Annotated in this window: 52 protein-coding genes (1 of these 52 cut by a window edge); 27 read left to right on the top strand and 25 right to left on the bottom strand. The window is 62.4% G+C overall.

Annotation, left to right across the window (positions count from 1 at the left end; translation table 11 throughout):
* The 6 genes from ABD819_RS18360 to ABD819_RS18335 all read left to right on the top strand — a co-directional run.
* Positions 1–593: the 3' portion of a sensor histidine kinase gene (locus tag ABD819_RS18360; protein WP_345126624.1), read on the top strand. 898 nt of this gene lie to the left of the window's left edge; the window shows 593 of its 1,491 coding nt (coding positions 899–1,491); the start codon falls outside the window, past its left edge; it ends in the stop codon at positions 591–593.
* A gap of 100 nt (positions 594–693) precedes the next feature.
* Positions 694–1,101, top strand: a complete 408-nt coding sequence (locus ABD819_RS18355) for a response regulator (protein ID WP_345126623.1) — start codon at positions 694–696, stop codon at positions 1,099–1,101.
* A 206-nt stretch (positions 1,102–1,307) separates the two neighbouring features.
* Positions 1,308–2,282, top strand: coding sequence for a hypothetical protein (locus tag ABD819_RS18350; protein ID WP_345126622.1), 975 nt, complete (start codon positions 1,308–1,310; stop codon positions 2,280–2,282).
* Positions 2,283–2,414: 132 nt separating this feature from the next.
* The gene (locus ABD819_RS18345) at positions 2,415–3,164 is read left to right on the top strand and encodes an endonuclease III domain-containing protein (protein ID WP_345126620.1); all 750 of its coding nucleotides are present in this window, start codon (positions 2,415–2,417) and stop codon (positions 3,162–3,164) included.
* Between the two features lie 63 nt (positions 3,165–3,227).
* Positions 3,228–3,497 (top strand): DUF167 domain-containing protein, encoded by a 270-nt coding sequence (locus tag ABD819_RS18340; RefSeq protein ID WP_345126618.1) that lies wholly within the window; start codon positions 3,228–3,230, stop codon positions 3,495–3,497.
* A 101-nt stretch (positions 3,498–3,598) separates the two neighbouring features.
* On the top strand, positions 3,599–4,639 hold the full coding sequence (locus tag ABD819_RS18335; protein ID WP_345126617.1) for an alkane 1-monooxygenase: 1,041 nt from the start codon (positions 3,599–3,601) through the stop codon (positions 4,637–4,639).
* A 101-nt stretch (positions 4,640–4,740) separates the two neighbouring features.
* On the opposite strand, the gene ABD819_RS18330 is transcribed toward ABD819_RS18335, so the two are convergent.
* From ABD819_RS18330 to ABD819_RS18315, 4 genes are all read right to left on the bottom strand, one after another.
* Complete coding sequence (locus tag ABD819_RS18330; protein ID WP_345126615.1) at positions 4,741–6,594, bottom strand: polysaccharide deacetylase family protein; 1,854 nt, start codon at positions 6,592–6,594, stop codon at positions 4,741–4,743.
* Positions 6,595–6,797: 203 nt separating this feature from the next.
* Positions 6,798–8,000, bottom strand: coding sequence for a threonine synthase (locus tag ABD819_RS18325; RefSeq protein WP_345126613.1), 1,203 nt, complete (start codon positions 7,998–8,000; stop codon positions 6,798–6,800).
* Between the two features lie 63 nt (positions 8,001–8,063).
* Positions 8,064–8,969, bottom strand: a complete 906-nt coding sequence (locus ABD819_RS18320; protein WP_345126611.1) for a LysR family transcriptional regulator — start codon at positions 8,967–8,969, stop codon at positions 8,064–8,066.
* Positions 8,970–9,002: 33 nt separating this feature from the next.
* Positions 9,003–10,544, bottom strand: coding sequence for a L,D-transpeptidase scaffold domain-containing protein (locus ABD819_RS18315; RefSeq protein ID WP_345126609.1), 1,542 nt, complete (start codon positions 10,542–10,544; stop codon positions 9,003–9,005).
* Between the two features lie 329 nt (positions 10,545–10,873).
* Here ABD819_RS18315 and ABD819_RS18310 point away from each other — a divergent pair, with 329 nt between their 5' ends.
* The gene (locus ABD819_RS18310) at positions 10,874–11,371 is read left to right on the top strand and encodes a hypothetical protein (protein ID WP_345126607.1); all 498 of its coding nucleotides are present in this window, start codon (positions 10,874–10,876) and stop codon (positions 11,369–11,371) included.
* Positions 11,372–11,382: 11 nt separating this feature from the next.
* The gene (locus tag ABD819_RS18305; protein WP_345126605.1) at positions 11,383–12,795 is read left to right on the top strand and encodes a M64 family metallopeptidase; all 1,413 of its coding nucleotides are present in this window, start codon (positions 11,383–11,385) and stop codon (positions 12,793–12,795) included.
* Positions 12,796–12,986: 191 nt separating this feature from the next.
* Here the strand turns inward: ABD819_RS18305 and ABD819_RS18300 are convergent, their stop codons facing one another.
* Positions 12,987–14,117 (bottom strand): PAS domain-containing sensor histidine kinase, encoded by a 1,131-nt coding sequence (locus tag ABD819_RS18300; protein ID WP_345126604.1) that lies wholly within the window; start codon positions 14,115–14,117, stop codon positions 12,987–12,989.
* Between the two features lie 407 nt (positions 14,118–14,524).
* Between ABD819_RS18300 and ABD819_RS18295 the strand changes: the two genes are divergently transcribed.
* Both ABD819_RS18295 and pbpC read left to right on the top strand, forming a co-directional pair.
* Positions 14,525–20,146, top strand: a complete 5,622-nt coding sequence (locus ABD819_RS18295; RefSeq protein WP_345126602.1) for an alpha-2-macroglobulin family protein — start codon at positions 14,525–14,527, stop codon at positions 20,144–20,146.
* A gap of 239 nt (positions 20,147–20,385) precedes the next feature.
* Complete coding sequence (pbpC, locus tag ABD819_RS18290) at positions 20,386–22,779, top strand: penicillin-binding protein 1C (RefSeq protein ID WP_345126600.1); 2,394 nt, start codon at positions 20,386–20,388, stop codon at positions 22,777–22,779.
* Between the two features lie 402 nt (positions 22,780–23,181).
* Here the strand turns inward: pbpC and ABD819_RS18285 are convergent, their stop codons facing one another.
* The 4 genes from ABD819_RS18285 to ABD819_RS18270 form a co-directional block, all read right to left on the bottom strand.
* A complete protein-coding gene (locus tag ABD819_RS18285; RefSeq protein ID WP_345126597.1) occupies positions 23,182–24,066 on the bottom strand; it encodes an SMP-30/gluconolactonase/LRE family protein in 885 nt (294 codons plus the stop codon).
* Positions 24,067–25,080 (bottom strand): 2-dehydro-3-deoxygalactonokinase, encoded by a 1,014-nt coding sequence (locus tag ABD819_RS18280; protein WP_345126596.1) that lies wholly within the window; start codon positions 25,078–25,080, stop codon positions 24,067–24,069. It lies immediately after the preceding gene.
* Between the two features lie 255 nt (positions 25,081–25,335).
* A complete protein-coding gene (dgoD, locus tag ABD819_RS18275; RefSeq protein ID WP_345126594.1) occupies positions 25,336–26,484 on the bottom strand; it encodes a galactonate dehydratase in 1,149 nt (382 codons plus the stop codon).
* A gap of 148 nt (positions 26,485–26,632) precedes the next feature.
* On the bottom strand, positions 26,633–27,259 hold the full coding sequence (locus ABD819_RS18270; protein WP_345126591.1) for a bifunctional 4-hydroxy-2-oxoglutarate aldolase/2-dehydro-3-deoxy-phosphogluconate aldolase: 627 nt from the start codon (positions 27,257–27,259) through the stop codon (positions 26,633–26,635).
* A gap of 209 nt (positions 27,260–27,468) precedes the next feature.
* Here ABD819_RS18270 and ABD819_RS18265 point away from each other — a divergent pair, with 209 nt between their 5' ends.
* The 3 genes from ABD819_RS18265 to ABD819_RS18255 all read left to right on the top strand — a co-directional run bounded on the left by ABD819_RS18265 (position 27,469) and on the right by ABD819_RS18255 (position 29,612).
* Complete coding sequence (locus tag ABD819_RS18265) at positions 27,469–28,788, top strand: family 1 glycosylhydrolase (protein WP_345126589.1); 1,320 nt, start codon at positions 27,469–27,471, stop codon at positions 28,786–28,788.
* Positions 28,789–28,832: 44 nt separating this feature from the next.
* On the top strand, positions 28,833–29,069 hold the full coding sequence (locus ABD819_RS18260; protein WP_345126587.1) for an SDR family NAD(P)-dependent oxidoreductase: 237 nt from the start codon (positions 28,833–28,835) through the stop codon (positions 29,067–29,069).
* A 72-nt stretch (positions 29,070–29,141) separates the two neighbouring features.
* Positions 29,142–29,612, top strand: a complete 471-nt coding sequence (locus ABD819_RS18255; RefSeq protein ID WP_345126584.1) for a MaoC family dehydratase — start codon at positions 29,142–29,144, stop codon at positions 29,610–29,612.
* A gap of 166 nt (positions 29,613–29,778) precedes the next feature.
* Here ABD819_RS18255 and ABD819_RS18250 read toward each other — a convergent pair whose 3' ends face one another.
* Together ABD819_RS18250 and ABD819_RS18245 are read right to left on the bottom strand one after the other, a co-directional pair.
* Positions 29,779–30,180 (bottom strand): DUF779 domain-containing protein, encoded by a 402-nt coding sequence (locus ABD819_RS18250; RefSeq protein WP_345126583.1) that lies wholly within the window; start codon positions 30,178–30,180, stop codon positions 29,779–29,781.
* A 177-nt stretch (positions 30,181–30,357) separates the two neighbouring features.
* Positions 30,358–31,890 (bottom strand): aldehyde dehydrogenase family protein, encoded by a 1,533-nt coding sequence (locus ABD819_RS18245; RefSeq protein WP_345126581.1) that lies wholly within the window; start codon positions 31,888–31,890, stop codon positions 30,358–30,360.
* A 261-nt stretch (positions 31,891–32,151) separates the two neighbouring features.
* Here ABD819_RS18245 and ABD819_RS18240 point away from each other — a divergent pair, with 261 nt between their 5' ends.
* Positions 32,152–33,081 (top strand): helix-turn-helix domain-containing protein, encoded by a 930-nt coding sequence (locus ABD819_RS18240; RefSeq protein ID WP_345126579.1) that lies wholly within the window; start codon positions 32,152–32,154, stop codon positions 33,079–33,081.
* A 189-nt stretch (positions 33,082–33,270) separates the two neighbouring features.
* Here the strand turns inward: ABD819_RS18240 and ABD819_RS18235 are convergent, their stop codons facing one another.
* Positions 33,271–34,197 (bottom strand): bestrophin family protein, encoded by a 927-nt coding sequence (locus tag ABD819_RS18235; protein WP_345126578.1) that lies wholly within the window; start codon positions 34,195–34,197, stop codon positions 33,271–33,273.
* Positions 34,198–34,241: 44 nt separating this feature from the next.
* Entirely contained in the window at positions 34,242–34,766 is a 525-nt protein-coding gene (locus ABD819_RS18230) for a GreA/GreB family elongation factor (protein WP_345126577.1), read from the bottom strand.
* A 246-nt stretch (positions 34,767–35,012) separates the two neighbouring features.
* On the opposite strand from ABD819_RS18230, the gene ABD819_RS18225 reads away from it, so the two are divergent.
* Complete coding sequence (locus ABD819_RS18225) at positions 35,013–36,224, top strand: MFS transporter (RefSeq protein ID WP_345126575.1); 1,212 nt, start codon at positions 35,013–35,015, stop codon at positions 36,222–36,224.
* Positions 36,225–36,243: 19 nt separating this feature from the next.
* Here the strand turns inward: ABD819_RS18225 and rfbD are convergent, their stop codons facing one another.
* The 4 genes from rfbD to ABD819_RS18205 form a co-directional block, all read right to left on the bottom strand.
* On the bottom strand, positions 36,244–37,107 hold the full coding sequence (rfbD, locus tag ABD819_RS18220) for a dTDP-4-dehydrorhamnose reductase (RefSeq protein ID WP_345126574.1): 864 nt from the start codon (positions 37,105–37,107) through the stop codon (positions 36,244–36,246).
* 98 nt (positions 37,108–37,205) lie between these two features.
* The gene (locus ABD819_RS18215; RefSeq protein ID WP_345126572.1) at positions 37,206–38,138 is read right to left on the bottom strand and encodes a TIGR03915 family putative DNA repair protein; all 933 of its coding nucleotides are present in this window, start codon (positions 38,136–38,138) and stop codon (positions 37,206–37,208) included.
* Between the two features lie 49 nt (positions 38,139–38,187).
* On the bottom strand, positions 38,188–38,457 hold the full coding sequence (locus tag ABD819_RS18210; protein ID WP_345126570.1) for a hypothetical protein: 270 nt from the start codon (positions 38,455–38,457) through the stop codon (positions 38,188–38,190).
* Between the two features lie 7 nt (positions 38,458–38,464).
* Positions 38,465–39,733 (bottom strand): putative DNA modification/repair radical SAM protein, encoded by a 1,269-nt coding sequence (locus ABD819_RS18205; RefSeq protein ID WP_345126569.1) that lies wholly within the window; start codon positions 39,731–39,733, stop codon positions 38,465–38,467.
* A 229-nt stretch (positions 39,734–39,962) separates the two neighbouring features.
* Between ABD819_RS18205 and ABD819_RS18200 the strand changes: the two genes are divergently transcribed.
* Positions 39,963–41,867, top strand: a complete 1,905-nt coding sequence (locus ABD819_RS18200) for a BamA/TamA family outer membrane protein (protein WP_345126567.1) — start codon at positions 39,963–39,965, stop codon at positions 41,865–41,867.
* A 159-nt stretch (positions 41,868–42,026) separates the two neighbouring features.
* Here the strand turns inward: ABD819_RS18200 and ABD819_RS18195 are convergent, their stop codons facing one another.
* Positions 42,027–42,482: an energy transducer TonB gene (locus ABD819_RS18195; protein ID WP_345126566.1), complete on the bottom strand. Its 456-nt coding sequence runs from the start codon at positions 42,480–42,482 to the stop codon at positions 42,027–42,029.
* Positions 42,483–42,876: 394 nt separating this feature from the next.
* Here ABD819_RS18195 and ABD819_RS18190 point away from each other — a divergent pair, with 394 nt between their 5' ends.
* The 5 genes from ABD819_RS18190 to arsB all read left to right on the top strand — a co-directional run bounded on the left by ABD819_RS18190 (position 42,877) and on the right by arsB (position 45,949).
* Entirely contained in the window at positions 42,877–43,212 is a 336-nt protein-coding gene (locus tag ABD819_RS18190) for an ArsR/SmtB family transcription factor (RefSeq protein WP_345126565.1), read from the top strand.
* A 50-nt stretch (positions 43,213–43,262) separates the two neighbouring features.
* The gene (locus ABD819_RS18185; RefSeq protein ID WP_345126563.1) at positions 43,263–43,721 is read left to right on the top strand and encodes a DUF6428 family protein; all 459 of its coding nucleotides are present in this window, start codon (positions 43,263–43,265) and stop codon (positions 43,719–43,721) included.
* A gap of 148 nt (positions 43,722–43,869) precedes the next feature.
* Positions 43,870–44,301: an arsenate reductase ArsC gene (locus ABD819_RS18180; RefSeq protein ID WP_345126562.1), complete on the top strand. Its 432-nt coding sequence runs from the start codon at positions 43,870–43,872 to the stop codon at positions 44,299–44,301.
* Complete coding sequence (locus tag ABD819_RS18175) at positions 44,298–44,921, top strand: GNAT family N-acetyltransferase (protein ID WP_345126560.1); 624 nt, start codon at positions 44,298–44,300, stop codon at positions 44,919–44,921. Before ABD819_RS18180 ends, ABD819_RS18175 begins: the two co-directional genes overlap by 4 nt.
* A complete protein-coding gene (gene arsB / locus ABD819_RS18170) occupies positions 44,840–45,949 on the top strand; it encodes an ACR3 family arsenite efflux transporter (RefSeq protein ID WP_345126558.1) in 1,110 nt (369 codons plus the stop codon). The genes ABD819_RS18175 and arsB overlap by 82 nt, the downstream gene beginning before the upstream one ends.
* Before the next feature lie 70 nt (positions 45,950–46,019).
* Here arsB and ABD819_RS18165 read toward each other — a convergent pair whose 3' ends face one another.
* A complete protein-coding gene (locus ABD819_RS18165; protein WP_345126556.1) occupies positions 46,020–46,559 on the bottom strand; it encodes a hypothetical protein in 540 nt (179 codons plus the stop codon).
* 102 nt (positions 46,560–46,661) lie between these two features.
* Here ABD819_RS18165 and ABD819_RS18160 point away from each other — a divergent pair, with 102 nt between their 5' ends.
* The 6 genes from ABD819_RS18160 to ABD819_RS18135 all read left to right on the top strand — a co-directional run bounded on the left by ABD819_RS18160 (position 46,662) and on the right by ABD819_RS18135 (position 52,367).
* Positions 46,662–47,498: a CvfB family protein gene (locus tag ABD819_RS18160; RefSeq protein WP_345126554.1), complete on the top strand. Its 837-nt coding sequence runs from the start codon at positions 46,662–46,664 to the stop codon at positions 47,496–47,498.
* A gap of 220 nt (positions 47,499–47,718) precedes the next feature.
* Entirely contained in the window at positions 47,719–48,375 is a 657-nt protein-coding gene (locus ABD819_RS18155; RefSeq protein ID WP_345126553.1) for an NAD-dependent epimerase/dehydratase family protein, read from the top strand.
* 394 nt (positions 48,376–48,769) lie between these two features.
* Positions 48,770–50,104, top strand: coding sequence for a T9SS type A sorting domain-containing protein (locus tag ABD819_RS18150; protein ID WP_345126551.1), 1,335 nt, complete (start codon positions 48,770–48,772; stop codon positions 50,102–50,104).
* Positions 50,105–50,352: 248 nt separating this feature from the next.
* Entirely contained in the window at positions 50,353–50,952 is a 600-nt protein-coding gene (locus ABD819_RS18145; RefSeq protein WP_345126549.1) for a hypothetical protein, read from the top strand.
* 204 nt (positions 50,953–51,156) lie between these two features.
* Entirely contained in the window at positions 51,157–51,804 is a 648-nt protein-coding gene (locus tag ABD819_RS18140; RefSeq protein ID WP_345126547.1) for a zinc ribbon domain-containing protein, read from the top strand.
* A 137-nt stretch (positions 51,805–51,941) separates the two neighbouring features.
* Positions 51,942–52,367 (top strand): response regulator, encoded by a 426-nt coding sequence (locus ABD819_RS18135; protein WP_345126544.1) that lies wholly within the window; start codon positions 51,942–51,944, stop codon positions 52,365–52,367.
* 27 nt (positions 52,368–52,394) lie between these two features.
* Here ABD819_RS18135 and ABD819_RS18130 read toward each other — a convergent pair whose 3' ends face one another.
* The 6 genes from ABD819_RS18130 to ABD819_RS18105 all read right to left on the bottom strand — a co-directional run bounded on the left by ABD819_RS18130 (position 52,395) and on the right by ABD819_RS18105 (position 56,691).
* Entirely contained in the window at positions 52,395–52,535 is a 141-nt protein-coding gene (locus ABD819_RS18130; protein ID WP_345126542.1) for an ATP-binding protein, read from the bottom strand.
* Positions 52,536–52,773: 238 nt separating this feature from the next.
* Complete coding sequence (locus ABD819_RS18125) at positions 52,774–53,907, bottom strand: porin (RefSeq protein ID WP_345126541.1); 1,134 nt, start codon at positions 53,905–53,907, stop codon at positions 52,774–52,776.
* A gap of 100 nt (positions 53,908–54,007) precedes the next feature.
* Complete coding sequence (locus tag ABD819_RS18120; protein ID WP_345126539.1) at positions 54,008–54,181, bottom strand: hypothetical protein; 174 nt, start codon at positions 54,179–54,181, stop codon at positions 54,008–54,010.
* A gap of 246 nt (positions 54,182–54,427) precedes the next feature.
* Positions 54,428–54,805 carry a cupin domain-containing protein gene (locus ABD819_RS18115; RefSeq protein ID WP_345126538.1) on the bottom strand — a complete coding sequence of 126 codons (378 nt, stop codon included), beginning with the start codon at positions 54,803–54,805 and terminating at the stop codon, positions 54,428–54,430.
* Positions 54,806–54,827: 22 nt separating this feature from the next.
* Positions 54,828–55,427, bottom strand: coding sequence for a hypothetical protein (locus ABD819_RS18110; protein WP_345126537.1), 600 nt, complete (start codon positions 55,425–55,427; stop codon positions 54,828–54,830).
* A 46-nt stretch (positions 55,428–55,473) separates the two neighbouring features.
* Entirely contained in the window at positions 55,474–56,691 is a 1,218-nt protein-coding gene (locus tag ABD819_RS18105; RefSeq protein ID WP_345126535.1) for an MFS transporter, read from the bottom strand.
* Positions 56,692–57,028 lie beyond the last annotated feature (337 nt).

Genomic DNA, 57,028 nt, shown 5'->3' with positions numbered 1-57,028 from the left:
TCACGACCATCGTGAAGTGGATTGAGGACGAGCTGGCGGCCGAGCTCTCGCCCCAGATGCGTACCTACCTCGACCAGATGAAGGGCCGCCTGAGCCGCCTCGAAGACCTCATCAACGGCTTGCTGACCTATGCCCGGGTAGGCCGCACCGGCCAGTCGGCCGAAACCGTGGACGTGAACCAGCTGCTGGGCGAAGTGGCCGACCTGGTAGTGCCGCCCGATTTCACGCTGCGCGTTGGCCCGGCCATGCCCACCTTCGTTACCGACCGGCTGGGCCTGCAGCAGGTATTCACCAACCTGCTCAGCAATGCGGTGAAGTACCACCACCGCGGCGCGGGCCACCTGGAAATTAGCTGCGGCGAAGCAGGCAATTTCTATGAGTTTCGGGTGCAGGACGACGGCCCGGGCATTGCCCCCGAATACCACGAGAAGATTTTTCTGCTCTTCCAGACCCTACGCGACCGGCACACGGCCGAAAGCACGGGCATCGGCCTAAGCATCGTGCAAAAAATTATTAACGAGCACCACGGCACAATTTGTGTTGAGTCAGCCCAGGGCCAGGGCGCGGGGTTTATCTTTACCTGGCCGAAATAAACCCTGCCGCAGGCAACCAATCTGAGAGGGAAAGACTCTTCTTTCCGGACATTTTTTTTATTGGGTGCCCTCGCCGGCCCCGCTCCTATTCCCTTATTCCATGCGTTCTGTTTTACTAGTCGAAGACGATATTTTTGATACGATGACGGCGGAGAAATCCTTTGCCAAATTCAATATTCCCCACCAGCTGCACACGGCCTTCAATGGTGAAGAAGCCCTCGACCTGCTGCTGGGCCGCAACGGCACCGACCCGTTGCGCCCCCTGCCCGAGGTGATTCTGCTCGACCTGAACATGCCCCGCATGAACGGAATCGAATTCCTGACCGAGCTGCGCGGCAGCGCGGAATTTGCGGATATTCCGGTGTTCATCACCACCACTTCCGATATGGATGTGGACCGGCTGGCAACCGATACGCTGGGCGTGAGCGGCTACATTCTCAAGCCCCTGGATTTTGAAACCGGCGACCTTTCCGATAGCCTGAGCCTGCTCGAAAAACTACTGCGCTAACGGACGGCGGCGGCCAGGCAGGTAGCCAGGCTGCCGGGGGCCGGTTCACGCAAAGCTCACCTGGTGATGACGGAATTTACGCCCGCTGATTTTCGTTTCTTCGGCGCATCCGCCCGGCCCGTCTACGCACCCACATGGGCCAAGCGGGTGCATTTGCCGGAGCTTGGGTACCTTGCTCCACACAGGTCTTTCCTACGGTCGCTATCATGAAATATTCCGTTCTTCTTCCCACGTTCTTTGCCATATTCCTCGGCGGGCAAGCCGCGTGGGCCCAGGACGATGGCCCCCGCCAGCTGGGGGCCCCGCCCACCCTGCCCGCCCCGGCCCGCGCCCGCCCCGCGCCCGCCCCGCGCCAGCTGGATGCCGTGCCCGTAGCCCCGCCCGATACCACCCGCCGCGCCGCCGTGACCGCACCCCAACCGGGCCCCATGACGGGGCCAGCCCCGGTGTACGCGCCCACCCCGGCCGGCCAGCTGCCCGGCAATAATTCCCGCCCCACCCGCTTTCAGGTGGGCCTGAAAAATGGCTTGCTCTACAACGCGTCCGATGTGGAGGTGAAGATGCCGCTCTTTGGCCGCTCCTATCTATTGCTCGATGGGCAGCGCAAGTTCGAGATGGCCGAAGTGGGGTTCTACGAGGACGAATCGGGCCACTACGTGCGCACCACGCTGCCCGGCTCCAACCGGGAGAGCACGCTACGGCGCGATAAAACCGGCCGCATCAGCTTGTATTCCATCACTAGCTCGCAGTATGGCTCCATGCCGGGTGGCCTGGGCTACCCCGGCTATGGCTACGGGGGCTTCGGCGGGTTTGGGGGCATGGGCGGCTACCCCTATGGCGGCTACCGCACGGTTAAAACCGAATACTTTTCCAAGGACAATGGCCCCATTCAGAACCTCAGCACCCAAAACCTGCTGCTGGCCACCAGCGACAACGCCGGGGCCCAACAGCTGCTGGTAGAGTCGCGGCGCTACCAGCAGGCCATCGTGGCCAGCTACGTGGTGGGCGGCGGCCTGTTGGTGGCGGGCCTGCTGCAATCGTTGCGGCCCACCGAAAACGGGGCCCGGATTTCACCGCTTATGTACGCGGCCATTCCGGTATTTATCGTCCCCATTGTGCTGCAAGGTAAGCAGGGCAGCAACCAGCGCCAGGCCGTTTCGCTGTATAACTCGGCACGGTGATAAGGCTGCGTTTAATGAGGAATGAGGGATGAGGACCTATTGGCTCCAATTCCAATTCTTCATTATTAATTCTTAATTCTTAATTAAATACATTCCTGCAACCCCGGGCCGGGTGGTGCGCGTAGGCTGCGCATGAACTCACCCAGCGCTGCTCCTGCTCCAGCTATCGAATTTGCGGCCCGGCAGGCCAGGGCGCTGCTGGTCCACGCGCGGCTATGTGCCGAGTACGGAGCCCCGTTCCCCTTTTTCAGCACCAAAGACCCGCTGAGCGAGCTGGTAAGCGCCCTGCTTTCGCACCGCACCAAAAATGCTGAGTCGCACCGGGCCTACCAGGAACTGCGGGCCACGCTGCCCACCTGGGAGGCCGTGCGCGATGCGCCCACCGAGGCCGTGCAGTACGCCATCCGGGCCTGCACCTGGCCCGAGCAGAAAGCTCCGCGCATCCAGGCCGTGCTGCGCGAAATCAGTCAGCGCTGCGGCACCGATGCGCCGTGCGCCCTGGATTTTCTGGCGGAGATGCCCATTCCGGAAGCGCGGGCCTGGCTGGAAAGCATCAGCGGCGTGGGGCCCAAAACCAGCGCGGCGACGCTCCTGTTCAGCACCCTGCGCATTCCGGCCATGCCCGTCGATAGCCACCACCACCGCGTAGCCCAGCGCCTGGGCCTGATTGGGCCGAAGGTGGGCGAAGGGCCGGCGCACAAGCTGCTGGAGGCCCTGCTGCCGCCCGGCTGGGATGCTCAGCAAGTGTACGACCACCACGAAGCCTTCATGTTTCACGGCCAAAAGTGCTGCTACTTTAGCGCCCCCGCCTGCGCCCGCTGCGTGGTGCTGGACCAATGCCCGTTTGGGCAGGGTCGTATGCAGGCTTCCAAAGTCGCGTAGCTTATTATTTGGAGATTCAAAAATAAGCTACGCACAGGGTCTTCGCCTGCCATTAGCTACTGCATGATACTTCACCTGCGCGCCAGGCCCAATGCCCGCGCCAACCAGTTTCTGGTGGCTCCCGATGGTACCGTGACCGTACGCCTGAAAGCGCCGCCGCAGGAGGGCCAGGCCAACGCCGTGCTGCTGGCCTATCTGGCCGAAGTATTCGGCACCAGCAAAAGCCGCGTGGAGCTGGTGAGTGGCCACACGGCACCCTTCAAAAAAGTGGCTTTGCTGGATGTAAACGAAGCGCAGCTGGCAGCTGTGCTTGCCCGGCACCGGGCCGGGTAGCGCCCGGCTTGCAGGCCGTTGATTCAAACAGCATGAGGAATTTACTATATTTATAGCCGTAGCCGGGCGCACGTTCGCCCTTGGTTTAACTGCTGTAATTCATGCTTTTCTCCTTTCGCGATTTGCGCTACCTGCTGGCTTACACGCTGCCGCTCACGGCCGCGCTGGGCCTGTGGCTAGGCGGCCCCTGGACCTGGCTGACGTTGTTCTACGCCTTTGGCCTGGTGCCGCTGCTGGAATGGATGCGGCCTCCCCTGCCGGCGGTGCCGGGCCTAGCGGCGGCTACCGAAACCAAGCGCCACGCCTTCTTCGACGGCTTGCTCTACCTGAACGTGCCGCTGCAATACGGCCTGCTGGGGTATTTTCTATACGCGCTTGCCACCCGCGGCTTCTCGACTATGGAAACGGCCGGAGCGATTTTTAGCGTGGGAATTTGCTGCGGGGCGCTGGGCATTAATGTGGCACACGAGCTGGGCCACCGCGCCCGCGGCTGGGAGCAGCGCCTGGCGCAGGCGCTGCTGCTGAGCACCTGGTACGCCCATTTCTTTATTGAGCACAACCGGGGCCACCACCGCCACGTGGCCACGCCCTTCGACTCCGTCACGGCCCGCTTGCACGAAGGTTTCTGGCGCTTTCTGCCCCGCGCCGTGGTGGGCGAATACCGCTCGGCCTGGGTGCTGGAAGCCGAGCGGCTGCGGCGGCTAGACCAGCCGTGGTGGTCGGCCGACAACCAGATGCTGCAGTTTCAGGTGGTGCAGGGGCTGCTGGCGGGCGCGGTGGTGGCGGTAGTTGGGCTGCCGGGCCTGCTGGGCTGGCTGGGCGCGGCGGCAGTGGGCTGCGTGCTATTTCAGCTGGTGAACTACGTGGAGCACTACGGCCTGCTGCGCCGCCAAACGGCCCCCGGCACCTACGAGCGGGTGCAGCCGCACCATTCCTGGAACTCGGAACACGCGCTGGGCCGCATCCTGCTCTACGAGCTCACGCGCCATTCCGACCACCATTACCAGGCCGCCCGGCCTTACCAAACTCTCCGCTTCCAGCCCGCCAGCCCCCAAATGCCCACCGGCTACCCCGGCATGATGCTGCTGGCCACCGTGCCGCCGCTCTGGTTTCGGGTGATGAATAAGCGCGTACCGGCTTAGGCATTTAACAATTAGCAATTAACAGTTAACAGCTATTCATTTTGGCCAGATGGAACCGCCAGAACGGCTGTTAAATGTTAATTGATAATTGTTAAATGAAATCATTTCCGGCGCTTCCAGCGGTAGTAGCTGCGGTACCAGGGCGAGGTTTTTTTGAACAGGCTGCTGGTTGTTTCGTGCGGAAACATATTTATTCGGAATACCTGCATCCGGTCGTCTTCCAGGTGCATGCCGCCGGTATCGGTGGCTACGCCGAAGGCGAAACCGGCGGCCCGCACGGCCGTTTTCACCGGCTCGTTGCAATCGCCATATGGATAGGCAAAACTCACGATTGTCGTTCGCAGCGCGGCTTCCAGCTCGGCTTTGCTGCGCTGAATTTCGGCGGTGGCTTCGGGCAGTGGCAGGGTGGTGAGGCGCGGGTGGCTCATGGTGTGGGCCCCAATTTCCCAGCCAGCGGCTACGAAAGCGTGCTTTTGGGCGAGGTCCATTATTTCGGAACGGGACTCCGTCGGGTCGAAATCAGCGTCCCACTTGTTGTAGCGAATTTCAGCATCGCCGAGCAAATACAGTACGCCGCGGTAGCCGAACTGCTGCATTAGCGGGAGCAGATTGGTGTAATTATCGGTGTAGCCATCATCAAACGTGAGGATGATAGGGCGGCGCGGAAAATCCGCTAACGGCAGTTCGCCGTTGGCAAATTTCAGGTAATCGGCAAACGTAATGGGCGTTAGTTTCTGCTTGCGGAAATACGCCAGGTGCCGGGCAAATTTTTCTTTCGTGACGTAAATCTGGTGCTTGGTAGCCAGGGGCGCGTCGGGAATTTTGTGGTACATGAGCACCGGGATGAAGTTCGGCGCGGCCTTGCTCATACGGGCGGCCTGGTAGGTTTCCAGCACCCGCGCGGCCACCGTGGGCGAATTGTAGTGGCGCTGCACCTGCTGGCGCAGGGCGGCCGCAACGGGCCCGGGCTGTCGCAAAACTGCCCGGGCATCGGCCAGCACGGCCGCAAAGTCAACCGCTGAGGGAGCCAGCACGGCCGAGATATCGCCAAAATTGGAAGCCGCCACCGCTGCGAAAGTTGCTTCCGAAACCAGCCCGGCGTAGCTGGCTTCGCCCAGGGCCAGCACCGGCCGGCCGGCCCCCAGCGCCTCGATGGCTACGCGCCCCGCGCCGATAACCAGGCTGGTACGAGCCAGCCAGCCCGGCACGTCTTTGGTGAAACCTACTACTTCAATACGCTCGCCAAAATCGGCTTGCAGCTGCGCCAGGGCCGTTTTTCCGGCGGGGGGTAAGTGCTCCAGCTCGCCGCCGATGAGCGCCACCCGCAGCTGCGGAAACTCGCGCAGCAGCGGCGGAAATACCTGCTCCAGCAGCGCCGCCGCCCGTTCGCCCTTGCCCCCGTTGAAGCGCCCGATAAACGCTATTCTTAATGGAGAATTATTAGCAGTTAATTCCTCCTTAATTCTTAATTCCTCATTGACACCAAAGGTTACGCCATTGGGGATTTCCACAATTTTGGCAGCGGACATCTTAATCTCCGTAATTAAATGCTCCCGCAGGTTGCCACAAATGGCAATGATTTTATCCCCGTAAATATCAACCAGGGAGTTAGCCGTGTGCAGGTGCTGCCGGCCGTGCACGGTGCTCACCAGCGGCACGGGCAAGCCCCGCAGCGCGAAGTGGCTCACCCAGCTGGCCGCCCGCGAATGCGCGTGTATGACATCTATCTGCTCACGCCTGACCAGCCGACGAATAAGCCGAATGTTCTGAATACGCTGCCCGTAGCCCCGGTCGCTGATGGCGGCTTTTAGCTGCGTGGCCCCCGTGAGTAGCTGATTTGAATCAGAAATCATCCAAACGGTGTGGCCCTGGGCACGGTGCGCCTCGGCCAGCTGCACGGCGTAGGCCACGGAGCCCGCAAAGAATTCAGCCGATAAAACGTGGAGGATGCGCATACGGCAAAGGTATTGCCGGGACGAAGGTTGCGCGGGAAAGAACGTGATGGAAGAACGTGATGGAAGAACGTCATGCTTCATCTTGCGTCCGCGTAGCCGAAGCATCTCGCGTGTGGCAGTAATTCTTTTGTTTAACGATGGAATTACTACTGCGGTAGAGATGCTTCGGCAAGCTCAGCATGACGTTCTTTTAAAACGACGTGTTATTTCCAGGCCCGCCCAGCCACGTTGTCCATGTACTTCTGGCCGTTGCCGGTATTCAGGAGCAGAATCTGCTCATCGGGGTGCAGCCAGCCGGTGGCCAGGAGCTGGCGGGCGGCCGTCCATACCGCGCCGCCTTCGGGAGCCACGAACAGGCCTTCCTGATGGCCGAGGTCGCGCATACCGTCCAGCATGCCTTCTTCGCTCACGCTCACCACCGTGCCATGGGACTCGCGCAGCACGCGCAGCATCAGGTCCTCACCCAGCGGGTGCGGTACGGCCAGGCCGTTGGCCAGGGTGGCGCGGCCCTGGTAGGCGTGGCAGTTGGGCTGGTGGCCCAGGTAGGTTTCGAGGAGCGGACAGCAGTTTTCGGCCTGCACGGCCACCATGCGCGGCAATTTCACGTCGGGGGCGAGCCAGCCCAAGGCTTTCATTTCCTGAAACGCTTTCCAGATGCCGATGAGGCCCGTGCCACCGCCGGCGGGGTAGAACAGCACGTCGGGCAGCTGCCAGTTCAGCTGTTCGGCAATTTCGTAGCCCATGGTTTTCTTGCCTTCGAGGCGGTAGGGCTCCTTCAGGGTCGAAATATCGAGCAGGGCCCCGTCGGCATTGCGCTGGCGCACGCGGGCCCCGCAGTCGCTGATGAGGCCGTCGACGAGCTCGACTTCGGCCCCGTACCACTGGCATTCTTCCTGAAAAGCCTGCGGCGTGTGGCGGGGCATCACCACCACGGCCCGCAGGCCGGCGCGGGCGCAATAGGCCGCCAGGGCCACGCCCGCGTTGCCGGCCGTGGGAATGATGCAGCCATCGACACCCAGCTCCTTGGCTTTGGAAACCGCCATGCTAAGGCCGCGCGCTTTGAATGAGCCGGTGGGATTTTGGCCTTCGTCCTTCAGCAGAAGGGAGGACAGCTCGTGGCGCGCGGCCAGGCGCGGCAAGCGCAGCAGCGGGGTCAGGCCTTCGCCCAAGGTTACTTTATTATCGTGGTTCAGCAGGGGCAGCAGCGCGCCGTAGCGCCACATCGACGTATCATTCTGGTCGATGACGGCCCGGCTGAGCGGCTCGCGCAAGTCGTAATCAGCCACCAGCGGCAGGCTGCAGCAGGCCGAAACGCGCTGCAAGGGGTAGGCAGAGTATTCGGTGCCGCAAGCCGAGCAGTGGAGCGCGGTGAGGCGGGAAAGGGAATCGGAGGCGACCATTTTCATGGGGCAAAGTACGGAAGGTACCAACCCAGGGTATGCCCATTTGGGATGGGGATTCGGAATAGCCTATGCCTTATTGGAATAGTAGCGCCGGGTAAACTGCAGGAAATCCTTGTAGGGCGCATTGTTCTCGGTGCCCTTGCGCTGGATGAAGTTGAACTCGCGCCGGAGCGGGAAATTGTTGATTCTTACTTCGACCAACTCGCCCGAAGCCAGCTCTTTCACCACCGCCTGCCGGGGCAGAAAAGCCAGGCAGGTATCCACGCGCACGAAGTTTTTGAGGGCTTCAGTGCCGCCCAGGCGCACGCGCACGCGCAGGGCCGCCAGCTTGATGCGGTGCCGGGCCAAGGCTTCTTCGAGCACGGCCAGCGTGCCGGAGCCGTCTTCGCGCAGGGCCAGCGGCGTGGCAAGCAAATCATGCACTTCGAGGGTGCGGTGTTCGAGCGGATTGCGAGCGGCGCACACGGCCACCACATCGTCGGTAAGCAGCGGCGTGTAGGTTACGTTGCTCACTTTGTGAATGCCTTCGATGATGCCCAGCTCGATTTCGTGGTCGAGCAACGCGCGCAGGATATTGTCGGAATTGCGGTTTTTGAGGCTGAGCTGGCGGTTGGGGTGCAGGCGCAGGTAGGCCGATACCACCGGCGGCAGCACGTAGAGCGAAATAGTGGTGCTGGCCCCGATGAAGAGGTGCTGCGAGGGCGCGAAGTCCGGACTCAGCGCACTTATTTCCTGATGCAGCTCCTGTTGCAGCTGCTTGGCCTGCAGTAGCTTCTGGTAGAGCCTGATGCCCGCCAGCGTGAGCTGAATGCTACTCCCGAGGCGCTCGAACAAGCCGGTTTTGTAGTGCTCTTCCAGCGCTTTCACCTGCTTGCTCACCGCCGACTGGCTGATGAACAGCGCCTGGCTGGCCTTGGTGAAGCTCAGGCGCTGGGCCACTTCCAGAAAGACTTCGTGCGGATGAGAAAGCATGCGTAAAGATGCACCCGGCCAGCCGCCGGCCCGCTACGGCGCCGGCGCGCGGCCCTTGGCAACCAGCACTTTTTCGGCGGGCGCAAAGCCGGGACTACGCACCGGCCGCCGAGCCGGCACCTCCACCGGCGCGGGACCGAATAGCTGCCGGCGCAGCTCCTCATCGCGCTTATACACATCGGGATAGAAGCGCAGCTGGCCCGCCACTACCGCGCAGGTAGCATAGCGCACGTGCAGCCGCATGGGGCGGCTAAGGGTGAAACGGCGCGGCTGCGGGGCCTTTTCACGTCCGGCCAGGGCGTGGTTCTGGGCCTGCGCGCTATCGGGCCCCAGCAGGTAAGCCACTAGGCGCATGGGGTGCTCCAGGCGCATGCAGCCGTGGCCCAGCGCCCGGTAGGGCCGCTTGAAATCCTGCATTTCGTAGGTGGCGTGCAGGTACACCTCGTAGGGATTGACGAAGCGAAAAATCACGGAGCCCAGGGCATTGCCAACCCCGGGATTCTGGCGAATGGTGTAGGCAAACCGGTCGGGCCGCACCTCCCACCAGTCCACGTCGTGGGCATCCACGAGCTGGCCTTTGGCGTCATAGATAGCGTAATTATGCCGGGCGGCATAGCGGGGGCTGTATCGCAGCCGGGGCAACAGCTCCTTCGTGGCAATGCTGTAGGGCACCCGCCATTCGGGACTGAGGGTGAACACCTTGAGCTGGCTGCTGAGCGTGGGCGTGGGGCTTTCGGGCTTGCCGATAACGAGGCGGTGGGTTTGCCGCACCTGGCCGCCGCGCACTACCTCCAGGGCGTAGGCGGGCAGGTTTACCAGCACGTAATCGGAGTCGGCCGCCGGAATGGCCTGCCAGCGCCAGCGCTCCAGCGTGAGGGCCAGCTGCTGGGCCCGGCGGCGGCGGGCCAGCGAATCGGGCCCGGCGGGGTGCTGCCGCCAGCGGGCCAGCGCCACCTGCAGCAGCTGGTACTCCCGCTGCGGCGGTTGGCAGCGCAGCAGCGCCGGGGCAAAATCGGGCGCGGCCAGCGCCCGAGCCAGCCAAGCGGTGGGCTCAAACAGCGAATCGGCACTTTCCAGGGGCGAGGGGCTGCATTCGCGCAGCTGGCCCCGGCGCAGGTGCCGCGCAAATTGCAGCAGGCCATCGGTGAGCAGGCCCTCGAAACGAGCCTGCCGCACCTGATGGCGGGCGGTAGTATCGGGCTCCTCCAGCAGCGTGGCCAGGGCCTGCAGGGCGGGCGCGTGGTAGTTGGCGGGTTGCAAGCCGTAGTCTTCGGCGGCCAGCAGCAGGGCCAGGGCGGTGCGGCCCGTGGCGCTGGGCAGCGGCCCGGCACTCCAGGCCGCCGCGTAGGTGCGGCTGGTGTAAAAGGCCCGGGTGGCGCGCACGTCGTACCAGCGCAGCAGGCGGTGGGTGGGCGTAGCCACGGTATCAGTGAGCAGTGCCAGCAGGTGGGCCGGCAATATCTCCGGCGCGGCTGCACTGGCCGAAACCGGCGGGGGCACGCCATTCCCCAGCTCCTGACCGGCGACGGCCAGCGGCAGCACGATAGCCAACAGCAAACCCCCAATCAGTTGCATAAGAAAACCAGGTGAGAATGGGTCGTATCATCAAATCGTCCATCGGGGCCCGGTATCGGCGGGGCTATACATTAGACTTGTTCCTAAATACAGAAAAGGGCAAATTCAGCGGTCATGCTTCGGCTGCGCTCAGCATGACGTTCTTTTTTCATTATTACTTATTCGGGAACAAGTCTATTATGTGGCTTTGCTTTCTGGCGGCAAACCCGGCTTGCGTTACTTTTTATATCTAATATATAAAATGTTATCTCATTACTACTATTACGCAGCGAAAATCGCCCCCCCCCCACCGGCAACAGGATTTACATTATTAAACCTATATTTACCTGGTGAAATTTTCATACCCGTTGGTGGCAATTGTGCTCGCGCTGGCCGGGCTGGCGGGCTGCGCCCACCGCCCGGCGGCAACGTACCTGCCCGCCGCCCCGGCCGCCGCAGTTGTGGCTCCGCAGCTGCTGTTTCTCAGCTGCCGAATGACGGCTGAAACGACGGGCTCGCGGCTGCAGGTGCTTCGGGCCGAGGTGGTGGCCGGCACCCTGAAAATGCCGGATTCCGAAGCCGATGCGCCCGATTTTGTGCGCGTGACGCAGCTCGACGGCCAGGGCCAGCACTTGGCGCAGGCGCGGGTATCACATCCGCTGCGGCGGCGCGTGGAGCACGTCGCGGCCGACCAGCGTACTTTCCAGCGCAGCGAGGTGGTGCTGCCAACCGCTGAGTTTTTTGTACGAATGGCCTTGCAGCCGACCGCGGCCAGTATCCGCGTGGAGGAAGTGGCCGATGGCCGCACCACTTTACTTTCCGAATTGCCCGTACCGCCGAAATCCTAACCGCTTTCCCTATGAAAACAATAATTACGCTCTGGTTATCAACGGCGCTATTGTGCCTGTGCGGGGCGCTGGCACTGCCTGCCGCCGCCCAAACCTTTCCCGTGGATACGCTGGTGAAAACCGGCCCGCTGGCCCGGCGCATCAACCTGGTTTTTGTGCCCGACGGCTACCAGGCCAGCGAGATGCCGCTGTTTCGCAGCCGCGTAACCCAGGTGCTGAACAGCCTGTTTGCCCAGACACCGTTTCTGGAGTATCGGTCTTACTTCAACGCTTTCGCCATTGAGGTGCCCTCGACGCAAAGCGGCTCGACGCACCCGCGCACGGCCCCGGACTGCGGCACCGTGCAGCCCTTCGCGGCGACCACCTACTTCAATAGCACGTTTGACTTTGGCGGCATTCACCGGCTGCTGGTGCCACGGGGAAACGCAGCCCTGGGCGCGGTGCTGACGCGCAATTTCCCGAGCTACGACCAGGTTTTTATCCTCGTTAACTCTACGGAATACGGCGGTTCGGGTGGGCAGTTTGCCACGGCTTCGGCCAACGCCAGCGCCACCGAAATCATGGTGCACGAAATTGGCCACTCGTTCGCCGGGTTGTCGGATGAGTACTGGGCCGGTGCGCAATACGCCCGCGAAACCACCAACATGACCCAAACCACCGCTCCCGCCACCGTGCGCTGGGCTCCGTGGGTGGGCACCAGCGGCATCGGCATCTTCCCGCACACCACCGACCCCAGCTGGCAAAAGCCGCACCCACGCTGCAAGATGCAGTTTCTGGGAGACCCGTTCTGCGCCGTGTGCCGGGAGGCTTTCGTGGAGAAATTCCACACGCTGGTGCGGCCCCTGCAGGCTTACGCACCCACCGGCCTGGCCATCAACGGCCCTACGCAGGACCTGCCATTCGCCCTCACGCTGCTGCCGCCCGCCCCCAACACCGTGCGCGTGACCTGGACCCGCAATGGTACCGTGTTTGCCCGCAATACCGCCACTGCCACGGTGCCGCTGGCCCAGCTGCCGGTGGGCACGCACGTGGTGCGCGCCGTGGTCACCGACACCACCGCCCTCACGCGCCGCGCCTCCCACGCCACTCTGCACAGCTACACCGTGGACTGGACCATTACCCGCACCGCTACCGGCGTGAGCATGGCCTCGAGCACGGCCGAATACGAGGTCGAAACCTTCCCCAACCCCTTTGGCGACGTGCTGAACCTGAACTACACGCTGCCCCGGCCCGCGCCGGTAGTCCTGACCGTGACGGACGCGGCCGGCCGCACCGTGAAAACCATTCGGTATGCGCGCCAGCTGCCGGGCCGCTACCAGTATCAGCTGCGGCCCGAGGAGCTGGGCCTGCGGGCAGCCGGCGCGTACACGCTGCTGCTTGATGTGGACGGCATTATTACGAGCCGGCAGCTGGTGAAAGAATAAGGGGCCGGAACTCGGCTGGTGCTTTCGCCCGGCCCGGCTGATTACCTGGTGTTACACACTCTCCTTGTTAAAGCGCCTCGGAGGATGTAGCGCGGACTTTGTAGTCCGTGAGTCTGCGCCGCTACAACCACTACACGGCGCAGACTCGCGGACTACAAAGTCCGCGCTACATCCCGATGCGTAAGCAGTTATCACCCCTCGACTTCGGCCAGGTCCACCGGGACGCGGCTGCTCACGGCTTCGGAGCGCGGAATCTCTACCGTGAACGTGCTGCCTTCGTTTTCTACGCTGTTAACCAGAATGGTACCGTAGTGCCATTCCACAATGGTTTTGCACAGCACCAGGCCCAGGCCAGTGGTAACCTCGCCGCGCAGCCCCGGCCGCCGGGCCTTGGTGAACCGCTCGAACAGGTACGGCTGCATGGCCAGCGGAATGCCCACGCCGTCGTCGACCACGTGAATGCGCACGCAGCCCGGACCCGGCTCGATGTGCACGGCTACGTTGCCTTCGTCGGGCGTGAATTTAAGGGCATTACTGACCAGGTTGATAAGGACTTGGGTGAACTTGTTGACGTCGAGGTTGGCGTATATCGGCTCGGCGGGCAGCGAGTAGGTGAAGTTGTGGCCCAATAGCTGCTGCCCGACCTGGAGCTGGTCGAGCGGCACGCGCAGTATGGCCCCTACATCGACCCGGTTCATTTTGAGGTCGGAGTTGGCCGACGTGAGGAATTCGAGGTTAATCAACTCGCGAATCATCTTCACGCTGTCGCGGCTGGTGGTTTCGAGTACGGCTAGCAGCTCGGGGATGCGACTTTCGGCCGGGGCTACCACCTCTTCGTGCAGGAATTCGGCAATTTGCTGCACCATGATGAAGGAGCCGCTGAGGTCGTGCGAGAGGATTTCGAGCGTGGCGTTTTTGCGGCTGTTGAACAGGTCGGCGTTTTCCTGGTACCGCTTCATCACGCTGACATCGCGCAGGGTACCGCCCAGCAACACGCGGCCATCGGCGTCCTCTTGGTAGTACGGGGAAAGGCAAAACCATTGGTTGGGCTGGCCAGGGTGTTGCAGGCGCACTTCCACTTCGTTGGTCATCAGGCCCTGCACCCACTTCTCCCAATAGTGGGCGATGTACGCCAGGTCGTCGGGATGTAGCCGCTGGAGCAGGGCGGGTAGCTCCTCATTCACCTGGCTCCGGGTACCGTGCAGCACCCGCTCGTAAGCGGCGTTCACGAACACCACGCGGCGGGCCGCGAGGTCGTAAACGAACTGGACGTGGGGGTCGGCTGTCGCCTGGTTCAGGAAGAAATCGGCAAAATCATTCATTGAAAATAATTGATTTACAGAGCGGTGCTAACAGTACAATCGTTGGCCTACCTCATACGGCCCCAGCGAAATTGTGGGCATTTGGCTCCGGCCCTATCCATCAAATCAGGACCAGGGCCCGGTAATCAGGACCTATCTAAACAGGCCAAAAAGAAGAACGGTCATGCAGAGCGCAGCGAAGCATCTTTACCGCGCAACTAATTCTATTCCCGGGGTTACTACCGAGGTAAAGATGCTTCGCTGCGCTCTGCATGACCGCCAATTTGGGTAGGCTCTTGGACCAGCCCCGGCGCGGTGCAGCCCACTCAGGATGGGCGGCAGCCTTGCTTTCGCGGGCGAAAGGGTAAGCGCGGCCATATAGGCAGTATTTATTATTACCTTCCCGACGCATTTCCCCCTCCCTTCCCATGCCGGTTCGTTTCCGCTTCCTGCCACTGCTTTTTCTGCTGCTGGCCGCTTCGTCGTGCTCCAAAAAAACCGCTCAGGAGCAAGCCACTGAAACGGCCGCCACTACCGACGGCGACGAAATCGACCCGTACTCCAACCTGGTGTTCACCTTCGATGAAAAAGTAGTGGACGAGGGCCAGCAAAACCGCTGGGACACCACGCGCTTCGTCACGTTCTTGCCTAATATTCGGGGCAAGTTCAAGTGGACCGGCGACCGGGAGCTGACCTTTTCGCCGCTGGAGCCCTTCCGGCCCAGCACGGTTTTTCAGGCCAAGCTGCGGCCCGAAACCCTGCCCAGCGGCAAGCAGAAGCTGGCCCTGAACCGGCCCAAATTCCACACGCCGTACTTGAGTATGGCCGCGCCGCAGGTGTTCTACGGCAGCTCGAAGCGGGCGGCGGGCACGGCCGAGCTGCGGGCCAACCTCGTGTTCAACTACCCTGTGCGACCGGCCGACGTGAAATCCCGCCTGAAAGTGACGCAGGACGGCAAGCCCGTGGCCGTGGAAATCAACTCCGCCGAGCCGGACCAGCTAGTCGCCTTCACCTTCATGCAGGACGTGCGGCCGGATTCGCCGATACAGATTGACATTGCCCCCGGCCTGCGCCCGGCCACCGGCAGCAAAGCCACCGAAAAGCCGCTCACCGCGCAAGCCCAGGTGCCCGACCAAAGCATCCTGGAAGTGCGCGAGCTCACCGGCTCGCTGCTCAACGGCCAGCCCGTGGTGACGGTCCTCCTCAACCAGCCCATCAGTGCGGCCGATATTCAGCCTAATTTGAAGGTGACGCCCGCCGTGGCCTTTTCGGTGGAGGCGTTGGAAAGCGGCTTCACGTTGCGCGGCGGATTCGAGGTGGGCAAAACCTACCAGGTTTCGCTGGCGGCCGGCACGCGTGGCCTGCTGGGCGGCAGCCTGAACGAGGCATTCAGCCAGGCCGTTTCCTTCGGTGATGAGCGGCCGAGCCTGAGCTTCACCAGCAGCGACAAGGCCATGTACCTCGATGCGCTGGGGAACCGGAATCTGGGCCTGCGCATCAACGAAGTGGCCAGGGTGAAGGTGACCATCGCCAAGGTCTACGCCAACAATATTCAGCAGCTGCTGCGCGGCGAAAAGCAGTACGGCTACCCCGGTATGGACGGCAGCCAGGACGAGGATGAGCCCCGCGAATCGAACACCGACGAAAACGGCGACTACATCGACCGCAGCTTTCAGTATTACGACACCGAAAGCATCGGCAACGTGCTGTCGGAGCGCACGGTTTCCGTCGATGCCCTGCCCAAGGAAGCCGGCTTGCGCCTGCTCAATCTCAGCCTGAAAGACCTGGAATTTCAGGGACCGATGAAGGGCCTGTACGTCATTCGGGTGCAGGACACCGAGCGCCAGTGGCTACAGGTGAGCAAGCTGGTGGCGGTGACGGATTTGGGCCTCATCGTGAAGCAGGGGGCTACCGGCACCACGGTTTTCGCCAATTCCATCCGCACGGCGCAGCCGTTGAGCGGCGTCACAGTGAATTTAGTCAGCTCGAATAACCAGGTGATTGGCACGACGACCACGGACAAGTCGGGCGTGGCGCAGTTTGACTCGGCGACCAGCATGAAGCGCTTCACGCTGGGCATGATTACGGCCGTGAAGGAGGCCGATTTTTCCTTCCTCGATTTGACCAAAAGCCGGGTCGAAACCTCGCGCTTCGAGGTGGGCGGGCTGACCTCGAACGCGGCGCACTACCAGGCGTTTCTGTACGGCGACCGCAACCTGTACCGGCCCGGCGACACGGTGCGGACCAACACCGTCATCCGCACAGAGGACTGGAAAAATCCGCCCGCCGGCTTGCCCCTGAAAATCCGCCTGCTATTGCCCAATGGCAAGGAATACAGCAGCCTGCAACAGAAACTGAGCGCGGCGGGCAGCTTCGAAAGCCGCTTCATTCTGCCGCCCACCATCATGACGGGCCTCTACACGCTGGAGGTGCTGACCGGCAACGACGTGCTGCTGACCTCGCGCCCAATCAGCGTCGAGGAATTCATCCCCGACCGGATGAAGGTGACCGTGACGGCCGCCCCCAAAGTCCTGAAACCGGGCCAGGATGTGACGGCCAGCATCACGGCCGTGAACCTGTTTGGCCCGCCCGCCGCCGACCGCAAGTTTGAGGTCGAATTCTCGCTGAAGCAGAAGGCGTTTTCGGCCCCGAAATACCCCGACTACAGCTTCATCATCAACAGCGGCGAGCGACGCAAAACGACCAACGAGGACGGCGAATCCAGCGAAAGCGCCCTCACCGCCCGCTTCGAGAAAACCGTGCGCGAAGGCCGCACCGACGCCACCGGCCACGGCACCGCCGCCTACACCATCCCCGATTACCGCGACCTCGGCACCCTGGAAGGCGTGGCCTTCGCCACGGTGTTCGACGAAACCGGCCGGCCCGTGAACCGCCTCGCCACTTTCGACGTGCAGACCCAGGCCACCATGTTCGGCATCGGCAATCTGCCCGAACTCGTGGGCACCAAACAGGCGCTCACGGTGAAGCTGCTGGCCCTTACGCCGAACGGCCGGCCCACCTCGGCCCCGGCCGATATCAAGGTGGTGCGCCGGCTCTGGGAAACCGTGCTGGAGCGCCAGGGCGGCCGCTACGTGTATAATTCGCAGCAGCGCGACCAGACCATTCTGAGCCAGAGCCGCACCGTAGGGGCCGAAACCAGCTTCAGCTTCACCCCCGTTTACTCAGGCGAATACGAGGTGCGCATCAGCCGGCCGGGGGCCAGCAGCTACGTCACGCAGACGTTCTACGCCTATGGCTACGGCGATACCCAGGCCAATTCCTTCGAGGTGAACAACGAGGGCGAGGTGACCATTGAGGCCGACAAAGCCAAGTACGCGCCCGGCGAAACGGCCAAGCTGCTGCTGAAATCGCCCTTCGCCGGTCGCATTCTGGTGACGGTGGAGCGGGCCAACGTGCTCGACCATTTCTACGTGACCACCGACGGCAAGGCGGCCGAGGTACGCATCCCCATCAAAGCCGGGCACGTCCCCAACGTGTACGTGACCGCTACCGCCGTGCGCGCCCACACCGCCCAGGACCGCCTGCCCCTCACCGTGGCCCGCGGCTTCCTGCCGCTCACCGTCGAGAAAGCCGATTCGCGCCTGGCCGTGGCCATTGCCGCGCCCGCCGCCAGCCGCTCCCAGACCTGGCAAACCGTGGAAATCACCACCGCGCCCCGCGCCCAGCTCACCCTGGCCGTGGTGGACGAGGGCATTCTCCAGCTCAAAAACTACCAGACGCCCGACCCGCACGCCTACTTCTACCAGAAGCGCGCCCTCGAAGTGGCGGCCTTCGACGTGTACCCGTTCCTGTTGCCCGAGCTGGGCACCAGCAGCAGCGGCGGCGACGCGGCCGACATGCGCCGCCGCACCAACCCCGTGCCCAACCGCCGCGTGAAACTGGTGTCGAAATGGAGCGGTGTCCTCACCGCCGACGGCACCGGCAAGCTGCGCTACCGGGTGCGCGTGCCGCAGTTCAGCGGGGCGCTCCGCATCATGGCCGTGGCCTACAAAGACGATGCCTTCGGTTCGGCCGAAGCCACGATGAAGGTGGCCGACCCGGTGGTGATTTCGACGGCGCTACCCCGGTTTATGAGCCCAGGCGACACGATTGACGTGCCGGTGACGCTGACGAATACGACGAGTAAGGCAGTCTATGGAATGGCAGCAATTGCTAGCCGCCTTGAGTTTGGTGTCAAGCCAGAACTGTTCAAAATTATACGAACTGAACGAGACCGAAATCTTAACTATAAAGTTTTGGATGCCAATTTCTGGCCTGAGAACAGCGCTAATCGAATAATCACTTTGCCACCAAATTCAGAGACACGCGAGGTTTTCCGCATAGCTGCTAACCAAATAGGCTCGGCAAAGGTCTTTTCTTACTTCATACAAACACAACGAACTAGCCCGCCGCCCCCACCGCCGCGGCATGTTCCTACTTTCATAGAAATCATAGAGTTGCCAATTCGCCCGGCCGCCTCGCTCGAAAAGCGCACCGGCAGCAGCGTAGTGGCCGGCGGGGCCACGCTCCCGCTCAACCTGAAAACCGATTTCCTGCCCTCCTCGCTCACCAGTCGGCTTGTTGTGAGCCGCTCGCCGCTCACGGAGTTCAGCAAGGATTTGCGCTACCTGCTGCAATACCCCTACGGCTGCCTGGAACAAACAGTGTCGGCCGCTTTCCCGCAGCTGTACTACGCCGATTTGGCCGCCACCTTGCAGCAGAAATCTGGCTCCGGCCCGAAAGCCCAGCGCTACAACCCGAACTACCACGTCCAGGAAGCCATCCGCAAGATTGAGAGCATGCAGCTCTACAACGGCAGCCTGAGCTACTGGCCGGGCGGCGACTACGACAACTGGTGGGCCACCGCCTACGCCGCCCACTTCCTGCAGGAAGCCCAGCAGGCCGGCTTCGCGGTGAATAAATCCGTCCTCGACAAGGTGCTGAAATACCTGGCCTTCCGCCTCAAAAAGCGCGAAACCGAGCCCTACCAGTACTTCGACGCCAACAACCTGGCCCGCCAGCGCACCATCGCCAGCAAGGAAATCGCCTACTCGCTCTACGTCCTCGCCCTGGCCGGCCGCCAGGACCCCGTGGCCCTGAACTACTACCGCGCCAACCGCCCGCTGCTGGCCGAAGACTCCAAATTCCTGCTCGCCTGCACCCAGAGCCTGCTCGGCAACCAGCGCGCCTTCCGCGAGCTGCTGCCCACCCGGTTCGGCGGCGAGCGCGCCGCCCACCGCGCCCTCGACGGCTCGTTCTACTCCCCCATCCGCGACGAAGGCCTCATCCTCAACGTCCTCGTCAGCACCGACCCTAACAACCCGCAAATCCCCGGCATTGCCCGCCAGCTCAGCCGACAAATGAAAGCCGCGCCCTGGCTCAGCACCCAGGAAAGCGTGTTTGCCCTGCTGGCCTTCGGCAAAATAGCCCGCCAAAACGCCAAAAGCACCGCCACCGCCAGCCTGTTTATCGACGGCAAGCCCGCCGGGAATTTCGACGGCAAAGACCTGACGCTACGCAACGTGGCCAACCGCAACGTGAGCATCCGCACCGCCGGCAAGGGCAGCCTCTACTACTTCTGGGAAACCGAAGGAATCTCGGCCAGCGGCCAGGTGAAGGAGGAAGATTCTTACCTGAAAGTGCGCCGCCAGTTCCTCACCCGCGACGGCGCGCCGCTGGGCACCCCCACCTTCCACCAGAACGACCTGGTGGTGGTGAAGATTACGCTGGAAGCCGGCGACGCGGCCGGTGAAATCAAGAACGTAGCCATCACCGATTTGCTACCGGCCGGCCTCGAAATCGAGAACCCGCGCATCGGCGCGTTGCGCGAGCTGGCCTGGGCGAAGGATGCGAGTACGCCCGATTATCTGGACGTGCGTGACGACCGCATTAACCTGTTCACCACCGCCACCAGCAAGCCGAAAGTGTTTTACTACCTCTGCCGCGCCGTGTCGAAAGGCACCTTCAAACTCGGCCCGGTGAATGCGGATGCGATGTATAACGCGGAGTACCACAGCTACAACGGGGCCGGCGTGGTACGGGTCCGGTAACTGGATAGCTGGCCATAGTCTAAGCGAAGCGACGACTATAGGCCGATGGTAAGGCGAGTTTGTAACTCGCCGCCTGTGATTACGATTCGGCAGGCCGCACAATAGCGAGTTGCAAACTCGCCTTACCATCGGCCAGCAGTTATGCGCTGCGCGCTAAACTGCGGCCAGCGGCCAGCGGCGTAGTGCCGGCGGCCAGCAGCTGCAGCGAGCGATATTATTTCAGCGTGTATTTTTCAGACATGAGAAAGAGAAGATGGCTACGGGCGCTAGCTGGCACGGTCAGCGGACTGCTGCTGCTATTCGCCCTCGACCGCCTGTTTCCCCTGCCGCCCGCGCCGCGCTACTCCCCCATCGTGCTGGCCGCCGATGGCAGCGTCCTGCACGCCTTCCTCAACCCTACCCAGAAGTGGCGGATGAAAACCGAGCTGGCGGAAATCACCCCCGCTTTGCAGCAGGCCATTATTCATAAGGAAGACCAGTATTTCCGCTACCATTTCGGCGTAAATCCCGTGGCAATAGTGCAGGCCGCCGGGCGTAATATTTTCAAATCCGGTCGCACCACCGGGGCCAGCACCATCACCATGCAGGTGGCACGATTGCTGGAACCCAAGGAGCGCACCTTCGGCAATAAATTACTGGAAATGCTGCGCGCCACGCAGCTGGAAGCCCATTACAGCAAGGCCGAAATATTGCAGCTCTACCTGAACCTGGTGCCCTACGGCGGCAATATCGAAGGCGTGAAATCGGCCGCGCTGCTCTATTTCCAGCAGCCGCCCAGTTACTTATCGCTGGCCCAGACCGTGACGCTGGCTATTATTCCCAACCAGCCCCGCATATTGGTTTTGGGCAAGAATAACGACCGAATAGTAGCCGAACGGAACCGCTGGCTGCGGCAGTTTCAGCAGCAGCATTTGTTCCCGAATCAGGATATTGCCGATGCGCTGAATGAGCCACTCGATGCCCAGCGCCACGCCGCCCCTACGCTGGCCCCGCACCTGGCGCGCCGGCTGGTGACGCAGTTCCCTGGCCAGGCCATCATCCAGTCCACATTGCGGCGCGGCCCCCAGGCCAAGACCGAGGATTTGACCAAAAACTACGTGCGCCGCCTGCGCGAGTTGGGCATTTCGCAGGCCGCCGTGCTGGTGGTGAACAACCGCACCCGCGCCGTGGAAGCGTACGTGGGCTCGGCTGATTTTCAGGATGCCGCCAGCCAGGGCCAGGTCGATGGCGTGCGGGCCGTGCGCTCGCCGGGCAGCACGCTCAAGCCCTTTCTCTACGCCCTGGCCGTGGACCGCGGCATCGTGACGCCCAAGCTGAAACTGCCCGACGTGCCCACCAATTTCAGTGGTTTCCGCCCCGAGAACTTCGACAAAAGCTGCGCCGGCGAGGTGACCGTGGAGCGGGCCCTGACTTATTCGCTCAACATCCCGGCCGTGCGCGTGCTGGCCGAGGTGGGCGTGCCCGTTTTCACCGATAAGCTGCGGGCGGCCGGCTTCAAAAGTGTGGCCAAAGCCGCGCCGCACCTGGGCCTGAGCACCGTCCTGGGCGGCTGCGGGGCCACGCTGGAAGAGCTGACGGGGCTGTACGCAGCGCTGGCCGATGGGGGGCGCCATGCGCCTTTGGCTTTAATTAAAAATGAAGAATTAAAAATTAAAAATGAGCGCCTTGGAATAAGTTCTAAGAGAAAAAATGCTGGCCCAGCTCCAATTCTTAATTCTTCATTATTAATTACTAATTCTCAACTCGTCTCCCCCGCCGCCGCCTTTCTCATCACCGACATCCTGGCCCAGCGCACCCGGCCCGACCTGCCGATGGGCTACGAAAACAGCCGCCACCTCCCCAAAATTGCCTGGAAAACCGGTACCAGCTACGGCCGGCGCGACGCCTGGAGCATTGGCTACAACCAGGACTACACCATTGGGGTGTGGGTGGGCAACTTCAGTGGGCAGGGCAGCCCGGCCCTGACCGGAGCCGACGTGGCCTCGCCCCTGCTGTTCGACCTGTTCAACACCCTCGCCTACAACTCGCCCAATAACTGGGCCACGCCGCCTGCCACCCTCGATTTCCGGCTGGTCTGCACCGAAACCGGCCTCGTGCCCGGCGAGCACTGCCCCAACCAGCTGATTGATTACTACCTGCCCGGCACGTCGTCGGCCCGGCGCTGCGAGCACCGGAAGGAAGCCCTGGTTTCGGCCGATGGGGCCATGGTTTACTGCCGGGCCTGCGTGCCGGCGGCCGGTTTCCGGCGGCAGCTATTCCCCAACCCGCTGCCCGAAGTGCTGGCTTTCCGCGAAACGCAGGGGCTGCCATCCAGCCGCCTGCCGGCGCACAACCCCGCCTGCCAGCTGGTGCGCGGCAATGAGAACGGCGCGGGCGTAGCGCTGGCCATCACCTCGCCCCTCGACCATGCCGAGTACGTGCTGAACCGAGGCGAGAAGCAGCAAATGCTGCTCAGCTGCGCGGCGGGCAGCGAGGTGCGCCAGGTTTTCTGGTACGTGAACGACCGGTTTCTACGCGCCGCAAAGGCCACCGAACGGGTGTTTTTCCGGCCGCCCAGCGGAGCGGTGAAAATCTCCTGCGCCGACGACCACGGGCGCAACGTGGATATTCAGCTGCAAGTGGCGGAACTGTAGCCTGGGAGTGCGGGCTCCTGAAACTACGCTAAAACCCACCTTAGAGCAGTTTCCGAGTCAGTGTACATTTTTGAAAACAGTTAAAAGTTGAGGGTTAAAAGTTAAAACCCACTACGCCTCATTTTTAACTTTTAACTCTCAACTTTTAACTCTGTACATGGACTTGGAAACCACCTTAGACAGCCTCCCAGCGTGGCAAAACCCGCCGCTCACCCCTCCGAATGCCGCGCCTATCCCACTAAAGCTTCCGCGCTCCCGATTAAAGGCTAAGCGCAGCGCTCCGAAACGTTCAGCGTACCCGATTAAACGCTCAGCGTACCCGATTAAACGCTCAGCGTACCCGATTAAACGCTCAGCGTAAGGTCTTTTGAGTGTATAAAGGGGCTAGCGGAACGTGTGCGCTTACTGGCCACCGAAAAAGCAGGCCGGCACGCCCGCCACGCCCGGCTCGATGGCGAATACGTTGCCGCTGAGTGGGAATTCCTGGCACTGCTGCGGCGTAAGGCCGCCCCGGGCAGTGGTGATGAACAGGGTTTTCAGCCCCGGCCCACCGAAGGCACACGACGACGTGAACGGCGCGGCCGCCAGCACCACCTGAAGGAGTGCGCCCGTGGCGGGGTCGTAGCGGTGCACCGCCCCACCGCCCCACAGGGCCACCCAGAGCTTGCCTTCGGCATCGAGGGTCATGCCGTCGGGCCAGCCGGTCCCTTCTTCGAAGCGAATGACGACGCGCGGGTTGGCAATAGCGCCAGTGGCATTGTCGTAATCGAAAGCCCGCACGGCGAGCGTCGGCGTGTCGATGTAGTACATCGTGGTTTTATCGAGCGACCAGGCGATGCCGTTGGAATTGGTGATGCGCCGCAGCATGACGTGCGTGCGGCCATCGGGGTCGTGGCGGTAGAGGGTGCCGACGTGGGGACGCTGCATCAGGTCGAAAGTACCAACCCAAAACCGGCCGGCCGGGTCGCACTTGCCATCGTTGAAACGCAGGTATTCGTCCGTCACCGGGTCGGCGCGGCGGGTGAGCTGGCCGGTGGTCAGGTTGATTTTGTAGATGCCGGTTTGCAGGGCCACCAGCGCGTTGCCGTTGCGCATGGGCACCACCGTACCGATGCGCTTGCCGGTGAAATAATGCCGGTCCTCGCCCGTGGCGGGGTCGAAAACGTGCAGCTCCCGCCCTTCGATATCAACCCAGTACAGCTGCGCCGTTTCCGGATTCCAGAGCGCGGCCTCGCCCAGCGCGGCCTGCGCGGGCAGGATGGATTCGGCGTGGAGGGCGGGTGCCATTTACGGTTTTTTTGCGGTGAGAAGCTGCTGTTGGAGTACGATGGACTGACCGTTAAGGGTCACTTCTTCGGCCGATTTCATGCGGATGGGGCACTTGTCGGCAATACCCAGCTTTTGCAGCGCGGCCCCGTACAGGGCCAGCAGCGCGGGCTCGCCGGCCAGGGTGATGCGGGCAGGGCGGTTGGCCAGCAGGTCGTGGCACTCGCTGCCGATGAGCAGGCCACTCAGGTAGAAGTAATTCTCCCGCTTGCTGGCTTTTTTGAACAAGTCGTTGGTGCGGACCAGAAAAGTATTATGCAGCAGATTGGCCTGCTGGCTGTCCTGCACACCTTTTTCAAACCACTGGCGGTTCTGGCCCTCGTCCAGCTTGCCGCCTTCTTCCACCGATGCGGCCAGAATTCCGTTGGTGGAGAGCAGGGAGAAAAACTCGCCGGTCATGTACGTTTTCATGGCTACCGCCTGCCCGTGCCGCACCAGCACATGCTTGGCGTGCGTGCCCGGATGCAAGAAAAGCTCCTCTTCCTCCGTATGCTCAAACCGACAGCCGACGAGCTGCACCTCTTCGCCGCGCATCACGTCATCGGCGCTTTTCACCCCTGAAATCAGCAAAATCTCATGCCTGAAATCGGCTGTCGCGGCCATCGTCCTGGTGAGCAAATCCGACCCATCAACCGCGAAAGGCAGCGCCCGGTACGGCAGCTCCAGCATGCCGATGGTGGATGAGGCCATGCCCGAAATCACGACCGGCACCTCATCCAATGACGTTTTTACCGTCGCTTCCAGCTTCGTCAGATGCTTCTCAAGTATGGCCCGGTAGAAGGCTACCCGCTGCCCGGGCGGCTGCCCGGGCGGCTGCCCGGGCGGCTGCCCGGGCAGCTGCCACAGCGCTGCCGTGGCGGCGTTGCCTTCCTTGGAATGCGTTTCGGCCAGAATCTTCAGCGACTGGCGCTCCACGAGGCGCAGGCGGAAGGCGGAGGTGCCCCAGTCGCAGCTGAGGAAGGTGGTGGATTTCATTTTTGGAATTAAAAATTAAAAATGATGAATTAAAAATCAGGGCGGTGGTCCAAGGCCAGGCGCGGTCAGAACGCGCCACGGCGAGCCTGTCGTCTGCGCCGGTTCGCCTCCGATTGTTCAACGATTGAACGCGCCGTGGCGCGTTCCGACCGCACCTGGCTGTAGACTACCGCCAAAATCAGAAGAAGATGAACCGAAAACGTCCTTTGTGAAGGCCATTTTTAATTTTTCACTTTTAATTTTTAATTTTCTTCCCTACCATTCCGCCACGCTGCCGTCCTCATTGCGCCAAATGGGGTTGTGCCAGTTGTGGCCGATGGCGGCGCGGCTCCGCACGTAGTCCTCGTTTATATCGATGCCCAGCCCCGGCCCGGCGGGAATCCGGCAATGCCCGGCCTCGTAGTCGAACACCGATTTATCGACCAGGTAATCAAGCAAATCATTCTCCTTATTGTAATGAATGCCCAGGCTCTGCTCCTGGATGAAGGCGTTGTGGCAGCTGGCATCCACCTGCAGGCAGGCGGCCAGCGCAATGGGGCCCAGCGGACAATGCGGCGCGGCCGCCACGTCGAACGCCTCGGCCATGCTGATGATTTTCCTGCACTCGGTGATGCCGCCGGCGTGCGAGAGGTCGGGCTGGATGATGTCGACGTAGCCGTCGATGAGCAGCTGCTTGAAATCCCAGCGCGAAAACATGCGCTCGCCGGTGGCAATGGGAATGCTGGTGTGCCGGGCGATTTCGCGCAGGGCCTCGTTGTTCTCAGGCAGCACGGGCTCCTCGATGAACATGGGGCGGTAGGCTTCCAGCTCGTGGGCCAGCACTTTGGCCATGGGCTTGTGCACCCGGCCGTGGAAATCGATGCCAATGCCCAGGCCCGGCCCGCCGGCCGCGCGCACGGCCGCCACGCGGGCCAGCACGGCGTCAATCTTCACATAGGAATCGACGTAGGCCATTTCGTCGGTGGCGTTCATCTTGATGGCCGTGAAGCCTTTGGCCACCATATCGGCCGCCGCCGCGCCCACGTGCTCGGGCCGGTCGCCGCCAATCCAGGAGTAGACCCGCATTTTGTCGCGCACCGGCCCGCCCAGCAGCTGATGAATTGGCGCATCGTGGTACTTGCCCTTGATGTCCCACAGCGCCTGGTCGATGCCGGCGATGGCCGACATCAGAATCGGGCCGCCCCGGTAGAAGCCGCCCCGGTACATCACCTGCCAATGGTCTTCAATATTGAGCGGGTCTTTGCCGATGAGGTTCTCCATGAGCTCGGTCACGGCGGCGGCCACGGTGGCGGCCCTGCCCTCAATCACCGGCTCGCCCCAGCCGATGAAGCCGGTGTCGGTTTCGATTTTGAGAAACAGCCAGCGCGGCGGCACCTGGAAGAGTTCGAAGCGGATGATTTTCATTGGTTGAGGTTAAATAAAGGGCCGTCATGCTGAGCTTGTCGAAGCATCTCTACCGCGTGACTAATCCTTACGATTCAACGAAGCGGCAGAGATGCTTCGACAAGCTCAGCATGACCGTTTCTCTATCGTTTTATGACTTTTCTCTACCCTACCCCACTATCGTCCGAAACTGCCGGGCCTTCTCCGCAAGCTGCGCCAGGTACTCCTCCGTCACGGCCTGCCTGGTGTCAACCAGCGAGCTGCCCAGCCCGAAAGCCACGGCCCCGGCATCGGCAAAACCCCGAATATTATCCAGCGAAACGCCGCCCGTGGGCATGAGCGGGATGAACGGCAGCGGCCCGGCCACGTCCTTGAAGTACCCTGGCCCAACCCCCGAAGCCGGGAATACTTTGATGATGTCGCCGCCGTATTCGTAGGCCTTCAGAATCTCCGTGGCCGTGTACGCGCCGGGGATGCTCACGGCCCCGTAGCGCTTGGTCATGCGGATGGTTTGCTTATTGAGGGTGGGCGAAATGATGAATCTGGCCCCGGCCAGCAGCGCGGCGCGGGCCGATTCGGGGTCGAGCACGGTGCCGGCTCCCACCAGGAAATCATCGTCCATGGCCCCGGCAATTTCTTCGATGGAGGCCAGTGCGCCGGGCGAGTTCAGCGTGACTTCCATGGCGCGCACGCCGCCAGCGTGCAGGGCCTGCGCAATGCGGAGCAGGTCTTTGGGATTGGCCCCGCGCACGATGGCGATAACCTTGTGGGTGAGCAGGTGGGCGAGCATCTTCATAGGAAATTCAGGGGGTGGCGCGCATCATTACGGCTTCCCGACAACGTATAACCGCGAATCCAGGTTGGCGCGTAGCGCTGACTTTTAGTCCGTGCTACCGTGCAGCGCGGCGGGCGCGAATGGAATAGTCCGGCTGGTCGGTCTGCCCCGTAGTTACCTCATTTCCCTGTCCATTGCGGCCGTTACCACGGGCGCGTCACCTCACGCCCATGGGTCCTCAGTTCCTTTTCGCCACCGGCATCGAAAACAGCAACCCCACCATCCAAAACGGCACCCTGCGCGTGGATGAGCTGGAGAAATGCAACCACTACCAGCTTTGGGAGAAGGATTTCGACCTGGTTGATGAGCTGGGCATCCGGTTTCTGCGCTACGGGCCGCCCATTCACAGCACGTTTCTGGGGCCGAATACATACGACTGGGCCTTTGCCGACCTCACGTTTCAGGATTTGCTGCGGCGCAACATCGCGCCCATTGTCGACCTGTGCCATTTTGGGGTGCCCGACTGGATTGGCAACTTCCAGAACCCCGATTTCCCGGTGCTGTTCGCGCAGTATGCCCGGGCGTTTGCGCAGCGGTTTCCGTGGGTGCAGCTCTACACGCCGGTGAACGAGATGTTCATCTGCGCGCAGTTTTCGGCCATGTTTGGGTGGTGGAACGAGCAGCTGAGCAGCGACCTCGGCTTCGTGACGGCGCTCAAGCACATTGTGAAGGCCAACGTGCTGGCCATGAAAGCCATTCTGGAAATCCGGCCCGATGCCATTTTCATCCAAAGCGAGTCGTCGGAGTATTTCCACGCCGAAAACCCGGCCGCGATTAAGCCCGCTGAAATCATGAATTCGCGTCGGTTTCTATCGCTGGACCTGAACTACGGCCGGCGTGTCGACTCCGAGATGTATGAGTACCTGACCGACAACGGCATGACCCGCCAGGAATACCACTTCTTTCTGGGCAACAACCTGAAACGGCACTGCATCATGGGCAACGACTACTACCAGACCAATGAGCACCGCGTGGCTCCCGATGGGAGCACCCGCGCCTCGGGCGAAATATTTGGCTACCACACCATTACCCACCAGTACTACGACCGTTACCGCCTGCCCGTGATGCACACCGAAACCAACCTCTGGCAGGGCCCCAGCGGCGACGAGGCCGTGAACTGGCTCTGGAAAGAGTGGGCCAACGTGCTGCGCGTGCGCAACGACGGCGTGCCCATCGTGGGCTTCACCTGGTACTCCCTCACCGACCAGGTGGACTGGGACACCGCCCTGCGCGAACCCAACAACAATGTGAATCCGCTGGGCCTCTACGACCTCGACCGCAACATCCGGCCCGTGGGCATGGCCTACAAGCAGCTCATCGCCGACTGGAACCAGGTGCTGCCCGCTCACAGCGTCTGCCTGCAAGTGCCCATTGTGATGCCCCACGATAGCCACCGCGACTGGGCCCAGGAGCAGAAACAGGACGTAAAAACCGCTAGTGCCGACCCCTCCACCGCAGCGGTCAACACGGTTTCGACCGATGCTTCCTAACCTGTAGCATAGGCTTGCGGAGTCCACGCTACAACCTTTCCCGCATGCCAACCCGATTTTATGGCATCACGGGCGGGGCCGACGGCATTGGCCTGGCTACGGCCAAACGCCTCGCCAGGAAAGGAGCCCGCATTGTGCTGGCCGACTACAACCAGGCAACCCTCGCCGCCGCCGTGCCCGAAGTACAGGCAGCCGGGACTCCCGCCATAGGCGGTCTGTTCACGCCCGGCACCCGGGGGAGGCCAACATTCGCCAGAACCCCCGTGGCCTGCCCCCGCTAATTACCGCCGCTCAATGGCGCGGGAACAGCGTATGTTTGCGACCCTTTTTAATTCGCACATCATCCGCCGTTCATGAGTAAAGTAATTATCCACAACCTCGCCGAGCTGGAGGCCTGCGTGGGCCAGGAGCTGGGCGTGTCCGAGCTCCACACCATCACGCAGGAGCAAATCAACCAGTTTGCCGCTGCTACCCTGGATTATCAGTGGATTCATACCGACCCGGCCCGGGCGCAGGTTGAGTCGCCGTTTCAGGCCACCATTGCCCACGGCTACCTCACGGTGGCCCTGCTGCCCTATTTGTGGCACCAAATAGTGGCAATTGAGAACCTGAAAATGCAGGTCAACTACGAAATCGAAAGCCTGCGCTTCAACCAGGCCGTGACCGTGAATAGCCAGGTTCGCCTGCGCGCCAGCCTGCTTTCAGTGGCCAACCTGCGCGGCATCGCCAAAACCCGGGTGGGCGTAACGCTGGAAATTGAGGGCGTGAAAAAGCCCGCGTACACGGGCGTGATTACGTTTCTCTACCACTTTCAGGAGGCGTAAGCTCATTGCATAAGAAATAAATAGAACGGTCATGCTGAGCGCAGCCGAAGTATCTCTACTGCGCAACTAATCCTGTTGATTGAATTAGTAATGAGGTAGAGATGCTTCGGCTGCGCTCAGCATGACCGTTCTATATTTCCTGCGCCGACACCTTTAATCCAAAAACCTAAGCTGCTGCCTGCTCCTCCAGATACTCCTCCCCTACCCGCACCGGCGCCATATCCTTCGATTCCTCCTCGGTAAACAGCCGCGAGCGAATCAGGAACCGTACGCCGAGCGGGATTTCCAGCGAGAAGCTGGCCCCCCGGCCTTTGGTCACATCAACGGTGAGTTGGGTGTGCTGCCAGTATTCAAACTGGCTGGTGCTCATAAAAAAGTCGCAGCCGTGAATCTGGCCCAGCCACACGTCGTTGCCGCCGATGCGGAATTCGCCCTTGGCAAAGCACATCGGCGAGGAGCCGTCGCAGCAGCCGCCGCTTTGGTGAAACATGAGCGGGCCGTTTTCATCGCGCAGCAAATCGATGGTGGCTTCAGCGGCGGTGGTGACTAGGACGCGGGGCGTGGGCATATTGGAAGATAAACAGGTCAGAAAATGGTGTAACGCAAAAAAAGAACGTCATGCTGAACTTGTCGAAGCATCTCTACCGCTTCGTTGTTGGATTACGATTTCCAACGGCGCGGTAGAGATGCTTCGGCTGCGCTCAGCATGACGTTCTGGTGTGCTGGCTAATCAGCCAAATCCGGCTTAAAAGAAGCCCAGCTTCTGCTTGCTGTAACTGATGAGCATGTTCTTGGTCTGGCGGTAGTGGGCGAGCATCATCTTGTGATTTTCGCGGCCAAAACCAGAGGACTTGTAGCCGCCGAAAGGCGCGCCGGCGGGGTAGTCGTGGTAGCAGTTCACCCACACGCGGCCGGCCTGAATGGCGCGGGGCATCGTGTAGAGCTCGTGGGCATCGCGGCTCCAGAGACCGGCGCCGAGGCCGTAGAGCGTGTCGTTGGCCATTTCGATGGCCTCGTCGTTGTCTTTGAACGTGGCGACGGACAGCACCGGGCCGAAGATTTCCTCCTGGAAAATCCGCATTTTGTTGTGGCCGCGGAAGATGGTGGGCTGGATGTAGTAGCCCTCGGTCAGCTCGTCGTGCGCGTGGTCGCGGTGGGCTTCGCCGCCGGTCAGCACTTCGGCCCCTTCGGCCTTGCCGATTTCGAGGTAGCTCAGGATTTTCTCGTACTGGTCGTTGCTGGCCTGCGCGCCCATCATGGTGCTGGGGTCGAGCGGGTGGCCGAGCTTGATGGCTTTCACGCGCTCGATGAGGCGGGGCATGAAGGCCTCATAAATGTCCTCGTGAATGAGCAGACGCGAAGGGCAGGTGCAGATTTCACCCTGGTTAAGGGCAAACATAGCCGCGCCTTCCAGGCACTTATCCAGGAAGTCGTCGTCGGCATCCATCACCGATTTGGTGAAGATGTTCGGCGACTTGCCGCCCAGCTCCATGGTCACGGGAATGATGTTTTCGGCGGCGTACTGCAGGATGAGGCGGCCGGTGGTGGTTTCGCCGGTAAAGGCTACCTTGTTCACGCGCTTGTTGCTGGCCAGGGGCTTGCCGGCTTCCAGGCCAAAGCCGTTCACAACGTTGAGCACGCCGGGCGGAATCACGTCCTGCAACAGCTCCATGAGCACCATGATGCTGGCGGGGGTTTGCTCGGCGGGCTTCACCACCACGCAGCAGCCGGCGGCCAGGGCGGGCGCAATTTTCCAGGTGGCCATCAGCAGCGGGAAGTTCCAGGGAATAATCTGGCCCACCACGCCCAGCGGCTCCTGAATGACGAGCGAAAGCGTGGTTTCATTCAGCTCGGTGGCCGAGCCTTCTTCGGCCCGAATCACGCCCGCGAAGTAGCGGAAGTGGTCGATGGCCAGCGGCAAATCAGCCGCCATGGTTTCGCGGATGGCCTTGCCGTTTTCCACGGTTTCCACGGCCGCCAGGTGGGCCAGGTTGGCCTCCATGATGTCGGCAATCTTCAGCAGCACGTTGCTGCGCGTGGTGGGCGAGGCCTTGCCCCAGGTTTTGAAGGCTTCGTGCGCGGCGTCGAGGGCCAGCTCAATGTCCTCTTTGGTGCTGCGGGCTACTTTACAAAAGGCCTTGCCATCAATTGGCGAAGGATTTTCAAAGTACTGACCCTTGACGGGGGCCACCCACTTACCGCCAATAAAATTGTCGTAATGCGACTTGAACTTGGGACGTGCCACCAGAGTGGTGGTTTCTTCGAGGGTTTCAGCCATGACGTTGTAAAAAGTAAAGGTTGAGTGGGTTAGTCAGATGGTAAAGGTCTTTGAATAACCCTTCAATCGATTGTGGTATTATCTTAAAGTGTGCGGGAATAATCGCAACTTGTAGCACCGAAAAAGTCGGTCATGCTGAGCTTGCCGAAGCATCTCTACCGCTTAGTTGAATGATGTTGATTACTGCTGCACTACAGATGCTTCGGCAAGCTCAGCATGACCGGCCTTTCAATTAGCCCACGCTTACAACCCATCCCACCCATGCCCACGCGCGTTCACCTGCCCGCCGCCGTTGCCCCGCTCGCCCCCGAGCGCCTGCACAGCCTCGTCGAAAACCGCACCGTGTACGCCCTCGATGGCTTTGAGCTGAACGTGTTTGAAACCCACCACGCTGCCCACCGCGTGCCCCTGCGCCTCGAAGGACTGGCCCTGACCACCATGCTGCGCGGCAAAAAGGTGATGCACCTGCCCAACCGCCCGGCCTTCGACTACCTGCCCGGCGAGTCGGTGGTGGTGGAAAAGGACGAGCTGATGGAAATTGACTTCCCCGAGGCCTGCCTTTGCCAGCCCACCCAGTGCCTGGCCGTAGTCATCGCGCCGGACACCATCCGCCACACCGTGGACCTGCTCAACGAGCGGTACCCCCGCGCCGAAACCCACCAGCCCTGGTCGCTGCAGCAGCCCGACTACGCCCACCTCACCAACACCCCCGAGCTGACCGATACCCTGGGCCGCCTGGTGGCCGTGGCGCGCACTACCGACGTGAACAAGGATGTGCTGGCCGGCTTCACCTTGCAGGAACTATTGGTGCGCCTCATGCAGACGCAGGCCCGCCAGCTCATTTTCCACGACTACGCCCGGCACCTGACCACGCACCGCTTCGCCGCCGTAGTGGGCTATATCAAAGACCACCTGGCCGAAAGCCTGACCATCGACAAGCTCAGCGCGCTGGCCTGCATGAGCAAGGCCACGTTCTTCCGGGTCTTCAAGCGCGAGTTTGGGATTACGCCGGTCGAGTACATCATCCGGGAGCGGCTGGGCGAGGCCAAGCGCCTGCTGCGCCACCCGCTGGCCAGCGTGGCCGAGGTGTGCTTGCGGGCGGGATTTAACAACCTGTCGTACTTCCAGGCACTGTTTAAGAAGTATGAGGGCGTGACGCCGGGGACGTATCGGAAGCAGCTGGTGGCGTAATCTGGCCATCCGTCATTGCGAGAAGGCCCGACATTCCGCGCATCAAGCGGCGCCAATCCATCCTGTAAAAATTAGACACGCTGTAAAGTAACAGGCCCCATTGCTGCGCAGCAATGGGGCCTGTTACATTTTGGGGTTTGTCGCTGAGAACAGGACGGATTGCTTCGCTACGCTCGCAATGACATACGATTAAAACACTACGCTGTACGGCGCGTCGGCCAGGCCTTTCACGGTTTCGGGCAGCTCTACGCCCAGAATTTCGTGCACGTTGGCCCGGATGCGGTTGGCCATTTGCGTGAGGGGCAAATCGTTGCTGTCCTTGCCGAAGGGGTCCTCAATTTCGTCGCCAATCATCTCTACGCCCAGCAGCGCGTAGGCCCCGAACATGGTGATGGGAATGGTGAGGTACTGGTAGGTATCGAGCAGGTTGAACGGCATTATCAGGACAAAAACCGTGATAAAACCCTTGATGAAGTAGCTGTAGGAAAACGGGATGGGCGTGGCTTTAATCCGCTCGCAGGCCCCGGCCACGTCGAGCAGGCCCTCGTGGTGGCGCTGGAGGGTAATAAGGTGCGCGGGCAGCAGAATGTCCTCTCGCAGCAGCCGCTCGAACAGCTCCTGCAACAGCGCCGACAGGCGGGAGGGCACATGGTCGGCCCCGCGCAGCCGCTCGATGAAGCCCGTGTCGGCCTCTTCTAACTTCTCGAACCGGACGCCTTTGCGCAGATGGCCATCCAGGGCAATGGGGAAGTTGGCGAGCAGCCTGGCGAAGTAGGTGCGGGTGGCGTAGTCGGTGGCGGGCAGGCGGGCGTGGAGCAGCACGGCCAGGTTGCGGCAGTTGTTCACGAGCTGGCCCCAGAGGCGGCGCCCTTCGTAGAACCGGTCGTAGGCCGTGTTGGTCCGGAACACCAGCAGCAGGCTGAGCATAATGCCCATAAAGGAGAAAAACTCCTTATCCACCTGGATATTCATCTTATCGAACCGGATGAAGAAGGCCGTGACAGCCGTGGCGTAGAGACCCACCAGCAGCACCCGCTTCAGCAGCAGGCGGATGATGCCCGAGGAGCGCAGGTGCCGCAGGGCTTCCCACCAATCGGTCGATTTGTAGATAATCATGTAGTAACGAGGACCGGGCCGTTTGGCCGGCACGGCGGCCAAAATTACGCGCTGGCGTATTCGATACCCACTACTTCCACCGTTTCCGGCCCGGGCCCGAGCGGCAGGGGGGCCGTTTTGCCCAACCGGAGGCCCTGCACCGCCCGCGCGATGGGAGCCACAAACGCGACCCTGCCCAGCGCCACATCGGCCTCATCAACGCCCACGATAGTAAACGTGCGCTCAAAACCGACCTTACCGCCGCGCACGGTGCGCAACGTGACGGTGGCCCCGAAGCGCACTTCGCCGGCCGGCTGGCCGGCGGGGTCTACTACTTTGGCGCTGCCGAGGCGCTCCAGCAGCAGGGCCAGGCGGCCATTGAATAGCGAGAGGCGGTGGGTGCGGTCGGTGTCGTTGTCGTGGTTGGCCTCGGCCTGGGCGCGCCCGGCTTCGAGGGTGGCCAGCTCGGCGCGCAGCAGCTCCAGGCCAGCGGGCGTGACGTAGTTGGGCGTGCCCGGCGGCAGGGCCGCCCGGGGCGGAATGATGGGCGGCGTCTGCGCGTCGTCTTCCTTAGTAAATCCTCGGCTCATGCACTGGCAAACGCAGGCGCGGCAGACGGGTTGTGCGGGAGGAGTAGCACGAGTACCCCGAACTTTCAATTCGGCCCGGTGTGCGATTCCCGGTGTTACGATTCCCGTTATTACGATTCAGCGGGCCGAAGCAAAAAGTCGGGGTACCGGTGCTGTTTACCGGGCCGGGTGCAACTATTGGGGCCAAAAAGCAGTTACGCTACGCTATTTCGCTGCTACCCTATCCCGATTCGCTCGCGCTATTGAATGTCTGAATTGCTTATCCGGCCCGTCACCGCGGCCATTGCCCCTCCCCTCCCCTCCCGCCGCCTCGATAATGCCCTCGTCTGGCTCATGTCCCTCACCTGCGGGCTGGTGGTGGCCAATATCTACTACAATCAGCCGCTGCTGGCCGCCATTGGGCGCACCTTTCACCTGCGCGACAGCAGCGCCAGCCTGCTGGCTACGGCCACCCAAGTGGGCTATACCCTGGGCATTCTGTGCGTGGTGCCGCTGGGCGACATGCTGGAGCGCAAGCGCCTGATACTACTCATGCTGCTGGGCGCGGCGGCCTGCCTGGGCCTGGCGGCGTGGGCACCCACCTTTGGCATGCTGGCCGGGGCCAGCGTGCTCCTCGGCATCTGCTCGGCGGTGCCGCAGCTGCTGCTGCCCATGGCCGCCCACCTGGCCCCCGAAGCCGACCGGGGCCGCATCGTGGGCCGCGTCATGAGTGGGCTGCTGATTGGGATTCTGGCCTCGCGTACCCTTAGCGGCTACGTGGGGGCGCACCTGGGCTGGCGGGCCATGTTCGAAATCGCGGCCGGGCTGATGCTGGCCCTGCTGGGCCTGCTGGCCTGGCGCCTGCCCCAGGACCGGCCAAATTTCGCCGGCTCCTACGGCTCCCTCCTGAAATCGCTGCTGACCCTGACCCGCACGCTGCCCGACCTGCGCCGGGCGGCGCTCGTGGGCGGGCTGCTATTTGCGGCCTTCAGCGCCTTCTGGACCACGCTGACCTTTTTTCTGGAGAGCCCGGCCTACCGCTACGGCAGCGACGTGGCCGGCTTTTTTGGGCTGATTGGGGCCGTGGGCGCGCTGGCCGCCCCGCTGGCCGGCAAGGCGTCCGACGCGCGCGGCCCCGACTATGCCCTGGGGCTGAGCATTCTGCTGGCACTGGCCGCGTATGGCGTGCTGGGCCTGGGCGGCACCCACCTACTGGGCCTGGTGCTGGGCGTGATTGTGCTGGACGTGGGCGTGCAGGCCGCCCACATCTCCAACCAAACCAAGGTATTTTCGCTGGTGCCCGAGGCCCGCAGCCGCCTCAACACCGTGTACATGACCGGGTATTTCACGGGCGGCTCCCTCGGCTCAGTGGCCGGCGGCCTGGCCTGGACGCACGGCGGCTGGCCCGGCGTGTGCCTGCTGGGGGCCGCCTTCACGGGCGCGGCCTACCTGGCGAGCCGGTTCTACGGCCGCGACTAGCCGCGACGGTGCCCCGGCCCTACTCGGCCGCGCCCAGCCGCTCCAGACACACCTTCAGGCTGGCGCGCCAGTGCGGAATCTGAATTCCCAGCGCGGTTTTCGCCAGGGTCTTATCCATCACCGAATAGAGCGGGCGGGTGGCCTTGGTGGGGTATTCGCTGGTGCGAATGGGAATGGTTTTCACCGCCATGCCACTCAGCGCGAAGATGGCCGTGGCAAAATCGTACCACGACGTCAGGCCCTCGTTGCTGTAGTGGTAGAGGCCAAAGGCCTGGCTTTCGGTTTCGATGAGGTGCAGGATGCAGCCGGCCAAATCGATGGCGTACGTGGGCGTGCCCGCCTGGTCCCATATCACGCGCAGCTCGTCGCGCTCGCGGCCCAGCTTCAGCATGGTTTTCACGAAATTACCCGCGAATTCGGAGTACAGCCAGCTGGTGCGCAGGATGAAATACCGGCTGGTGAGCGGCGGAATCACCTGCTCGCCCTCCAGCTTGGTGAGGCCGTACACGCTGATGGGGGCCGTTTCGTCGGTTTCGAGCAGGGGCTGGTTGCCGGTGCCGGCAAACACGAAATCGGTCGAAATCTGGATGAGCACGGTGCCGTGCTCGCCGCAGAGGCGAGCCAGGTTTTCCACCCCGTCGCGGTTGATGCGGCGGGCCAGGTCTACCTCGTCCTCGGCCTTATCCACGGCCGTGTAGGCCGCGCAGTTGATGACGTAAGCCGGGCGGTACTCGGCAAACAGCGCGGCCAGCCCGGCCGGGTCCAGAATATTGCCTTGTTCTTCCGCCAGATACACCATGCCGGGCGTGTGGCGCTCCCTGGCTACGTGCGCCAGGCACTGCCCCAATTGCCCGGAGGCCCCAAAAACCAGTATCGTACTCATTGCTAAAACTCAGATTGGGCCGCAAGTTAGGGCCGCCCGGGTGCTGTAGCACATACCTTGCTGGGCGATGCACAAGCTAAAGCATGTGCTACAGGGAACTACTCTGGCGGCGGCAGCTGCTTCAGGCCCGCCGATACTTCCTTGCCCGCAATGGCCTGCTTGTTTTGGATGGGCACGAAGGGCTGCTCGCGGGGCTGCTTTTCGCTCAGGTATTTCCAGTAGCGCAGGGGCATGTGGCGGCGATGCAGCTTCAGATTCCTGCGCTCGGGAATGTTGACGTGGTCGAAATACGCCTGCCAGAGGTGCTTGAACAGGGGTTCCCGCTCGTCGAGCACGGCAGCCGAAATATCGGTTGATTTCGCGCCCGCCGGGTTCTCAAACTGCACGATGTCGGTGCGCGTGAGGTCGTAGTAGAGGCCGTAGTGGCGGCGGCGGTCATATATCAGCCAGCGCTGGTCGGCGTAGCGCTTGGTGAAGTGGGCGGCGATGAGCGGCAGCACGTCCATATCGGGCTCGATGGTGGCGTGAAACAGCTCGTCGCTGGTTTTCTCGAAGCGCACGAAGGCCTCCATGCGGTGCTTCTCGCGGAACATCATCTGGGCCAGGCGCTGCACGCGGCGCACGTCGGCGTTGGCGTAGTTCTCCGAAATATCCTGAGCCGCGCGCAGGGCCAGGTCCACGTACCGGAAAATAAGCAACTCCCGGTCGGCATCCTCGCTCAGGAAAACGTGGTAGAGGCGGGCGCGGGCCTCCGGGTCCATCGTGCGCAGCAGCCCCTCCCACACGCGGGTGGCGAGGGTTTCGTCGGTTTCGCGGTGGGCCGGCTGGGCAAACAGGCCGGTCTGGGCCGTGGCCTCGGGCTGAATGCTGTTGGGCGCGGCCCGCCAGTCGTACACCGTGAACAGCACCGTGAGCAGGCCCTCAAACGTGCCGTCGTAGGTGTAGTCGAGCGGCGGGGCCGTGAGCTCGGGCGCGGGGCGGCGGGCGGCGGCAGCTCCCACGGCAGCAGCAGGGCGACGAATTGGTTTCATTTACAAAATGAACGTCATGCTGCTTTCCTCAGCAAAGCAACTAATTTTCTTACGCGGCCTGCTGGCGCTGCTCGCCGAGGCGGGCCTGGCGACGGGCGCGGGCATCGTCGTGCAACTGGCGTACCAGGGGCATCAACTCGCTAATGCGGCAGCAGCACGAGAGACGGGCTACTTTGTCCGACGGCGCGACGACGGGCATCGGTACGTTCTGGCGGTGAATGACTTTCATAACAGAAAACAAAATGTCGTTTTGCACGCCGCCCAGGCTGCTGGTTTGCAGCCGGGGCCGGCCTTGCGGAAAGAGAGCGTCGTAGTTCATAGCTGCTTTAGGAGGCTTGGGCGAATAAATCGAGCTGCTGCGTGACCAGGGCCGAGCGCACCGAGCCGGCCCCGAACAGAATCTGGCGGCGCACCTGCTGCTCCGTGAGCTCGCCGATAATGGGCTGGTGCTCGCCGCGGCAGGTGAGGAAATACTTGGCCCGTTTCAGCACCACGCCCAGCTGGCGCAGGGTTTCCATATTGAGGGTGGCGAAGCGGCGGGCGGCGATGATGCGCTTGGCCGAGCGGGCCCCCACGCCGGGAATGCGCAGGACCATCTCGTACTCGGCCGTGTTCACATCCACCGGGAAAATGTGGCGGTTGCGCAGGGCCCAGGCCAGTTTCGGGTCGATTTCGAGGTCGAGGTGCGGGTGCGCGGGGTCGAGGATTTCATCGGCCTGGAAGCCGTAGAAGCGCATCAGCCAGTCGGTCTGGTACAGGCGGTGCTCGCGGATGACGGGCGGCTGCGTCACCTGCGGCAGGCGGGCGTCGTCGGTCACGGGGATGTAGCCGGAGTAGTACACGCGCTTCAGGCCGTAGCCCTGGTAAAGGCTGTCGGTGAGCTTGATAATTTCTAAATCCGTTTCGGCGCTGGCTCCCACGATGAGCTGCGTGCTCTGGCCGGCGGTAGCAAAAGCCGGCACTTTCTTGAACAGCGCCTTCTCCTCCTTATTCTGAATGATGCCGTCGCGAATCTGAGCCATCGGGGTCAGGATTTCAGCGTAGTTTTTCTCCGGGGCCAGCGTGGTCAGCGCCAGCTCGGAGGGCAGCTCGATGTTCACGCTGAGGCGGTCGGCGTAGAGGCCGGCTTCGGCAATGAGCTCTTCCGAAGCGCCGGGAATGGTTTTGACGTGGATGTAGCCGTTAAAATTATGCTCGGTACGCAGCTTTTTTACAATGCGCACGAGGCGCTCCATCGTGTAGTCGGGGCTGGAAAAGATGCCGGAGCTCAGGAACAGCCCTTCGATGTAGTTGCGGCGGTAGAAGTTGATGGTCAGGTCCACCACTTCGTCCACGGTGAAGGCGGCGCGCTTCACGTCGTTCGAGCGGCGCGAGACGCAGTAGGCGCAGTCGAAAATGCAGTGGTTGGTGAGCAGAATCTTGAGCAGACTCACGCAACGGCCGTCCTCGGTGTAGCTGTGGCAGATGCCCATGCCCTCGGCGTTGCCGAGGCCTTTGTTCTCGTTTTTGCGCTTGCCGCCGCTGCTGCTGCACGATACATCGTACTTCGCGGCATCAGCTAATATGCTTAGTTTCTCTTGGATGCGCTCGTTCATGCGGAAGGGCTGGCTTTCGGGCTTAAAAGTACTAATAAACGGCCAAATAGCCACTAGCTTTTAAGCTAATTTCTTTGGAAATAGTTTCTGTTTTATAAAAAATAGCTGCTCCGCTGCTGGCCCATGTGGTTAGTAAATAGTTGGAGGCACTGCCAACGGCCGGGGCTTGTTTCCGTACTTTGCGGCGTTGCGTGCTATTATGAGGTTTTGCGGTTTCTTTCTGTTTGTCGTGATGGGGCTCGGGCTGCTGGCCCAGCCGGCGCGGGCGCAGACGTTTGACCCGCGCTCGGCCATCCCGCCCGACTCGCTGAAAGCCACCGAGGGCGTCCTGCCCTTCCGCCCCGACTCCCTCCGCCAGCGTTTCGACGAGGAACGGATGCTGGACCGGCTGAAGGCCTACTCGCGCCGCAAAACCATTGCCGGCCGCGCCGTTTCGGCCATGTTCAACTTCACGCAGCGCCAGGAAGAGCGCGCCGGTCTCGATGCCGTACTCCTGGACCGGCAGTTCGACAGCCACAACTTTAAAATCGTGCGGCGCGTGAGCATCCGCACCCTCGATGCCTTCGGCTACAGCATCACCGACTCGACCCGCCGGCCGCGCACCGTGCTCGAAAAATCGGGCAATGCCCTGCACCTCAAAACGGCCCGCTCGCGGGTGCGGCAGGTGCTGCTGTTCCGGCCCGGCCAGCCGCTGGAGCCCCAGGCCCTGGCCGAGTCGGAGCGCCTGCTGCGCCAAACGCCCGAGCTGCTGGATGCCCGCGTGCTGGTGAACGAGGCCACTACCACCCGCGACAGCGTCGATATTGAGGTACTGACCAAAGACGTGTTCAGCATCACGGCGGGCGTGGAGGTGGGGTCGGCCACGGCGGGCCTCGTCACGGCCGGCGACGACAACTTCCTCGGCCTGGGCCACCAGCTCGAAAACGCCTACCGCTACGGCCGCGGCCTGAGCACCGCCGACGGCGAAACCCCGCAGCAATGGTCCTACGAAGGCAGCTACACGGCTCCATTCCGGCATTTTGTAAACGCTCAGGCGCGCTACCGCAACGAGTACAACTACCGCACGGGCAGTGTGTCGCTGCGCCGCGACTTTTACTCGCCCAGTGCTCGCTATGCCGGGGCCCTCAACTACAACAGCTTCAGCCAGGACGTGGCCCTGCGCGCCCCGCCCGCCGGGCAGCCCTACGTCTATTTCCCGCTGCGCTACACCGTGCAGGATGCCTGGGTGGGCCGCTCGCTCCGCCTGCGCTCCTACGACCTGGGCTATGAGAACCCGGCCCGCATGATTGTGGCCACCCGCTTTATTAATACGGATTACACGGTGACGCCTACGCCGGAGTACCGCAGCAGCACGCTGCTGCTGGGCACGGTGGGCTACTCCGTGCGCCGCTACTATAAGGACCGGTACCTGTTCGGCTTTGGCCGGACCGAGGACATTCCGGCGGGCACGCTGCTCAGCTTCACGGCGGGCTACGACTATAACAGCATCGTGCCGCGCCGCTACCTCGACGTGCGCGTAGCGGCGGCGGCCTTCAGTGCCCGTAGCGGCTACCTCTACGCGGCCATCGATTTGGGCGCGTTTCAGCGGCTCAACCAAAGCCGCGGCTGGGAGCAGGGCCTGCTTTCCACGGAGTTCACTTCGTTCACCAAGCTCTACCACTTCGGCAACTGGCAGTACCGGCACTTCCTCAGCAGCAAGGGCACCATCGGCTTCAAACGGCGGCCCGGCGAGCTCCTCCAGGGCATCACCAACGAGCGGGGGCTGCGGGGCTTCTCGCCGGGCCAGCCGGTGCTGGCCACCAGCCGCTTCGTGGTAAACTACGAAACCACGCTTTTCACGCCGCTCTCGCTGCTGGGCTTCCGGCTGGCGGGCGTGGCCTTTGCCGACGCGGCCTGGGTGAGCGAAAAGCCCCGCGGCGGCTCGCCCTTCGGCGATGCGCCCTACACGGGCTTCGGGCTGGGCCTGCGCTTCCGCAACGAGTACACCGCCCTGCGCACCTTCCAGCTGCTGATTGGCTACTACCCGCGCGGCATCACCGCCCCCAACGGCGTACGCATGTTCGAAACTGCCCGCGAAACCGTCACCTTCACCGATTTCGGGCTGGGAGCCCCCGGCACGGGACAGTATCAGTAAAAGTGGTTGGTTGGGAGTATCACACAGGATTTGTGAACAAAAAGAACGTCATGCTGAGCGGAGTCGAAGCATCTCTACCGGAGAAGTAAATTAATTACTCTCGCGGTAGAGATGCTTCGGCTCCGCTCAGCATGACGTTCTTTTTACTTCCTCCTCCCCTTAGCGTTCCGAATTAAAAGAAATGGGCACGGTGCAGGCCACGCGCACCGGCTGGCCGTTTACGCGGGCGGGTTCCCAGTTCGGCATCAGCCACACCAGGCGCAGGGCTTCGTCGTTGAGGCCGTTGCCGGGGCCGCTCATTACGTGGGCGTCCTGCACCTTGCCGGTGGCACTGAGGATGAAGCTAACGTAGACCCGACCCGATACGTGGCGCATCAGCGCCTGCTGCGGATAGCGGATGTTCTTGCTCAGATAGGCCGAAAAGGCCTTGTCGCCGCCCGTAAACTGGGGCCGAACCTCCGGGTTGATGTACACCGAATCGGGCGAAACGGGGGCCGACAGGGACTGCGGAATACTCTGGACCGAAGCCGTGGGGCCCGACTGTGCGTGGCCACGGCCCGCTGCCAGCATACTCACCAAAATGGCGACTGAAAAGAAGCGTACGGACTGCATCATATATGGAAGCTTAATCACGGAGTAAATGAAGCAAGCAAAGCACTGGAAAGCACCGCAGTTAAATAACGAAATAAAGATACGTGCGGTTTCTGACAAATTGTCTTTTCTACAGAATCTCACTACCCCTGGCAGTCAACACTTGTTGGCAGCTTACCAGTCGGAACGGGCTCAAATGAGTGGATATTCACGTTTATCAACAGTCATCCTTTCATTTTGCCGTTGCAAAAGTAGTACGGATTAGTATTTTAGGCAGTAAGCCACCATATTCTTCTCAATTTAATAATTTAATAATTTCAAGATATTACATTACCGTAGCAGTCAATACCGCCGTGAAATCAGATTAGCTGACTACATTTGTTATCGTAAATCGACGATAAACGAATCAATTACTCCAGTGGCCTTCAATAAGCGCGAACAGTTCACGGCGGCCCAGCAGCAGACGGCCGCCATTGCCAAGGCCTTGGGGCATCCGGCGCGGGTGGCCATCATGCAGCTACTGGCCCAGCGGCAGGCCTGCGTGTGCGGCGAGCTGGTGCTGGAGCTTCCGCTGTCGCAAAGCACGGTGTCGCAGCACCTCAAGGAGCTGAAAGCGGCCGGCCTGGTGCAGGGCGAAATAGACGGAGCCCGCGTGTGCTACTGCATCGATGCCGCCGGCTGGGCGCAGGCCCGCCAGCTGCTCGGGGCCCTGTTGGCCGAACTGCCCGCCGCCCCTATCGGCAGCTGCTGCTGAAAACTCCTGCTGATTTTCTCATCCATTCCCCTTTTCAACCGAGCAAGCCCATGAAAATCTCCGAAATGAAGCATTACCTGCCGGGCCTGACGGCCGTTAACTTTCGCTTACCGGATGGCACCGCCCTCCCGGCCCATTTCCACGTGACGGAAGTAGGGCTGGTAACCAAGCATTTCATCGACTGCGGCGGCGTTGAGCGGAAGGAAACGGTGGCCAACTTTCAGCTCTGGGAAGCCGGCGACTACGACCACCGGCTCGCCCCCCAGAAATTCCTGGACATCCTCAACCTATCACAGCGGATTCTGGGCCGCGAGGATTTGGACATTGAAGTGGAGTACCAGCAGGCGACGATTGGCAAATTCGGCCTGGCCTTCGACGGGACTGACTTCGTGCTGACCCTCAAGCAAACGGCCTGCCTGGCGCAGGACGCCTGCGGCATCCCCGACCACCAGTTTGCCCTGCCCCAGCTGCAAACCGCCGGCTGCACCCCGGGCGGCGGGTGCTGCTAGAGCAGTTTCCGAGTCAGTGTACATTTTTGAAAACAGTTAAAAGTTGAGAGTTAAAAGTTAAAACCCACTACGTCTGATTTTTAACTTTTAACTCTCAACTTTTAACTCTGTACATGGACTTGGAAACTGCTGTAAGGTGGTACTGGTGATGGCAACTTCGAAGAATATTCTGGTGCTGTGCACCGGCAACTCCTGCCGCAGCCAGCTGCTGCATGGCTACCTGGCCCAGGCCCTCGGCAACCGCGCCAGCGTGTACAGCGCCGGCGTGGAGGTGCACGGCCTCAACCCCCGGGCCGTGCGCGTGATGGCCGAAGACGGCGTGGACATTGCGGCCCACACCAGCAACCACGTGGAGGAGTATGCCGCCGTGCCCTTCGACTACGTGCTCACCGTGTGCGACCACGCCCACGAAGTTTGCCCGGTGTTCCCGTCCTCGGCGAAGAAATTCCACCACAACTTTCCCGACCCGGCCCGGGCCACGGGCAGCGAGGAGAAAATCATGAGCCAGTTCCGGGCCGTGCGCGAGCAGGTGCGAGCCTACGCCCACGACTTCGCGCAGACGCAATTCCCGACCGCATGACCATTCTTCCCCTCACCGCCGCGCACTGGCCCCAGGTGCTGGCCATTTACGCGCAGGGCGTCGCCACCGGCCATGCCACGTTCCAAACCACTACCCCCGCCTGGGCCGAGTGGGACCGCGACCACCTGGCCCACAGCCGCCTGGTGGCCGTGGACGCCGGCTACGGGGGCAGCGGGGAAGTACTGGGCTGGGTGGCCCTCGCGCCGGTGTCGGGCCGCTGCGTGTGCGGGGGCGTGGCCGAGGTGAGCGTGTACGTGGCCGGCGCCGCCCGTGGGCGCGGCGTGGGCCGGCAGCTGCTGGCCGCGCTGGTGGCGGAGTCGGAAGCCCACGGCATCTGGACGCTGCAGGCCGGCATCTTTCCCGAAAACACTACCAGCATCACCATCCACGCCGGGGCTGGGTTTCGCGAAGTGGGCCGGCGCGAGCGTATCGGCCAATTGCACGGCTACCTGGCGCGACACCCTGCTGCTGGAGCGCCGCAGCGCCGTGGTGGGGGCCGGGCCGGCCCCTACCATTCTCCCCTCTCCTGCTGCCGCCCATGCAACCACGTAGCCGCGCCGCCGCGCCGGCCCCCACCGCCCTGGCCCGCAAGAAGCTCTCGGGCCTCGACCGGGGCCTGACGCTCTGGATTTTCCTGGCTATGGGCCTGGGCGTGGCCCTGGGCCACTTCGTGCCCGGCATCAACCGGGCGGTGACCTACTTTTCGGTCGGCACCGTGAACGTGCCGCTGGCCCTGGGCCTCGTCCTGATGATGTACCCGCCGCTGGCCAAGGTGAAGTACGAGCAGCTGCCGCGGGTCTTCCGCAACACGCGCATCATCGGGCTGTCGCTGCTGCTGAACTGGGTGCTGGGGCCGCTGCTGATGTTCCTGCTGGCCATCTGGCTGCTGCCCGACCAGCCCGAGTACATGATGGGCCTGATTCTGATTGGTATTGCCCGCTGCATTGCCATGGTGCTGGTGTGGAACGACCTGGCCGACGGCAGCCGCGAGTACGCGGCCGGGCTGGTGGCGCTGAATTCCATTTTTCAGATGCTGTTTTATTCCGTGCTGGCCTGGCTGTTCATCACGGTGCTGCCGCCCTACTTTGGGCTGCAGGGGTACGCGGTGAACATTGGCATCGGGGCCATTGCCCAAAGCGTACTGGTTTACCTGGGCATCCCGTTCGCGGCGGGGTTCCTGTCGCGGCTGGTGCTGCGCCGCCTCAAGGGCGACGACTGGTACGAGCACACGTTCCTGCCCGTCATCAGCCCGATTACCCTGGTGGCCCTGCTGCTCACCATCGTGGTCATGTTCAGCCTCAAGGGCGAAACCATCGTGCGGCTGCCGCTCGACGTGCTGCGCATTGCCCTGCCGCTGGCCCTGTACTTCAGCATTATGTTCGTGGTCAGCTTCGCGGCCGGCAAGTGGCTGGGGGCCAGCTACGCCGAAAACGCCAGCATCGCCTTCACCGCCACCGGCAACAACTTCGAGCTGGCCATTGCCGTGGCCATCGGCGTGTTTGGGCTGAACTCGGGCCAGGCCTTTGCCGGCGTCATCGGCCCGCTCATTGAAGTGCCCGCCCTGATTGCGCTGGTGAACGTGGCGTTCTGGTTCCGGCGGCGCTGGTACGGGGGCGCTCCGGCCGGGCCGGCGGCACCGGGTAGCTGAGGCCCGCTGGCTATTCGTCAAGGGTTGAGCCCGAAACCTCACTTGGTTGGAGTCGGAAGGCAGCGAGGTTCTAATGCGACTTGGGACCGAGCCAGTAGGCCTGAACTCGTATCCGCTCACCATTGACAGCAAGCAACGGCTGCCATACCCAATGCGGAGAACGGGTTGCCGGTGTATCGTTTTCGAAAGTCAGCACTACTTCTTTCCCAAGCGCCTGGGAGAGCCGCGTCAGGTAATCCATTAGCTGCTGATGAACTTCGTAAGAGGTGATTTTTTGCGGGTCGACATCATTCTCCACCTCATAATCGCCGAAGAAATGGCAATTGATACCTATTTCTCCCACGAAGAAGGTTGCCGTGAGCATATTGGCTTGACAGTGGCTATCCCAAAGATGCTCCACTGTGGCAAAGTCAACCTGGCTGTGCCGGACACCATCGCCGTCGGCGAATTTTACGAGGTAGTTCGCATTGACGAAATCAGCCCAGATTTTCCAGTCTGCCCTACTGGCGTCCAGCACGTAGATGTCGCGCCACGAGCCATCTACTTCGTACACGTACTGCTGCAATTCCTCCCAGCTTAGGGTTTCAATGGGCACTAAAGCATTCATCATCTACCAGAATTGGGGCGAGTGGCACAAAGCTGCGGCTGTTTCTTGTAGCAGCCGCCACCTGAACCGACCTTTGCATCTTCCCCCAAATTAAATACCTCTCAGATGGCCTCCCTCCTCCTCGGCGATTATAACGACCTCGAAGTAGCCCGCGAAGTAGATTTCGGCCTCTACCTCACCTCCGACGACGGCGACCTGCTGCTGCCCGAAAAGTACGTGGAGGCCGGCACCCGCGTGGGCGACATCGTGCGCGTGTTCGTGTACCGCGACTCGGAAGACCGCCTCATTGCCACCAACCTACGGCCCCTGGCGCTGGTAAACTCCTACGCCGCCCTCACGGTGAAGGACCACGGCCCGGCCGGCGCGTTCCTGGAGTGGGGCCTCGAAAAAGACCTGCTGCTGCCCTTCCGCAACCAGCGGCGCGACCTGCGCACCGGCGAGCGGGTGTTCGTGTACGTGTACCTCGACGAGGAAAGCGACCGCCTCGTGGCCTCCACCAAGTGGAAGCAGTTCCTGAGCCAGGAGCCCTTCGTGGGCGAGCCCGGCGACGCGGTGCGCCTGCTGGTGGCCGACGAAACCGAGCTGGGCTACCCCATTATCGTGAACGGCACGCACCAGGGGCTGCTGTTTCACAACGAGGTATTCCGGCCCCTGCGCCTGGGCGAGGCCCTGTCCGGCTTCCTGCGCCAGGTACGTGCCGATGGCAAGCTCGACGTGCGCCTGCAAAAGGAAGGCTACGGCGAAGTCGAATCGGCCACAGATACGCTGCTCAAAGCCATTCAGGCCGCCCCCGGCGGGCGGCTGCCGCTGGGCGACAAAAGCCTGGCCGAAGACGTGTACCGCCGCGTGGGCATGAGCAAAAAAGTCTTCAAGAAAGCCCTGGGGGCGCTGTTCCGGCAGGGCCTGGTGCTGCTGGAGCCCGAAGCGACGGTGCTGAAGTAACGCCTGTCATTGCGAGCAGAGCGAAGCAATCCGTCCTGTACCAGCGCGACACCCGCTGATAAACCAGACACCTTTTCTGGCGTAAGGTATTTGACATTGCTCCGCGTTGAGGTGAACACCGATACGCGTTAACAAAGGCTGAGTCACATTATCAGGTTGGTCGCTGAGAACAGGACGGATTGCTTCGCTCCGCTCGCAATGACAATTCCGTACCTCTTTTATGCGCAAAACCGCTTTACTCGCCGGGGCCACGGGCCTCATTGGTTCGCAACTATTGCCGCTGCTGCTGGCTTCGGAGCGGTATTCGAAGGTGATTGTGGTGGGGCGGCGGGCGCTGGCCCTCACGCACCCCAAGCTCACGCAGGTAGTGACGGACCTGGACAAGCTCCAGGACGTGCGCCTGCAGCTCATCGCCGACGACGTGTTTTGCTGCCTGGGCACCACGCTAAAGCAGGCAGGCTCGAAAGAGGCGTTTTACAAAGTCGATTTCCTGTACGTGGTGACGCTGGCGGCGCTGGCGGCGGGCAATTTCGCCTCGCAGCTACTGGTGGTATCCAGCATGGGGGCCGCTGCCGACAGCCGCGTCTACTACAGCCGCGTGAAGGGCGAAATGGAGGCGGCCGTGCGGCAGGTGCCGTTTCGGGCCATTCATATTTTCCGGCCCTCGCTGCTGCTCGGCGAGCGGGCCCGGCCCCGCCTGGGCGAGCGGGTGGGCGCGGTGCTGCTAGGGCTGCTGCAGCCGCTGTTGCGGGGGCCGCTGCTCAAGTATCGGCCGGTGAGCGCGGCAGTGGTGGCGGCCGCCATGCTGCGCGCCGCCGGGGAAGAGGGCGGCGGCGTGCGCGTCCACCTCTCCGACGAGCTGACGCACAAGGCCTGAACGCGCTCCCAGGCCCGGCAGTGAAATACCAGGTGCGGGCCTGACTCAAAGTAGCTGAAGCAGCAAAAAGCCTCACTAGCTTCTGGCTTGTCCTTACCCAGATTTCGGCCATTCGGCAATTGGTCTGACCGCTCTAGGTGGTCAGACCGGTTGTCGAATGGCCGAAATCGGTGGTGCTTCAACCGGTCAGACCACCTAGGGCAGTCGGACCAGGCCAACGACCTGCGCCGGGCAGCAGCCGCATAAATCTGGGTAGGGGAAAGCTGGTTTCTGGCGAGGCTGTTTTTTGTGGCAGGCGTTTTTTTACTGCAGCCAGACAACCTTTTTTGCCCCAATTGAATCATTGGCGCACTTCCGTTACTCATTTTTTCTACATTTTTTCCTTCCCCTTCCGATGCGTACACTTCGACACTTCCTTTTACTGACGGCCAGCGTACTGCTGGGCACCGAAGCCTGGGCCCAAAAGCCGGTCAACCATCTTGAGGCCGCCCTGGCCAAGGTGCGCCCGGCCGCCGTGCGGGCCGCCGGACGCGGCACCCAGCAAACCGTGAGCCGCCCGGGCCGGGGCGTGCGCACCAGCTGGGACACCAACACCCAGACCTGGAGCCCATCGGCCGTGGTGGAAACCTACACCTATGATAGCCGGGCCAACCTCGCGCAGGAGACCTTCGCCGACTCGGCCACGGCCCGGCTCACCAACCGCAGCCTCTACACCTACAACGCCCAGAACCGCAACACCGAGGAGCTCTACCAGCAGTGGCAGAATGGCGCCTGGGTGAATGCCGGCCGCTACATAACGACCTACGACGCCCAGGGCAACCCCACGCAGGAACTCGACCAGGAGTGGCAAAACGGGGCCTGGGCCACCGTGCACGGCTACCAGTACCTGAACACGTACACCAACAATGTGCTGACCGAGCAAATCATTAAAAACTGGGCCAACGGCGTTTTCATGAACCAGGACCGGGCGGTATTCACCGTGGCCAACGGGCAGTGGACTGAGTTGGTGCAGCAGTCCTGGCAGGCGGGCGCTTGGGAAAACAAAAACCGCTACACTAACATTGTGTGGTTCGACTGGGCCGCGCAGAAACCCGCCTCATACCAAGAGCAAGCTTGGCAGGGTGCCTGGGTCGACGACCTGCGCTACACGCGCACCTACTCGCCCAATGGGACCGTGGTACAGGTAGCCGAAGAGCGTCTCAGCGCCGGCTGGGCCCTGGCCAGCCGCATCACCGAAACCTTCGATAACTTTGGCAACTACCTGGGCGAGCGGTTCGAGTCGTGGAGCGGCACGGCCTGGGACCTGGAGTTTGAGGAGCGCGACCTGCTGGCCTACACGGCCACTAACGACGTGCGCCGCCGCGTCAGCCAGCGCTTCACCAGCTTCGGCGGTGGTACGGCCTTTGAAAACGTGGAGCGGGTTAACTACTCCAACTTCCTGAGCATCACGCTCGGCACCGCCCCCGCCGCCCTCGCGGCCCAAACCCAGCTCTATCCCAACCCCACCACCGGCACGGCCATCCTCGTAGTGGCGGGGCTGAAACAGCCCGGCGGGGTGCCGCTCGACGTGCTCAACACCCTGGGCCAGCCCGTGCTCCAGCGCACCAGCCGGCCCGGTGCGGGCCTCCTGAGCGAAACCCTCGACCTGCGCGGCCTGCCCGCCGGCGTGTACTCGGTGCGCCTGCACACCGCCGAGGGCACCGTGGTGAAACGCCTGGTGAAAGAATAGCCAGGCTGCCTGCCACCTACAAAACGAAAAGCCGCTCCAGTACCTGGGGCGGCTTTTTTGGGTCTTTGCCCGTGCGGCGGCCGGCAGTGGCTGGTCATTGGCTGGCGGCTGGCGCGAGCGCGGCGCAGCGCAACTCGTGCCGCTTGTGAGAGGGCGGCTGCGCCTCCCCAGCCGCGCTAGCCGCGGCTACTTCCCGCCCTACCGATTACTTTTGTCCAGGTTTTATCATTCGCATAGCTTGTTCTCTCATGAATTATTTACGTCTCACGGCCCTTTTACTGCTCCTGTTGCCCGGCCTGGCAGCCACTGCCCAATCGAAGAAAAAAAGCGGCGGCGGCGGTGGCGGCAGCGGTTCGGGCTATAGCACGGGCATCGGCCTGCGCGGCGGGGGCTACTCGTCGGGCCTCACCATCAAGCACTTTCTGAGCGGCAAAAACGGAGTGGCCATTGAGGGCCTTCTCACGACGGAGTATAAAGCCCGCGGGGCCCGCCTCACCATCCTCGGCGAGAAGCACATTGGCGTTCCCGATGCCAAGGGCCTCCAGTTCTACTACGGCGCGGGCTTCCACGCCGGGGCCTACCAGGGCCGCTACTACTTCGACGATGACCGGTTTTACTACAAGGGCCGCAAGGGCGACGTGTACTTCCTGAAGAGTAACAGGAACGGCTACTTCTACGACGAAACCACCTATATCGCCTTCGGGGCCGACCTTATCCTCGGTCTCGAATACAAGCTGCCCGACCTGCCCTTCGTAGTGGGCGTCGACTACAAGCCCTTCTTCGAGGTGTATAACGGCTACAACGGCTTCTACAACGACGCCGCCGTGAGCCTGCGCTACACTTTTTAGCCGCGCCCCGCGCCCGGCCCCGCAAGGCCCCGTCAGCTGCTGACGGGGCCTTTTTTTGTTTGGAGCTACCGAAGATTTGGCCCCGGCTGGCGCGAGGTTGGCGCAGCGTAGCCCGAGGCCGGCCGGGCCAGCCTCGCCCCAGCACCGGCCGAATACTGTGCTAACCCTACTTTTGCCCGCACCACCTTACCTGCAAGCCGCCCTATGAGCACCCTGATACAATTCGTTGCCAACTACGACGACCTTTCCACCGACAAGGGCTTCCAGTTCAAGTTTCACTGCGACAAGTGCCGCAACGGCTACATGTCGCGGTTTCAGCCCAGCGCCATCGGCATTGCGGGCAGCTTGCTGCAGGCGGCCAGCAGCCTGTTTGGCGGGCTGGGTGGGGCCGAGAACGCGGCCTACCACATTCAGCGGGCCGTGGGCGGCAAGGCCCACGACTCGGCCCTGGAAACGGCCGTGGCCGAGGGCAAGCAGCAGTTTAAGCAGTGCACGCACTGCGGCCACTGGGTGTGCCCCGATGTCTGCTGGAACCACAGCGCCGGCCTCTGCGAAACCTGCGCCCCCGACGAGCAGGAGGAGCTGCGCACCCAGCAGGCCCAGGCCACTAAAGAACAGATTTACACCAAAACCCGCGAGCGGGACTACACCCAAAACCTCGATTTTCTGAACCGCGACGCGCTGTCGCAGTGTCCCAGCTGCCAGGCTAAGCTCACGGCCGGCCAGAAATTTTGCCCCGGCTGCGGCACCCCCAACCCCGCCGCCCAGGCCCAGGCCCGCCACTGCACCGGCTGCGGCACGGCCCTGAAGCCCGAGCAGAAGTTCTGCGGCGAGTGCGGCACCAAGAACTGAGGCGGAGGATGGCTGAGGGCTGGGCCAGCGCCCCGGCCTCTCCCGGGCTTCGGCAGGCCCACGCCGCGCCCGCCGAAGCCCTGGCCTTGGCCCTGGCCTGATAACCCAACCGGCAGCCTTTACGTAGCGGAGAGCTTATGCCGAAGTTGAATAACGTGCTGCTGGTTGATGACGACCCGACCAATAATTTCCTGAACCAGCGGCTGCTCAAGCGCCTGGATGTGGCCGAACAGATTATGGTGGCTCGCAACGGGCAGGAAGCCCTGGCCATACTGCATCAGGCCAGCACGGCCCCCCAGCCCGGCTACCCCGCCCTCATCCTGCTCGATATTCAAATGCCCATCATGAACGGCATCGAGTTTTTGCAGGCCTATCAGCAGCTGCCTGCCGCCCGGCAGCAAGCCACCACCGTGGTAGTCCTCACTACTTCCGTGGATGCCCACGACCTGGCCCGCATCGCCACCCTGCCCGCCGCCGGCCTCATCAACAAGCCCCTGACCCCGGAAAAGCTCGACCTCGTGCTCCGGCTGCACCAGAAGCGTCAGGAAGAAGCAGGCCACTAGCAAACCCCGGCCCTCGCAGAGCCCACGCTACGCCCCTGCCACCGGCAGCGTGAAGCTGAACGTGCTGCCGCTGCCCATCTCGCTCTCCACCCACAGCCGGCCGCCCTGCGTGGTGATAAACTCGCGGGCGATGCTCAGGTCCACCGAGTAGAGGTTGGCCTTGAGCACGTCGCGCGTGCTGCGGTCGAGCTGCCGCAGCGAGTACCACCCGTAAGCAGCATGGCCAGGAAACCGAGGTTGATTTTAGTTTTGAGGTTTATGAGTTGAGGCGATTTTCTATAAGAACGTCATGCCGGGCGCAGCCGAGGCATCTTGCTCGCATCGTTAGTCGATTGAGTTACTGCCGCACGCGAGATGCTTGGACTACGCTCGGCATGACGTCCTCTTTTGGCTCGTTCAGCCGTTCCTAAAACGCCAGCGCGATGCTCGTCGTCACATTCCCGTAGCTGCGGTTGCCGGCATTGTCGCTGCGTGCAAATACGCCCCGCATCCCGTTCAGGTACCGGCCCTCCACCCGGCAAGCCACGTTGCTGGTGGGCAGGTAATCAAGATTGAGGGAGCCGCCGGCCACCCGGAAATCACTATCCAGCGCGGCGGGCATGATGCTGCGGATGAGGACGCCCCGCTCGGCGTAGTAGTACTCCCCGCGCAGCGTGGTCGCCCATTTATCGGCCAGCTTGTACTTGACGAAGGCCGCCGCCGTGTGCCAGGTGTCGTACTGCTCGCGGCCCACGCCACGCTGCTTGCCTACGTCGAACACGGCGGCCAGATTCACCCGCTCGCTGGCGGCGTAGGTGACGTAAAAATCGTGGAAATATCGCCGCCGGACCATCGAATTAATCGGCTGCTCATTGCCGTAAAAGGTACTGCTGTTGATGAGTAGCTTATCCGACGGCCGCCACTGAAGCTGGGTGCCAAGGGCCTTGGCCTGGTTGGTTTCGCGGATGTTCTGCCAGCCGTTCAGCACCAGTCCGGTCAGGGTCAGCTTGGGGCCCACTTCGTAGGTAAAGCGCGCCCCTGATTCGTAGTAGGGCGAATTCTCGGCCATCAGCGAGCGGGTCAGCGTCCAGTTGTCTTTCGAAATGGCCGACTCGAACCCGATGTGCGAGGCGAAAATCCCCACATCGAGCCAAGCCTTGGCGAAGGGCCGGAAGCCCGCGTAGGCCTCGTAGACGTGCCTGAGGACGGGGTCCTCGGCGGCGTAGTTGGCCGATACGTAGGTGCCGGCGTGCAGGCCCAGCGCCCCGCGCACCTTGCCGTCATCGAAGCGCAGGCCGATGAGGGCCTGGTTGATGGTAAACTCGTTCTGGCGGCCGTGCGAATAGAGGAACGGCTGGCGGTCGTTGCCGTTGGCGTACTTAAAATCGTAGCCGTAGTAGGCATCCACGAAGCCGTAGGTGGTGAGCGGGGCGGGGGCGGGGGGCGCTACCGGCGCGGCAGATGGCGGCACGGCCAAAGCCGGGTCGGTGGGGGGAGTAGTTTGGGCCAGGGCGGCACTCGTGCTCAGGGCAACCAGGGCGGGTACTAAAAGATTTTTCATGGAGAGCTGGCCGGCATCAGGCGGGCCAAAGAGCAGAGAAGAAGGACCGCACCGCAGGTAGCTGCGCGGCTATTGAATCGAATAATTCAGACAAACCTAATTACCGACCGGCCAAAGCATCGAGGGCCAGGTTCAGCTTGAGCACGTTGATGTGGTCCGGGGCCGAGGGTGCCGGGCTCAGTTTGCGGCCGCACGCGGGCCGTGGGCAGGTTACGGACGCAGCGCGGCGGCAGCTGCCCATCAGAATCACAACCACCGAAATGCGGCACGACAAATCGGGGCGAAAAATGGCCCTGCTTGGCATCGTGGTGCAGGTTGCGGTTGATGGCGGCCAGCAGGCGCACGGTCACGCGGGTAGGGCAGGTGGCACCGAACCTGTTAAATTTTCGATTTTTAAGACCTCATCAAACAGACCCTTTTTCTACTACGAACAGGTGGCAGTTTCGGTAGTTGGGCCAGAAACGGGGGCTAGCCCCAGCCAAAGCTGCGCCCACCAGCTGCTTTGGGGTGCTGCCCGGTGCTAGCGCGTCATGGGCAGGCCCAGGCGCTCCACGGTTTCGCCTTCGAAGTCGAACTCGATGAGCACGGCGGGTTCCTCGCCCACCACCCAGCCGTCGTGGCCGGGCGCGATGGCCACCACCTGCGGGGCCACGAATTCCTCGATAGCGCCATCGGCGTACTGGATGTGAAACTCGCCGCTGGCCAGGAAGCCGACGTGGGCGTGCATGCACAGCGGCGTGCCCACGATGGCCTTCAGGTTGGTAGACCACCGAAAGCCGGGCGGGTACACCACCCGCTTGACGCGGGCATTGCCGGTGGGTACCATGTCAACTTGCACGCCACCGACTTCGCGGTGCGTCGCGCCCTTTAGCGGGCCCAGGAGAGAGGAGTTTTTCATGCCCCAACCTACGCATTTAAACCTATTTTTTCGCCATCGGGGCAGCCACTATTATCGTATTGGCGGGCAGCGGAATTTCGCGGGCAGTTTCAAATTTTCCGGCTTCGGGCGCGGTTTCTTCCACGCGGCGCTGCACGATGCGCAGGCGGTTGCCATCCACGCTCAGCACGGCCAAATCGGAGCTGGTGCCGGTGGCAGGCGAGTAGCTGCGGAAGCCCATGAGCATGCCCGCCGGGAAGTTGGCCGCTTTGGCCTTGGCCGCGTCGACCACATCGGGCTTGCCGGCGAATTTTCCCAGGTCGATATCCTGCGGCCTGGCCCCTTGCAGCAGCAGGTGGGCGCTGGTGCGGGGGTGCTTGGGGTCGTCGGGGTCCGGGCTGGGCTTGAAGCTGAACGAGACTTTCAGCGTTTCGGCTTCCTTGAGGGCAGGTGCCGGCGCGGCCGGCGCGGTGGGGGCGGCCGCAGCGGCTGGCGCGGCCATTACCGAATCAGTGGGCGCGGCGGCGGCTGGGGCGGCGGTTGTTTCGGGCGCGGCGGCCGTGGGGGTCGAAGTTTCGGGGGCCGTCTGGTTGCAGGCGGCCAGCAGCATGGCTCCGCTCAGGGCTAGGTATAAAGGCTTCATGCAGGATAAAAAAAGGTCAGTACCTGGTCAGTTTGTAGCCGCAAGATTAAGCAAAATTGCGCGGCTGGCCCGCAGCTGCATCCAATGCCGGGCGGCGCGTGGCCAGCAGCCCCAGCACCGGCCCGGGCACCAGCAGCAGAAACAGGTAGCGCGCCGCCACATGCCCTTGCAGCGCGGCAAAGCTTTGCAGGCTCACAATGGTGAGCGCGAAGCCCAGGCAAGTGACCAGCGTGAGGGCCGTGCCGGTGGTGCCGGCCGGCGCGCGTTGCGCCACCAGCGCCGAAAACTGGGGCGAGTCGGCCACCACGGCCATGCCCCAGACCAGCACCGCCCCCACAAACGCCGGCCGGGGCAGCGCCAGCAGCAGCGGGCTGAGCAGGCAGCACGCGCCCGATACCGCCAGTGCCAGCCGGGCCGTGCGCAGGCTGCCCAGCCGCCGGGCCAGGTAGCCGCCCGCCACGCAGGCCGGGGCCCCGGCCGCAATCAACCCGAAGGCCCAGCCCGGCCCGTAGGCTCCGGCCGCCGGGTGCAGCTGCGCGTGGGTGGCCAGCAGCAGCGGCACGAAGGCCCAAAATGTGTAGAGCTCCCACATGTGCCCGAAGTAGCCCAGCGCCGCCTGCCGAAACGGCCGGTGACCAAATACCGTCCACACCGCCGAGGCGTCGAGCCGGGCCGCCGGCCGTCGAAACGGGCCATTGGGCACCCGCGCCCACAGCAGCAGGCCACCCGCCAGCGCCAGGCCCGAGGTAGCCAGCACCACCGCCTGCCAGGCCCACCCCGCCGCCAGCAGCCGCAGCAAGTGGGGCAAGGCCGTGCCCAGCACAAGCGCCCCTACCAAATAGCCCAGGGCGCGGCCCAGGCCGTTTTCATAATAATCGGCGGCTATTTTCATGCCTACCGGGTAGATGCCCGCCAGGCACAGGCCCGTGCCAAAGCGCAGCCCCAGCACCAGCGCCGGGGTGGCATCGGGCAGCAGCAGCGCCGCATTGGTGAGGCTGCCGGCCACGGCGCACAGCAGAAACAGCCGCGCCGGAGCCAGCCGGTCGGCCAGCCGGAGCAGGCCAAACACCAGCGTACCCACAATAAACCCCAGCTGCACCGCCGACACGGCCGCCCCCAGCGTGAGCCCCCTCAGCCGGGCATCGCGCAGCAAATCGGGCAGCACGGCATTGCCGGCAAACCACAGCGAGGTGCAGGCGAACTGCGCGAAAACAATGGTGGGCAGCACCCATCGGGGGCGCGGGCTGATGGAGGAATCTATCAAAGCAACAGTAGCGGCAAGAAACGGCGCGGCGGCGAAAAGCAGGGTTAAACCTACATCAAACCCGCCGGATGCGGCCCGTCGGCAGCATTCTCCGGGCCTTTTTCCTGCTCTTGATTTCGTCCTGGACTTAAGCCGAAAAAGCCCCTCCGGTACACGGCTTGTCCTTACCCAAATCTATCTGTCTGCCGTCTGGCGAAGTTTGAACTTTCTGGTCTGACCGCCCTAGGTGTATAGTCCCGGAGGATAGTGGGGTACCTTTACCGCCTGCTTACCGAACGAATTTATGGGAAAATTACCACACGGGTGCGCCCGCACAACGCCGGCAACTCGGCGCCTT

It is taken from the genome of Hymenobacter antarcticus (assembly GCF_039539545.1).
GTDB classification, from domain to species: Bacteria; Bacteroidota; Bacteroidia; order Cytophagales; family Hymenobacteraceae; genus Hymenobacter; species Hymenobacter antarcticus.
The sequence above is the reverse complement of the archived record's forward strand: the minus strand, read 5'-3'. Positions and strand labels throughout refer to the sequence as shown.

Coding starts and splice junctions, on each gene's coding strand:
- ABD819_RS18355 (WP_345126623.1), top strand. CDS start 694: ATGCGTTCTGTTTTACTAGTCGAAGACGATATTTTTGATACGATGACG.
- ABD819_RS18350 (WP_345126622.1), top strand. CDS start 1,308: ATGAAATATTCCGTTCTTCTTCCCACGTTCTTTGCCATATTCCTCGGC.
- ABD819_RS18345 (WP_345126620.1), top strand. CDS start 2,415: ATGAACTCACCCAGCGCTGCTCCTGCTCCAGCTATCGAATTTGCGGCC.
- ABD819_RS18340 (WP_345126618.1), top strand. CDS start 3,228: ATGATACTTCACCTGCGCGCCAGGCCCAATGCCCGCGCCAACCAGTTT.
- ABD819_RS18335 (WP_345126617.1), top strand. CDS start 3,599: ATGCTTTTCTCCTTTCGCGATTTGCGCTACCTGCTGGCTTACACGCTG.
- ABD819_RS18330 (WP_345126615.1), bottom strand. CDS start 6,594: ATGCGCATCCTCCACGTTTTATCGGCTGAATTCTTTGCGGGCTCCGTG.
- ABD819_RS18325 (WP_345126613.1), bottom strand. CDS start 8,000: ATGAAAATGGTCGCCTCCGATTCCCTTTCCCGCCTCACCGCGCTCCAC.
- ABD819_RS18320 (WP_345126611.1), bottom strand. CDS start 8,969: ATGCTTTCTCATCCGCACGAAGTCTTTCTGGAAGTGGCCCAGCGCCTG.
- ABD819_RS18315 (WP_345126609.1), bottom strand. CDS start 10,544: ATGCAACTGATTGGGGGTTTGCTGTTGGCTATCGTGCTGCCGCTGGCC.
- ABD819_RS18305 (WP_345126605.1), top strand. CDS start 11,383: ATGAAAACAATAATTACGCTCTGGTTATCAACGGCGCTATTGTGCCTG.
- ABD819_RS18300 (WP_345126604.1), bottom strand. CDS start 14,117: ATGAATGATTTTGCCGATTTCTTCCTGAACCAGGCGACAGCCGACCCC.
- ABD819_RS18295 (WP_345126602.1), top strand. CDS start 14,525: ATGCCGGTTCGTTTCCGCTTCCTGCCACTGCTTTTTCTGCTGCTGGCC.
- pbpC (WP_345126600.1), top strand. CDS start 20,386: ATGAGAAAGAGAAGATGGCTACGGGCGCTAGCTGGCACGGTCAGCGGA.
- ABD819_RS18285 (WP_345126597.1), bottom strand. CDS start 24,066: ATGGCACCCGCCCTCCACGCCGAATCCATCCTGCCCGCGCAGGCCGCG.
- ABD819_RS18280 (WP_345126596.1), bottom strand. CDS start 25,080: ATGAAATCCACCACCTTCCTCAGCTGCGACTGGGGCACCTCCGCCTTC.
- dgoD (WP_345126594.1), bottom strand. CDS start 26,484: ATGAAAATCATCCGCTTCGAACTCTTCCAGGTGCCGCCGCGCTGGCTG.
- ABD819_RS18270 (WP_345126591.1), bottom strand. CDS start 27,259: ATGAAGATGCTCGCCCACCTGCTCACCCACAAGGTTATCGCCATCGTG.
- ABD819_RS18265 (WP_345126589.1), top strand. CDS start 27,469: ATGGGTCCTCAGTTCCTTTTCGCCACCGGCATCGAAAACAGCAACCCC.
- ABD819_RS18260 (WP_345126587.1), top strand. CDS start 28,833: ATGCCAACCCGATTTTATGGCATCACGGGCGGGGCCGACGGCATTGGC.
- ABD819_RS18255 (WP_345126584.1), top strand. CDS start 29,142: ATGAGTAAAGTAATTATCCACAACCTCGCCGAGCTGGAGGCCTGCGTG.
- ABD819_RS18250 (WP_345126583.1), bottom strand. CDS start 30,180: ATGCCCACGCCCCGCGTCCTAGTCACCACCGCCGCTGAAGCCACCATC.
- ABD819_RS18245 (WP_345126581.1), bottom strand. CDS start 31,890: ATGGCTGAAACCCTCGAAGAAACCACCACTCTGGTGGCACGTCCCAAG.
- ABD819_RS18240 (WP_345126579.1), top strand. CDS start 32,152: ATGCCCACGCGCGTTCACCTGCCCGCCGCCGTTGCCCCGCTCGCCCCC.
- ABD819_RS18235 (WP_345126578.1), bottom strand. CDS start 34,197: ATGATTATCTACAAATCGACCGATTGGTGGGAAGCCCTGCGGCACCTG.
- ABD819_RS18230 (WP_345126577.1), bottom strand. CDS start 34,766: ATGAGCCGAGGATTTACTAAGGAAGACGACGCGCAGACGCCGCCCATC.
- ABD819_RS18225 (WP_345126575.1), top strand. CDS start 35,013: ATGTCTGAATTGCTTATCCGGCCCGTCACCGCGGCCATTGCCCCTCCC.
- rfbD (WP_345126574.1), bottom strand. CDS start 37,107: ATGAGTACGATACTGGTTTTTGGGGCCTCCGGGCAATTGGGGCAGTGC.
- ABD819_RS18215 (WP_345126572.1), bottom strand. CDS start 38,138: ATGAAACCAATTCGTCGCCCTGCTGCTGCCGTGGGAGCTGCCGCCGCC.
- ABD819_RS18210 (WP_345126570.1), bottom strand. CDS start 38,457: ATGAACTACGACGCTCTCTTTCCGCAAGGCCGGCCCCGGCTGCAAACC.
- ABD819_RS18205 (WP_345126569.1), bottom strand. CDS start 39,733: ATGAACGAGCGCATCCAAGAGAAACTAAGCATATTAGCTGATGCCGCG.
- ABD819_RS18195 (WP_345126566.1), bottom strand. CDS start 42,482: ATGATGCAGTCCGTACGCTTCTTTTCAGTCGCCATTTTGGTGAGTATG.
- ABD819_RS18185 (WP_345126563.1), top strand. CDS start 43,263: ATGAAAATCTCCGAAATGAAGCATTACCTGCCGGGCCTGACGGCCGTT.
- ABD819_RS18180 (WP_345126562.1), top strand. CDS start 43,870: ATGGCAACTTCGAAGAATATTCTGGTGCTGTGCACCGGCAACTCCTGC.
- ABD819_RS18175 (WP_345126560.1), top strand. CDS start 44,298: ATGACCATTCTTCCCCTCACCGCCGCGCACTGGCCCCAGGTGCTGGCC.
- arsB (WP_345126558.1), top strand. CDS start 44,840: ATGCAACCACGTAGCCGCGCCGCCGCGCCGGCCCCCACCGCCCTGGCC.
- ABD819_RS18165 (WP_345126556.1), bottom strand. CDS start 46,559: ATGATGAATGCTTTAGTGCCCATTGAAACCCTAAGCTGGGAGGAATTG.
- ABD819_RS18160 (WP_345126554.1), top strand. CDS start 46,662: ATGGCCTCCCTCCTCCTCGGCGATTATAACGACCTCGAAGTAGCCCGC.
- ABD819_RS18155 (WP_345126553.1), top strand. CDS start 47,719: ATGCGCAAAACCGCTTTACTCGCCGGGGCCACGGGCCTCATTGGTTCG.
- ABD819_RS18150 (WP_345126551.1), top strand. CDS start 48,770: ATGCGTACACTTCGACACTTCCTTTTACTGACGGCCAGCGTACTGCTG.
- ABD819_RS18145 (WP_345126549.1), top strand. CDS start 50,353: ATGAATTATTTACGTCTCACGGCCCTTTTACTGCTCCTGTTGCCCGGC.
- ABD819_RS18140 (WP_345126547.1), top strand. CDS start 51,157: ATGAGCACCCTGATACAATTCGTTGCCAACTACGACGACCTTTCCACC.
- ABD819_RS18135 (WP_345126544.1), top strand. CDS start 51,942: ATGCCGAAGTTGAATAACGTGCTGCTGGTTGATGACGACCCGACCAAT.
- ABD819_RS18125 (WP_345126541.1), bottom strand. CDS start 53,907: ATGAAAAATCTTTTAGTACCCGCCCTGGTTGCCCTGAGCACGAGTGCC.
- ABD819_RS18115 (WP_345126538.1), bottom strand. CDS start 54,805: ATGAAAAACTCCTCTCTCCTGGGCCCGCTAAAGGGCGCGACGCACCGC.
- ABD819_RS18110 (WP_345126537.1), bottom strand. CDS start 55,427: ATGAAGCCTTTATACCTAGCCCTGAGCGGAGCCATGCTGCTGGCCGCC.